The sequence below is a fragment of the Congregibacter sp. genome (genome assembly GCF_965662665.1).
Classification (GTDB): domain Bacteria; phylum Pseudomonadota; class Gammaproteobacteria; order Pseudomonadales; family Halieaceae; genus Congregibacter.
In genome coordinates this window covers 1-41,340 of the sequence record NZ_CBFIIF010000026.1, presented here as the reverse complement: position 1 = coordinate 41,340, position 41,340 = coordinate 1, and the positions used below count along the sequence as shown (strand labels likewise).

Annotated in this window: 29 protein-coding genes and 1 tRNA gene; 10 read left to right on the top strand and 20 right to left on the bottom strand. The window is 55.3% G+C overall.

All coding sequences use genetic code 11. From position 1 onward, the window contains the following. A partial coding sequence (gene nhaB / locus ACTG39_RS10845; protein ID WP_439107578.1) for a sodium/proton antiporter NhaB occupies positions 1 to 1,223 on the top strand: 1,223 nt, incomplete at its 5' end. Positions 1,224 to 1,307: 84 nt separating this feature from the next. Here nhaB and dnaQ read toward each other — a convergent pair. From dnaQ to ACTG39_RS10830, 3 genes are read right to left on the bottom strand one after another with little or no spacing between them, the layout of a single operon-like run. Next, a complete protein-coding gene (gene dnaQ / locus ACTG39_RS10840) occupies positions 1,308 to 2,030 on the bottom strand; it encodes a DNA polymerase III subunit epsilon (protein WP_439107577.1) in 723 nt (240 codons plus the stop codon). Between the two features lie 8 nt (positions 2,031 to 2,038). Then, positions 2,039 to 2,491, bottom strand: a complete 453-nt coding sequence (gene rnhA, locus ACTG39_RS10835) for a ribonuclease HI (RefSeq protein WP_439107576.1) — start codon at positions 2,489 to 2,491, stop codon at positions 2,039 to 2,041. Between the two features lie 29 nt (positions 2,492 to 2,520). Continuing rightward, positions 2,521 to 3,303, bottom strand: coding sequence for a class I SAM-dependent methyltransferase (locus ACTG39_RS10830; RefSeq protein WP_439107575.1), 783 nt, complete (start codon positions 3,301 to 3,303; stop codon positions 2,521 to 2,523). A 120-nt stretch (positions 3,304 to 3,423) separates the two neighbouring features. On the opposite strand from ACTG39_RS10830, the gene gloB reads away from it, so the two are divergent. Both gloB and ACTG39_RS10820 read left to right on the top strand, forming a co-directional pair. After that, on the top strand, positions 3,424 to 4,194 hold the full coding sequence (gene gloB / locus ACTG39_RS10825; protein WP_439107574.1) for a hydroxyacylglutathione hydrolase: 771 nt from the start codon (positions 3,424 to 3,426) through the stop codon (positions 4,192 to 4,194). Continuing rightward, entirely contained in the window at positions 4,176 to 5,528 is a 1,353-nt protein-coding gene (locus tag ACTG39_RS10820; RefSeq protein ID WP_439107573.1) for a LysM peptidoglycan-binding domain-containing protein, read from the top strand. The genes gloB and ACTG39_RS10820 overlap by 19 nt, the downstream gene beginning before the upstream one ends. A gap of 183 nt (positions 5,529 to 5,711) precedes the next feature. Here ACTG39_RS10820 and ACTG39_RS10815 read toward each other — a convergent pair whose 3' ends face one another. The 4 genes from ACTG39_RS10815 to ACTG39_RS10800 form a co-directional block, all read right to left on the bottom strand. Further along, positions 5,712 to 8,765 carry an efflux RND transporter permease subunit gene (locus ACTG39_RS10815; protein WP_439107572.1) on the bottom strand — a complete coding sequence of 1,018 codons (3,054 nt, stop codon included), beginning with the start codon at positions 8,763 to 8,765 and terminating at the stop codon, positions 5,712 to 5,714. Beyond that, positions 8,762 to 9,868, bottom strand: a complete 1,107-nt coding sequence (locus ACTG39_RS10810; protein ID WP_439107571.1) for an efflux RND transporter periplasmic adaptor subunit — start codon at positions 9,866 to 9,868, stop codon at positions 8,762 to 8,764. Before ACTG39_RS10810 ends, ACTG39_RS10815 begins: the two co-directional genes overlap by 4 nt. 162 nt (positions 9,869 to 10,030) lie before the next feature. Beyond that, positions 10,031 to 13,348, bottom strand: a complete 3,318-nt coding sequence (locus ACTG39_RS10805) for a UvrD-helicase domain-containing protein (protein WP_439107570.1) — start codon at positions 13,346 to 13,348, stop codon at positions 10,031 to 10,033. Next, positions 13,345 to 15,999 carry a PD-(D/E)XK nuclease family protein gene (locus ACTG39_RS10800; protein ID WP_439107569.1) on the bottom strand — a complete coding sequence of 885 codons (2,655 nt, stop codon included), beginning with the start codon at positions 15,997 to 15,999 and terminating at the stop codon, positions 13,345 to 13,347. Before ACTG39_RS10800 ends, ACTG39_RS10805 begins: the two co-directional genes overlap by 4 nt. Positions 16,000 to 16,125: 126 nt before the next feature. On the opposite strand from ACTG39_RS10800, the gene ACTG39_RS10795 reads away from it, so the two are divergent. Further along, positions 16,126 to 17,211, top strand: coding sequence for a 3-deoxy-7-phosphoheptulonate synthase (locus ACTG39_RS10795; RefSeq protein WP_439107568.1), 1,086 nt, complete (start codon positions 16,126 to 16,128; stop codon positions 17,209 to 17,211). 6 nt (positions 17,212 to 17,217) lie between these two features. On the opposite strand, the gene nfuA is transcribed toward ACTG39_RS10795, so the two are convergent. Then, a complete protein-coding gene (gene nfuA / locus ACTG39_RS10790) occupies positions 17,218 to 17,793 on the bottom strand; it encodes a Fe-S biogenesis protein NfuA (RefSeq protein ID WP_439107567.1) in 576 nt (191 codons plus the stop codon). A 237-nt stretch (positions 17,794 to 18,030) separates the two neighbouring features. Here nfuA and metH point away from each other — a divergent pair, with 237 nt between their 5' ends. Then, complete coding sequence (gene metH, locus ACTG39_RS10785) at positions 18,031 to 21,696, top strand: methionine synthase (RefSeq protein WP_439107566.1); 3,666 nt, start codon at positions 18,031 to 18,033, stop codon at positions 21,694 to 21,696. A 24-nt stretch (positions 21,697 to 21,720) separates the two neighbouring features. Beyond that, the gene (locus tag ACTG39_RS10780; RefSeq protein WP_439107565.1) at positions 21,721 to 22,020 is read left to right on the top strand and encodes a DUF2970 domain-containing protein; all 300 of its coding nucleotides are present in this window, start codon (positions 21,721 to 21,723) and stop codon (positions 22,018 to 22,020) included. A gap of 490 nt (positions 22,021 to 22,510) precedes the next feature. Here ACTG39_RS10780 and ACTG39_RS10775 read toward each other — a convergent pair whose 3' ends face one another. After that, a complete protein-coding gene (locus tag ACTG39_RS10775) occupies positions 22,511 to 23,671 on the bottom strand; it encodes a serine hydrolase domain-containing protein (RefSeq protein ID WP_439107564.1) in 1,161 nt (386 codons plus the stop codon). A gap of 168 nt (positions 23,672 to 23,839) precedes the next feature. Between ACTG39_RS10775 and ACTG39_RS10770 the strand changes: the two genes are divergently transcribed. From ACTG39_RS10770 to ACTG39_RS10760, 3 genes are all read left to right on the top strand, one after another. Continuing rightward, entirely contained in the window at positions 23,840 to 25,504 is a 1,665-nt protein-coding gene (locus ACTG39_RS10770) for a nitrite/sulfite reductase (protein WP_439107563.1), read from the top strand. Further along, on the top strand, positions 25,491 to 25,928 hold the full coding sequence (locus tag ACTG39_RS10765; RefSeq protein WP_439107562.1) for a DUF934 domain-containing protein: 438 nt from the start codon (positions 25,491 to 25,493) through the stop codon (positions 25,926 to 25,928). Before ACTG39_RS10770 ends, ACTG39_RS10765 begins: the two co-directional genes overlap by 14 nt. 70 nt (positions 25,929 to 25,998) lie before the next feature. Continuing rightward, on the top strand, positions 25,999 to 27,174 hold the full coding sequence (locus ACTG39_RS10760; RefSeq protein ID WP_439107561.1) for a cation:proton antiporter domain-containing protein: 1,176 nt from the start codon (positions 25,999 to 26,001) through the stop codon (positions 27,172 to 27,174). A 135-nt stretch (positions 27,175 to 27,309) separates the two neighbouring features. Here ACTG39_RS10760 and ACTG39_RS10755 read toward each other — a convergent pair whose 3' ends face one another. Both ACTG39_RS10755 and ACTG39_RS10750 read right to left on the bottom strand, forming a co-directional pair. Further along, on the bottom strand, positions 27,310 to 28,239 hold the full coding sequence (locus ACTG39_RS10755) for an electron transfer flavoprotein subunit alpha/FixB family protein (RefSeq protein ID WP_439107560.1): 930 nt from the start codon (positions 28,237 to 28,239) through the stop codon (positions 27,310 to 27,312). Continuing rightward, positions 28,239 to 28,988, bottom strand: coding sequence for an electron transfer flavoprotein subunit beta/FixA family protein (locus ACTG39_RS10750; protein ID WP_439107559.1), 750 nt, complete (start codon positions 28,986 to 28,988; stop codon positions 28,239 to 28,241). The genes ACTG39_RS10755 and ACTG39_RS10750 overlap by 1 nt, the downstream gene beginning before the upstream one ends. 423 nt (positions 28,989 to 29,411) lie before the next feature. Between ACTG39_RS10750 and ACTG39_RS10745 the strand changes: the two genes are divergently transcribed. After that, positions 29,412 to 31,061, top strand: a complete 1,650-nt coding sequence (locus ACTG39_RS10745) for an electron transfer flavoprotein-ubiquinone oxidoreductase (RefSeq protein WP_439107558.1) — start codon at positions 29,412 to 29,414, stop codon at positions 31,059 to 31,061. Between the two features lie 17 nt (positions 31,062 to 31,078). Here ACTG39_RS10745 and ACTG39_RS10740 read toward each other — a convergent pair whose 3' ends face one another. The 9 genes from ACTG39_RS10740 to ACTG39_RS10700 all read right to left on the bottom strand — a co-directional run. After that, the gene (locus tag ACTG39_RS10740; RefSeq protein ID WP_439107557.1) at positions 31,079 to 31,612 is read right to left on the bottom strand and encodes a DUF1285 domain-containing protein; all 534 of its coding nucleotides are present in this window, start codon (positions 31,610 to 31,612) and stop codon (positions 31,079 to 31,081) included. A gap of 11 nt (positions 31,613 to 31,623) precedes the next feature. Next, entirely contained in the window at positions 31,624 to 33,492 is a 1,869-nt protein-coding gene (locus ACTG39_RS10735; RefSeq protein ID WP_439107556.1) for a SurA N-terminal domain-containing protein, read from the bottom strand. 139 nt (positions 33,493 to 33,631) lie between these two features. Then, positions 33,632 to 33,931 carry an HU family DNA-binding protein gene (locus ACTG39_RS10730; protein ID WP_439107579.1) on the bottom strand — a complete coding sequence of 100 codons (300 nt, stop codon included), beginning with the start codon at positions 33,929 to 33,931 and terminating at the stop codon, positions 33,632 to 33,634. Between the two features lie 319 nt (positions 33,932 to 34,250). Then, a complete protein-coding gene (lon, locus tag ACTG39_RS10725; protein ID WP_439107555.1) occupies positions 34,251 to 36,665 on the bottom strand; it encodes an endopeptidase La in 2,415 nt (804 codons plus the stop codon). Positions 36,666 to 36,834: 169 nt separating this feature from the next. Continuing rightward, a complete protein-coding gene (gene clpX / locus ACTG39_RS10720; protein WP_439107554.1) occupies positions 36,835 to 38,121 on the bottom strand; it encodes an ATP-dependent Clp protease ATP-binding subunit ClpX in 1,287 nt (428 codons plus the stop codon). Positions 38,122 to 38,228: 107 nt separating this feature from the next. Beyond that, positions 38,229 to 38,870: an ATP-dependent Clp endopeptidase proteolytic subunit ClpP gene (clpP, locus tag ACTG39_RS10715; protein ID WP_439107553.1), complete on the bottom strand. Its 642-nt coding sequence runs from the start codon at positions 38,868 to 38,870 to the stop codon at positions 38,229 to 38,231. A gap of 96 nt (positions 38,871 to 38,966) precedes the next feature. After that, positions 38,967 to 40,292, bottom strand: coding sequence for a trigger factor (tig, locus tag ACTG39_RS10710; protein ID WP_439107552.1), 1,326 nt, complete (start codon positions 40,290 to 40,292; stop codon positions 38,967 to 38,969). 56 nt (positions 40,293 to 40,348) lie between these two features. Continuing rightward, positions 40,349 to 40,433 (bottom strand) — tRNA-Leu (locus ACTG39_RS10705). A 154-nt stretch (positions 40,434 to 40,587) separates the two neighbouring features. After that, on the bottom strand, positions 40,588 to 41,340 hold a 753-nt coding region (locus ACTG39_RS10700; protein ID WP_439107551.1), incomplete at its 5' end, for a beta-N-acetylglucosaminidase domain-containing protein.

Sequence of the window (41,340 nt, the reverse complement as noted above, 5' to 3'; positions counted from 1 at the left end):
AAGTCATCCTTCTGCTGATGTTCATGGTCGCGGGCATTTACTTCATGAAGGACCTGCTGTTGTTTGTGTTCACGCGGATTCTTCTCAAAGTGCGCTCAAAAGTTGTCTTATCCCTGCTCTTCAGTTTGGTGGCAGCTTTTTTGTCAGCGTTCCTCGATGCGCTAACGGTAACCGCGGTACTCATTAGTGTTGGCGTGGGCTTTTATTCGGTTTATCACAAAGTAGCCTCGGGCAAGGGGTCTCAGCACGATAGCCATGATCACGGCGATGACGCAGCAGTGCACGCGAACCATCGAGAAGATCTCGAGAATTTCCGATCATTCCTACGCTCATTGTTGATGCACGGCGCCGTGGGCACCGCGCTCGGCGGGGTTTGTACCCTGGTAGGAGAACCCCAGAACCTGCTTATCGCATCGGTGGCTGATTGGGATTTCATCAAATTTGTGACAGTGATGGCGCCCGTAACCATGCCTGTGCTGGCCTGCGGACTAATGACCTGTGCATTGCTCGAATGGTCCGGGAAGTTTGGCTACGGAGCTAAGCTGCCAGAGTCCGTGCGTCTGGTGTTGAACGAGTTTCAGGATCATGCTGATTCGGAGCGCAATTCCCGGGATGTCGCTCGCCTGGTGGTTCAAGCACTTGTCGCTTTGATACTCGTTGTGGGCCTGGCTATGCACTGGGCGGCCGTCGGCCTCATCGGACTCATGGTCATTGTCCTCCTCACCGCCTTTAACGGCATTGTGGAGGAGCATCAGATTGGTCATGCCTTTGAGGAAGCCCTGCCCTTCACAGCCCTATTGGTGGTGTTTTTTGCCATTGTTGCCGTTATCCATGACCAGCACCTGTTCACACCGGTGATTGATGCGGTGCTGGCCATGAATTCGGATATCAGGCCAGGAATGTTCTTTATTGCCAACGGTGTTTTATCGATGATCAGCGATAACGTATTCGTTGCAACGGTATACATCAATGAGGTGAAGGCGGCCCTGGACGCGGGCACCATCAGTCGACTCGAGTTTGATCAGTTGGCGGTGGCTATCAACACCGGAACCAACCTTCCCAGCGTTGCTACGCCCAATGGACAGGCAGCGTTCCTGTTCCTGTTGACCTCGGCACTGGCACCGCTCATTCGCCTGTCCTACGGCCGCATGGTCATCATGGCCCTGCCCTACACCTTCGTGATGGGTGGCGTAGGCCTGGCCTGCGTAACCTTGTTTATCTGAGGTTCCAAGCGGCCTGGAATGACATCCAGGCCGCGTTTCACTATCGCTAAAGTCTTCCCAGACCTCCCAAACAGGCTTGCGAGCTCAGCTGACGCTTTTAACGCGCCTCCAAAGGGGTTCTGCGCCCGCTGCTGCAATGCTGTCGAGCTGAGCCTCGTGTGCAGTAAGCTCTGACTCTGTGGGCTGAATAACCGGCAGACGGGGTCGGTTAGCGGGCAAACGGCGCAGCCCACTGGTGCGACTCCGTCCCTGGCTGTCACCATCGTCTCCCCCCAAGGCCAGCGCGGTCTGACCGCCGGTCATGGTGAGATAGACATCCGCTAGAATCTCCGCGTCCAGCAGAGCGCCGTGAAGGTCGCGGCTGGAGTTATCCACCGCGTAGCGCCCACAGAGCGCATCGAGACTATTGCGCTGCCCAGGATGTCGGCTTCGCGCCATGATCAATGTGTCAGTGATCTCACATCGCTTCGCGAGGGGCACTGCGGCGGCGTCCAGTCTACTGAGTTCGCTATCAAGAAAGCCGATATCAAACGGTGCGTTGTGGATAATCAACTCTGCACCATCGACGAATTCGATGAAGTCTTTTGCCACCGCAGAAAAGAGCGGTTTATCCGCCAGAAACGTTGCGGTAATACCATGGACTTCAATGGCTCCAGCGTCGATGTCCCGTTCTGGATTAATGTAGCGGTGAAAGTGTCGTCCGGTTAGCTGTCGGTTTTCTAACTCGACACAGCCAATTTCAATAATTCTATGCCCCTGGCTTACTTCAAGGCCCGTGGTCTCCGTGTCCAGCACTATTTGTCGCATGGGGGTAATCAGTCCTTTTGAGGCTTGGAGAGCATTTCATCGATAGCCCGATTCGCCAGAGCGTCGGCCCGCTCGTTTCCCGGATGGCCGCTGTGCCCCTTAACCCACTCCCAGGCAATGGTGTGGCGTTCACTCTCGGTCTCCAGGCGCTTCCACAGGTCGGCGTTGGCTACGGGCTTTTTGGCCGCGGTTTTCCATCCTCGGCGCTTCCAGTTGGGTAGCCACTCTGTGATGCCTTTCATGACGTAGGTGGAGTCTGTGACGAGTCGAACATTACAGGCCTCGCTTAATGCTGCGAGCCCCTCAATGGCTGCACTAAGTTCCATGCGATTGTTAGTTGTGTCAGGCTGAGCGCCGTAGAGTTCGCGCTCTTTGTTCGCGAAGGTCAGCAGGGCTCCCCAGCCGCCCGGACCGGGGTTCCCACGGCAGGCGCCATCGGTGAATAGCTCAACGTTTTTCATGCTGTCTCAAGTCTAATTTAACTGCTGGCTCAGGCCGCCAGATCACTGTTTTTGGTTCTGGGTTGCCGCGGCGTCGGCGCCGGGCTTCCTGCCACACTGAGCCCGCGAAAGCTCTCGCGCGCCAGAACGCGCAGGCTTCTGGGTCGTCGAACACCACCGATCTGCTTGATCGCATGAGCGATGTACACACTGCCCCCGGGCAGTTTGTGATCACAAGCCCACGCATCGACCCGCCCTACGAATCTGCGCCAACGTCCTTTACCGGCCAGGGGCACGGGAAAGAGCTGCTGAGCGCTTTCTAACTCGCAGTCCAATAGGCGTAGCCAATCCGTCAGTCGACGGAGACTGACAGGACGATGTCTTTGGCGGCTCCAGAGACTGGCTTTACGAAGACCCTGAGCGTAGTGCGATGCGCCGAGCAAGCTGTAGGGATTAAAGCCGACAACCACCAAATGACCATGAGGCCTTAAAACCCGCTGCATCTCTCTCAAACTGCCATGGGGATGTTCATCGAACTCAAGAGCATGAAACGCAACAAGCGTGTCAACGCTATCACTCTCTAGAGGCAGTTCGTCTCCGTGACAAAACACCGATGCAGTGCGGTCTGTGGCCGCGCTCGCATAAATTTGATGATTGATGGGGCTATCAGCGATGAGGCTCCGACTCGCCAAGGGCCCTATTTGCAAAATATGGTATCCGAAGGACAGTCCCAGCACCGGCTCCAGGCGCTCTCGAATCGCCGCACTAAGCTCTTCCCCGGACTCTCTGGCGTACCAGGATTCCAGAGCTTGGGAAATCTCGATAGACTGCATGTTCGCGATGCTCTTCACAGTTAGGAGAGTAGCCAGTGCGTTGCCCGCATGCAACGTCCGACTACTTCTAACTTGAGGCGTCTCTAAATTCTTTTTTTTGTATCTAGAGAAACACTGCTTATGTCCTCTATCGTCGGCGTTCCTGCCTTTAGCGATAACTATATTTGGCTACTTGAGAATAGCGACCAAACCGCCTTGGTTGTGGATCCCGGAGATGCCCAGGCGGTGGAGATGGCCCTCGAGTCGCGGGGCCTGTCATTGGCGGGCATCCTCATTACCCACCACCACTTTGATCATGTCGGGGGACTTCGGGCGCTGAAGGACAAGTATGGCTGCACCGTGTATGGGCCCGTGAATCCGGCTATCGACGGCATAGATGTGGAACTCGTCGCCGGGGATAGCCTCCCCGTAGGCGACTACAGCTTTCAAGTTATCAGCGTCCCCGGACATACCCTGGACCACATCGCCTACTACCAGGCAGGCGAGTCGCCCCTGCTGTTCTGCGGCGACACCCTCTTCGCCGGAGGCTGCGGCCGTATCTTCGAAGGGAACCCGACAATGATGCACGAATCCCTCAGTCGGCTCGCGGCACTGCCCGCAAACACGGCGGTCTACTGTGCCCACGAGTACACGCTGGCCAATCTGGCATTTGCCAGAGCTGCTGAACCGGACAATAAGCAACTGCAGGAGCGCGAGATTAAAGCTCAGGCCCTTCGCGCAGCAGGCGTCCCAACTGTTCCATCGACCATCGCCCTGGAGCTGGCGACTAACCCGTTCCTGCGCAGCGCCGAACCCAGTCTTGCCCAGGGCCTTGCCGCTGCGGGACGTGATTCGGGCACAAACACCACAGAGGTGTTCGCCGGTCTTCGAGCATGGAAGGATCAGTTCTGAACGTGCTCTCTCTAAGGGCGCCTTTAATCGCCGCCCTGCTCGTGCTGGGTGCCTGCAGCATTCAAAGCGACAAACCTCAGGGGAGCACTGCGTCAGTGACTCCTGCAGCAGAGATTCTGCCACCGGCGAGAGACCCCGGTGCAAGCAAAAAGCTGGGGCCACCGGTGGATCTGTGGGACAGAATACGCCGGCAACTCGAGATGCATACGCTGCACAATGCGCGTATAGGCGCTGCCCGCGAGCATTACCTCGAACAACCGCGCTACTTCGAGATCACTGGTGCCCGCGCCGAACGCTACCTTTACCACCTGGTGAGCGAAGTAGAAGCACGAGACATGCCCATCGAAATAGCATTACTACCGATGGTTGAAAGCGCCATGAACCCCTTCGCGGTCTCCAATCAACGGGCCGCCGGACTTTGGCAAATCATGCCTGGCACGGCAGACGACTTGGGCATACGAAGAGATTGGTGGTTTGACGGTCGACTGGATGTTCGCGACTCCACCAGGCATGCCCTGGACTTTCTGGAGGGCCTGAACGCCGACTTCGATGGCGACTGGCTGCTTACCCTGGCTGCCTATAATTCGGGTAAGGCGCGAGTGCAGCGTGCGATCAAACGCAACGCGAGCAGAGATATGCCTACAGACTACTGGTCGCTTGAGCTTCCCCGGGAAACACGTCGCTATGTGCCGCGATTAATCGCACTCAGCACCATCATCGCCTTCAGCGAGGCTCTGGAAGTCAGTCTGCATAACATTCCCAATTCTCCGGCTTTCGAGATGATCGATACAGGGGGACAGATCGAGATGCTCCGAGCGGCGGAGCTGGCGGGCATTGATCTAATCCAGCTGCGCAACTACAACCCCGGGCAGCTTCGTTGGGCCACGGCGCCCAATAGCGATGGAAAAATTCTGGTGCCGATGGCCGTCGCGCCCTCCTTCGCGGTTTCCATTGCCCAGCTTCCTGACTCCCAGCGAGTGACCTGGCAGCACTATCGTATTCGCCGGGGCGACAGCCTGATTCGCATCGCAAAAAACTTTGACACGCAGGTGGGCTTACTGCGAGAGGTCAATAATCTCGATGGCAATCTTATCCGCGCCGGTGACACATTGATGATTCCTGACAGTGCCGCCTGGCAGGAGAGTCTTGCGCTGGCGCAAAAAGGCAGCACCGGTGTACGCCGAGGCTATACCGTTCGCAGAGGTGATTCGCTCTATGAGATAGCCGCACGTTTTGACGTCACCATCGATAACATCATCAGCTGGAACCAACTGGATCCCCGTCGCTACCTGCAGCCCGGGCAATCACTGACCCTATTCTTGAGCGGAGACTAGGATTACGGTCGCTGGGCATTCGAGGAGTAGTTTTGGAGGAGTAGTTTTGGAAGAATGCTTTCGGAATAGCACAGTGAGGACAGTGCTGAATGCCAGCTCTCCTCTCCTCTATCGCCAGCTCCCCTCTCCTCTCCTCTGTCGACTTCGGCGTCATTACCGCGTTCTTTGAGACCCTCTTGTCCTCTAGGGAGTAGATGCACTCGTATCCTTTTTGATACCAAAGAATACCGCGTACAGCGTGGGCACCACGGTCAGGGTTAGAACCGAGGCAAACCCTAACCCCGCCATGATCGTCACCGACATATTTACAAAGAATACGTCTGACAGAAGCGGGATCAGTCCAAGGATGGTGGTGGCCGCAGCAAGCACTACCGGGCGGGCTCGGGATACCGCAGAATCCAAAATCGCTTCGTAAGAATCCTTACCCTCGTCAATCTGCTGGTCGATCTCCTCTATGAGCACGATGGCGTTTTTAATCAGCAGTCCGATCAGTGACAGAGCGCCGAGCATAGACATGAAGTCAAAGGCCCCGTTGGTTGCCAATAGGCCGGCGCTAATGCCAACGATTGCCAGAGGCACCGTGAGCCAAATGATCAGCGGTTGCTTGAGTTTGCCAAAAAGCACGATGCTGGTAAGGATCATCATTAAGATACCTACGGGCAGAGATCGCCCAAGACCTTGCTGGGCGTTGGCGTTGTCTTCGTATTCTCCCCCCCAGGACAGCGCGTATCCCGAGGGCAGCTCAATCGCCTCGATCTTCGGCCGAATACGCTCGAACAACGGTGGCGCCAGCTCCCCGCTGGGATTGCATGACGCGATAATGGTTTGGATGCGATTGCGTCCCCTTAACAGGGCGTTTTCCCAGTCAGTTCTATAGCCTGATATGACGGCAGACGCAGGGACTGTCTGGCCGAGCACCGCACTCCAGATTTGTACGTCACGAATAGCGTCGACATCCACACGTTCGCTTTCGGTGGCGCGCATCTTTATGGGCAAAACACGATTGCTGTCGCGATAACTACCTGCGGGCGACCCATCGAAGGCGAATTTCATGGCGTTACCGAGGTCCTCGCGGCTTATGCCCAGCTGCCGACCAACCTGTTCGTTGAACACTGGAGTCACTAGCTTGACCGGTGATCGCCAGTCATTACGGATATCAACCGCTTCATAATCATCACGCATGATGGCCTCGGCCTGATCCGAGAGCTCTCTTAGCACTCTTGCATCGGGCCCAGAAAAGCGCGCCTCTATTTTCGCGTCTCGTCCCGGACCAATTCGTAAGGATTTGACGATGGGGTCCAGCCAGGGCGCTTCGTCGCGTATTTTTTCTGCTACACGCTTTTGCAGCGCCGCAACCTGACTTGGATCCTTGGTACGCACAATGATCTGGCTGTAGACCGGTGTGGGCTCTCGAGCGTCATACACCAGGGTAAAGCGCTGATGCGCGCCGCCGATCACTGTCGTTGTCTGGAGAACTTCCGGCTGCTCGCGGAGAAAATGAGAGATCTTTAAGGTGTCATTCCGGGTTTTACGAATATCCGAACCCTCGGGCTCATAAATGTCGACAAAAAACAGCGGAGTGCTCGAGGCGGGGAAAAACCCGCTTTTGACCTGCCCAAATCCCACGACGCCCAGCACAAACAACCCGGCAACGAGCAGCAAGGTAAAGCGACGATAATCCACCGCAAAGGCCACAACTTGCCGGTAAGCTCGAAAAACCTTGCCATCATAAGGGTCAAGGTCCTGCTCGGGTCCACCCGGCTTAAGAAGCAGCGCGCATAACAGCGGAGTGGTGCTCACCGCTGTTATCCAGCTCAGGGATAACGATATGAGAATGACGTAGAACAGGGAGCCCGCAAACTCACCGGTGTTATCGGGCGATAGTCCAATGGCGGAAAAGGCAAGAATACCGATCGCCGTGCCACCCAGCAGCGCCCATATAGTCTTGCCTACCGCTTCGGTTGCCGCATCAATCGCTTTCATACCGGACTGCATGCGTACCTGCATCCCTTCGGCGACAACAATGGCATTGTCGACGAGCATTCCTAAAGCAATAACCAAAGCACCGAGAGATATACGCTGTAATTCGATACCGAAGAGGTACATGATTAACAGCGTGCCGGCGACGGTAATCAGTAATACGGACCCTATGATCAAACCGGTGCGGAGTCCCATAAACAGCAGCAGCACGGCGATCACAATCGCGACCGCTTGAGCCACACTGACAATGAACCCGCCCACAGATTTCTCCACCTCCGCTGGCTGGTCATAAACCGCATCGAGAGACATGCCAATGGGGATCAGCGTCTGGAGCTCGGCAATGCGTTCACTTAAGCGCTTGCCGACCTCCACAACATTTTCGCCCTGGGCCATGCTGACCCCAACGCTGAGCGCTGACTGACCATTTTGGTAGTAGAGCTTCACGGGAACCGCCTCGTAGGCGCGGGTGATCGTGGCGATATCCTTTAATCGCAGGAGATTTCTATCCTGAGAAGAGATCAAAAGGTCTCCAATCTCCTGAACGGAGTCGAACTCTCCGGTAGGCTTAATCCGCAAATAGTCATCGCCTACGCGCGCATTACCCGCATCAACAACAGAGTTTTGGGAGCCAAGAACACCGGCGATAGTGGCGGGATCAATACCCAGCTCCGCAAGCTGCGAGCGTGATACGTCGACGTACACAACTTCCTGTTGTTCGCCGTCGATGGATACTTTGCGGACCCCTTTGACGAGCACTAGTTGCCGCTTTATGTCATCCGCTACGTCATAGAGATCCCGCCAGGTATAACCCTCTCCAGTGAGCATTAAATAGACGCCGTACACATCCCCAAAGTCGTCAATAACAATAGGTGCCTGGGCGCCGGGGGGCAGTTTTGGCCGAACATCAGTGACTTTTCTGCGCAGCTCGTCGAATACGTTGGGCAGCTCTGCTGCGCTGTACTCGTCTTTAAACTCGATGGTGATATCGGACAGGCCCGGTCGCGACACTGACATCTTCAGCCGTTTGAGCTGGGGCAACTTCTGGATAGCGTCCTCGAGATGGTAAGTGACCTCGTCCTGGACTTCCTGAGCGGAGGCCCCGGGGTACTGGGTGATGATCTTGGCCATTTTGATGGTGAAAGCAGGATCTTCCAGCTTGCCCATCTTCTGAAAGCCGAAAACTCCGCCAAAAACCATGATGACGATGACTAGCCATGAAATTACCGGCGTTCTGACCGAGTAGGCAGCGATGCTCATAGGGGCATGCTGACGTTGGCTGCCGCTTCCCGAGGAATTGCCTGCTCTCCTCCAGCCATTCGTGTAACCCGCATGCCATCAGACAGATAGCTGGCGCCCACGGCGACAATCTCTTCTCCACCGCTTAGCCCGGATAGAACCTCGATCATGTCCCCGGACACTCGGCCCGTTTCGATGCTGAGACTTCGAACCTGCATTGTCGCTTCATCAAAAACGAAGACTCTAGGAGACAGCGCCGCATCGGCCTGAACCGCTCGTGCAGGCACCCAGGTCACAGCATCACTGGGAACCAGACCACTGAAATCCAGTTCTACCTGAGCGGTCATGCCCGGCAGAACCGTAAATTCGTCGGGCTGCGGCATGCTGAATCTCATGGCAAATGTTTGCGTGTCCGGGTCGGCGCGCGTTGCGATTTCCTTGATTTGAAGCGCGTAGCTAATGTTTGGGCGATTATCAAAAGACGCCATCGCACGGACTCTTTCAGCGCTACTCTCTTCGATGTTTGCGTTGGATAGTTCGTCCTCGCCCCCGCTAGTCACCGAGCGGATAACTGACTCCGGCATTGCAATGATGACGTCGAGCAGTTCCGTGTCCTGCAGATACACGATGCTCTGCTTAGCACGGACTTCTTCGAAATTATCAACATACCGTCTTGCGATGCGGCCGGTGAATGGCGCGCGCAAAGTTGCATAGCTAACATTGGCCTTTGCTTGAGCTAACGCTGCCCGTGCAGAGCGAAAATCCGCCTCCATACGATCGTAATCCAGTTGGGAGATACTGCCAGACCCGATGAGCTCCCCGGCGCGATTGAAATTTCGCTGGGTGTTCTCAAACACTGCCTCACGATCCTCGAGCGTGTTGTTAAAGTCTGTGGCATCCAGTTGGGCAACAATCTGCTGGGCCTCTACCACGTCGCCCTCCCTGACAGGCAAAGCTTCGAGCTGCCCAGCGACTCTGAAGGAGAGCTCAGCTTGCGTGGCTGCCTCGATGGTCGCGGGAAACTGTCGAATCTCAGCCCCCAAACTCGTGTCCACGGTGAACAGCTTTACGGGCCGAGCAGCAGCACTCTCCTGAGGTGGGGGCGGCTCAGAGCAAGCCGCCAAGGCGAACAGCGAGACACTGAGGGCAGTCCGCAGTAAAAGACACGGGCTGAGACCGCGACTTTTAGACCAGCGTTTACCAACTAAGAATAGTGAAGTTTTCATGACCGGGGCACGCTCGTCATTGGAAGTCCGAAGATTATAGAAGGGGCTGTGGCTTTTTGACTAGCGCGGCGACGGCAGCCACTCTGCGTGACGCCCCAGCGCCGGGAAATACAGCGCGCAGCGAATGGGCCCACCGAAGCGACTCTGCAGCGCCTCAAAATACGACTCGAGTTGTGAGCCGTAGGTCTGCAACTGTGTTTCCAGAAATTGCGTCTCAGTTTCATTGCTACCGGGAGCACTGGTTTTGTAGTCTATAACCCAGCGCTCTCCAGTGGCCTCATCGAGGAACATGTAATCGAGAATCAGCTGTTGGGCGCCCTCGCTAGTGACTTGCGTTAGAGCCAGCTCTGCGGCCCTCTCGCTGCGCTCGGACGAAAGCATCCAGCGTCCCCAGGGGTCAGCCAGTAATCGATCCAGCATTGCACGACCATCATCGAGCAACTTGCTGAGTCCCTGGGCGTCGGCACCCGCCTCTATCAGCGCTACGCGGAGCAGCGCCTCTAACGGTGGATCACAGGCATCGGGTAATTCGCGTCGATAAGTTAAAGCTTCGAAGCAGCGGTGAAGCGCAGTGCCGAAGGCTCGGGCAAGACGATTCTCCGGTAAATTGAGTCCCTGCCCCGGGAGTTCCTTAGCAATGGCTGTGATCTCAGGCAAAGTAGAGAGGCGACGATAGTTGCCAGAAGCCCGGTCCTCGACCTCCGGACCCAGAGGTACAAAAGCAACCTCAGCGTTATCCTGTATTGTCGGCCAAATCACTTTTAGCAGCGAACCTTTTTCCGGTGGCTTATGCTCGCCTTTCTCTTCGTCCCACTTCAGACTCCCGCCGAGCCAGAGATAGTCTGCGGCGCGAGTGCAGCCAACGTAAAAGAGCCGCGTCGCCTCAGTGTCACTCTTCTGTTTCGCCTGCGCCTTCAAAAAGTCATATAGACGGGGTTCGCCCGCACCCTCCGCGTTATCGCGAATATCCATGAGAAAGGTCGGGGCTGAGCCGGGCAATACAAACTCATCCCAGAGTAGCAGTTCCGCATCCTGGCCCCCGGTGCTTTTGGCCAGCGCAGGAATAAACACCCAATCAAATTCTAAACCTTTGGCTTTGTGCAGGGTCATCACCTCAACCTTACAGCGTTCGTCACCGGGTGATGCGTAGAGAGTATCGACCGCCTCACTTAAGCTGCGGCCGCTCAGCGTTTGTTGGCTTGCCTCTAATTGCTCCAGACACTGAAAAAATCGTTCTGCGTCGAGGATATCAGCGTCGCTGGCAAGACTGGACGCCCCAGACAATAACAGCCAGGACTCTTCGACGAGGACCCTCAAGGCGAGGCGCTCACGGTAGTGATCTGCCCAGTGAAGTAAGCCTTTTAAGCTGAGGACACGTTCTTGGCCGATGTCTGACATTTGATTAAACGCCGAAGACTGAATAAAGGCATCGCCACGTAACTCCGCCGCCGAGGAACAGTGCAAGGACATCAACAATAAATCCGCGTTATCCATTGCGATGGAAGGGTTTCGAAGCAGAGAAAGCCACGCGAAACGGTCAAATTGGTCACACAGGACGGTGCTAAGCGTAAGCAGGTCACGCACCAGCATGCGCTGCGACAAGGTATCAAGGTCGCGGGCTGCAACCTCAATACCCCGCTCTCGAAGCGCGGCTAGCACGGGGCGTAGCTGCGTGCGGGAGCGGCCAAGTATGGCAATGCTCTTCACCTCGTCGTTACAGACTCCTTCTTCCAGCTTGTCACAAAGGGCGTCGATCTCGGCCTCCGCGGCGCCGTCGCCGGTGAATAGCGCAATTTCCGGTGCGGCGATGCTGTCCCGTGCCGCGGCTGCTGCTCGATACTTCACGGCGCCCAGTTGAGGGTCATCGGCAGCGGGGAAGCCGACCTGGAAGTGTTCATTCGTCCATCCCACCAGGCCCGCCTGACTCCTGAAGTTGACGCTTAGATCCACACAACTGAGTGGTAGATCGCCCATCCCTTCGTTGCGTGCGCGGATGAACAGCCCGACGTTGGCCTCTCTAAAGCCGTAAATCGACTGCATAGCATCACCAACGAGCAGCAAGGTGCGCGGCGCCGCGGGGTTGGCAACGTTGTATTCTTGCCATCCGCGGGTTAAACGGCGCACCAATTCAAACTGCACTGAAGATGTGTCCTGAAACTCATCGACCAGCAAGTGCTCTATGACATGATCCAGGCGCAGTGCAAGATCCGTGGGCTCCTCGTCAGGGCCAAGAGCCGCCAATGCTGCCATGGCTATTTGCGCGTGATCGACTTCTCCGCGTTGCTGAAAGACGAGCAATAGTTCGGCGCCTAAACGGGGAAGGAGCCGCGTCACGGCTGTCAGCACGTTCCAGTGCTCGGGCTCATCGTTTACGTCGGGTAAGAGTAAAACCTGTTGCAGTTCAATCAGCAGAGCAGCGTCACCTTCGCTGGACAAGGCACTCAGCAGCGCCAGCATCTGTGCTTTACGATCAGCCGCCTCGCCCTTCCCCGGGGGGAAACCATTCTTCACATTGACTGTTTTGCGCCAGTCACCTTTACCGGTGAGCAACAGTTCCGCAACAGAGCGCCATGCGCCGAGATCCTTTTCTTCGTGAGTGAAAATCACTTCCTGCCCCAATTGCTCCTGACGATAGGCCATGAGATCAAGGAGCTCGTTAACATGCTTATCGAGGCGACGCTCGAGCTCATCCAGACGAAAGCGCACCAGTGATTCTGTGATCTCTATAAGGCTATGGCGCTCAGCGGCGCCTAAACCCGCTCCGCCAAAAACCGGCTGCCACTGTTCCCTGCGCTGCAGGAGCTTAGAAAGCAGCTCAACCGCACTGTCCCAGTTGTTATCGAGGTGAAGAAGCAGAGTGTCGATATCGCTATCTGCTCCCTGCCCGCGCCGCGACACTTCCCGGTCAAGAAATCGCGAGATCGCCTCGCGATAGAGGGGGCGACTGTCGTCCGTTGCTGTCACCTGCCCTCCGCAGCCGCTGAGCACCGGCATTTGGCGAGTGAGGTACCCACAAAAGCTATCGATGGTCTGAATTCGAAGACGCGACGGGTTCTCCAATAGTCCCCACGCTAAAGACTGATCGTGTTCCGCCACCGCCTGCGCCGCGCTCAGGAGCGCCGCTTCATGGGGGTTGTTAGCGACAACACCCTCCGCTGCATCGCGAAGGGCACCGACGATACGCGCGCGCATTTCCGTGGCTGCTTTTCGTGTAAAGGTGATCGCTACGACACTTTCCGGTTCACTTACTCGCGCCAGCAAACCCAGGAATCGACGCACCAGTAAACCGGTTTTACCCGATCCAGCGGGGGCACTGACGCAGAAAGACCGCTGTGGATCTACGGCAGCCTCCCGAGCGCTGTGATCAACTGGGGTCATGTCAGCTCCTCACCCAAACGGCAAAGTGCGAAACGTTGGCAGTAACGACAGGCTTCCTTGGTGGGATCTACCGGGCTATGCCCTGCGACGAACTCATCTGCAAGCACGGAGAGCTCCCGATCCCAGTGCTCTCGCAAAGCGTCCATGCCACCGACTTCATCGTCCTGCAGATATTCTTCGGCACCTACGACGCCTTGAACAAACTCCCGCTCGCCAATGCCCTTGAAACCCTCGCTGCCAGGCTTCAATGACGCATAGGTGATTCCCGCGGCGACAGGTCGCAGCAGGGCGTAAAGCGGAAGCTGGGGACGCGACGGACGTTCGCCCAGCCATTGGTTGACGCTGCCAATTGCACCACTCTTGTAGTCGATAATGAGCTTGCTTCCATCGCTTAACGCATCGATCCGATCCACGCGCAGACGGAGCCGCAAATCGCCGAGCTGGTGCTCTTGAGGATCCTCCCGGGCAATCACCGTAAAGTCTTCACTGCGGTCCTTTTCAGAGCTAAGCCATTTGCGCAAGACACGCTCCAAGCGCCGCATCTCCAGTGCCAATATGTCGTTGCCCAGCACATCGAGACGCTCCTTGATCAGGCCCTGTTGAGCATACTCAAGCGATTTTTCTATATGGACCGCCAGAGACTTGTCGTCCTGCGCAGCGAGTTGTTTACTGTCGTGGAGCTCGCCCCAGATATGAAATAGAGCTCTATGCAACATTGTTCCCCGCTCAGACGACAAAAGACCCACGGCGAGGCCTGGCGCCTGAACCGCCGCCAAGCGTGTTGCCGCGAACGCCTGAAAGGGACAAGCGGATTGCTGCTCCAGCACATTCGCGCCGACACTACGATGGGCATGTTCTTCTTCGCTTAGCGCCACCGAGCCAGGAGAGATCTTATCGAACTGCGCAGCAGAACTTTGCTTTGCCCAGCGGTCTGCAGCACACCAGCTTTCAGAATCTGACTGTTCCGGCGCTTGCGCCAACAGTGGGCTGGGTAAGGCATGGACACCATCGAGCTGATTGACGTAACTTGCCTGGATTTCTCCAGCGCCCGACAGCCACTGCTCCCATCGGGTGTTAGCCCATCGTCTCTCCCAGGCAGCATTGGCATGGGGCATATCCTGCTCTCGCTGCAGCCCGTGGGGTAAATAAGGATTTGCTTGTGCCGCCGCGGGCCAGCGGGCTGCACTCATGCCGGTAATCCACACGGCGTCAAAGCTAAGCCCCGTGGTCTCAAGGGGACCTAATACCTGAACAGCCTGATCCTCCGTGCGCGGTTGAAACTGCTGTTCACTCAGCACCTCGCGAAGGCTTTGAATAGCCGCCGGTAAGGTCAATGCGCCAGTGTATGGATCCAGGGTAGCGAAAAGGTCCAAAGTCTCATGCCACTGCACAGCCTGTTGGTACTCCAGCGAGTCCGGGGCCGTACCCAGGGGCCAACCCCAGGCCGCAAGTATCGCCCTAAAAGGCTCCAACCATTGGGAAGGCGGACGAGCGCGTTTTTGCCAGGCGCCGTTAGCCTCGAGCTGCATAACCGCATCCCAGGGGGTACTTGCAGCTTCTTCAAATACATCGTCCAGAATGCTGCGCATGACACGCTGGGGCACACGCTCCACCGCCAGCTCCCGGAGCCGCCTTACAGAGGCCTCCTGTTGACCGCTGTGCAGCCTGAGGGGAGTGACAAATCTGGACTGCAATGTCGCTACGACGCTTTCCACGTCGACCTCTAGGAGGCTGAGCTCCAGTATCCGTAGCGCGTCTCGAACCAATGGCACCCGATCGAGGGTAAAACCCGTCGAGAAATTCACCGGCAAGCTCGCGTATTCCTGCGTCAGGCAGCCAAACTCCTGACGAAGGCAGTACTCCATGCGGTCCCGTTCCTGATGCATATCAGACAAAACCACCGCGTAGCGCCCGAGAGGATCATTTTCTCTCTGCTCGCGACACCACTTCGCTGCCATTTGCAGCTCTGCGGGACTATCGGAAAAGGTACGCGTTGGTTTTATCTTTGCACTGCCCGCTTGCGGGGCAATGTGTTGCCAGGCCGGTGACGCCTCGCAAAGCGCTTGGTGAAGCGGTGGTAAGTCATCCTGACTGAGAAGTGCCACGGACTGATCAAGAGCCTCGGGACAGTCGAGCAATAGCTCCAAAGCCTGTTCCGGAGTCATTACGTCCAGCTCTGCCAGTGCCTCGCGAAAGCTGCTCTCCCAGCGCAGGAATGCGCGGGAGTCCTCGTCAAAACTAAAAGCCTGGCGAATGGCCGGGTCTTCCAATCTTATTCTCCAAAGGGCCAGCCGCTCGCTGGCTTCCTGACTGAGCATTGCGGCGCGCCCCGTACTCAGCAGGGAAAAAGGAAGCTCAGTGTCCGCGTCGATGATCCTGCGCCAGATGAGTCGTTGGGCTGTTACGTCCACAAGCGTTGCGGGAGGCAAAAATCCACGCGTTACCGCATGCCGCCAGCGTTCTATCCAGTACTGCCGCAGTGGGAGCACGGTGCTGCTATTCCACACCTTTTCTCCATGAGCGCGACGGTACTGCTGTTCGGCGTCACGAACAGCGCGACTGAGGCGTCGGTTGGGCGTCAACACCGCAGTCCCATCAGCGAGGAACCCAGCGATACTTTCTATATCAGCAAAAAGGGGACGCAAACTCATGATGTTAGTCTCACAATCACGCACGGAGTCTGTCTATTCATTGTCGCGTCCCTGCATTACACTCCCGCGCCTCAATTCGTCGTCACCCGTCAGTCAGCAAACCCGCACTCTAGCAGGATCGTTTTCATGAGTAACAATGTCCACAACATCAATGTCGCCTCACAAGACATATTGCCAACGCCAGCTGCGCTGAAGCAGCTTGTGCCATTGACAGAAGCGCTTGAAAGTGCGGTCACCGAGAGCCGCCAGAGCGTATTTAATATTCTTGATCGCAGCGACCCACGACTCCTGGTCGTGGTGGGCCCCTGCTCGATTCACGATACGACTGCGGCGATGGAATATGCCAAGCGATTGAACACCCTCGCCAAGGAACTGAACGACACCTTGTTCATCGTCATGCGGGCGTACTTTGAAAAACCACGAACCACCATCGGCTGGAAAGGCCTTATCAATGACCCCTACCTTGATGATTCCTTTCAAATTGAAGAAGGCCTAACGATCGCGAGACAGTTGCTTACGGACGTTGTCTCTCTGGGCTTACCGGTATCTACCGAGGCCTTGGACCCGATCTCTCCGCAGTATCTTCAGGACTTGATCTCCTGGTCTGCGATTGGTGCCCGGACCACGGAATCCCAGACACACCGCGAAATGGCCAGTGGGCTTTCGTCGGCTGTCGGGTTCAAAAATGGCACGGATGGCGGGCTTACTGTGGCTGTTAATGCAATGGGCGCCGCATCTCAATCTCATCGCTTTTTGGGAATCAACAGTCAGGGGCAGGTCTCCGTGTTTACCACCCGGGGCAACCCCTATGGGCACGTTGTCCTGCGCGGTGGAAGCACGGGCCCCAACTATGACTCAGTCAATGTAAAACTCTGCGAGCAGGCTTTGGAGGCAGCAGATATGCCTCAAAACATCATGGTTGACTGCAGTCACGCCAACTCCAACAAAGATCCATCGCTGCAACCCCTGGTCGCCGATAACGTCGCAAACCAGATTGTTTCAGGAAACCAGTCGGTCATTGGTCTCATGATTGAAAGTCATCTGCATGGCGGAAACCAAGGCATGGCAAGTAATGCCGACGACCTGCAGTACGGGGTTTCTATCACTGATGCCTGTATTGGCTGGGAAAATACTGAAGAGTGTCTGCGGGGACTGCACGGTAAACTCAGGGATGTGCTCCCCCGGCGCTTGAGCAACGCTGGTTCGAACTGATTACGATCAATAGAAGGCGTTGCTGCGATCTGAGTGATCGGTCATGTCGCGCACGCCTTTGAGCTGAGGTAGTTGTTCCAGCAGGGTTTTCTCAACGCCATCTTTGAGAGTCATATCAACCGCACTGCAACCCTGACACCCCCCTCCAAAGCGCAATACCGCGAAAGCGTCATCGGTGACCTCCACCAGTGACACCTCACCACCGTGAGCGGCCAGCGACGGGTTTACTTCGTTATAAAGCACGTAGTTGATTCGGTCTTCGATGGGCGAATCATCACTGACCTGAGGCATTTTGGCGTTGGGCGCCTTGATAGTGAGTTGCCCCCCCATGCGATCCGTGGAGTAATCCACCAGAGCATCCTCGAGAAACGGCACGCTGCGTCCATCAAACCAGGCGGTTATCTTTTCAAAGGGATGCTTCACATCATCTTCCAACACATCGCCCTCACGGCAATACGCAATGCAGGTCTCAGCGCGAGCTGTGCCCGGCTGATTGATGAACACGCGTACTCCCAGGGCGTCGTCCTGCTTACCCAATAGTTCGGCAAGATATTCCTGGGCACTTTCAGTAATGGTTAGCATCAACTATGTCCACACGGTTCTTGAGTGAATTACTCAGGTATTATAGCGGGCCTGTACAGGGTCGTCACTGTTTCCCAGGAAAAGCCTCGCAACTTTCCCTTAAGTTGTGCCCTACTGACCATGCTCCGGCGACCACGATCTGCTATCATCCCGCCCCGCATTTGTGCGGGCAGATGCCCTTTATCTGCATCTGCGCGTAAACCCCCTTACATAGAAGCCACAGGCTGAGTCACAATCATGAATCTTTTCACTCCCCTTCCCGGCCCTCTGGCCGATGCTCTGCGCGATCGAATTTTGGTTATCGACGGCGCTATGGGGACCATGATTCAAGCAGAGGGCCTGCAGGAAGCGGACTATCGTGGCGAACGCTTTGCTGATCACGCGGGAGATCTAAAGGGCAATAACGACCTTTTGTCGATTACCCGTCCGGATGTCATTGAAGGTATCCACAGGGCTTACCTTCAGGCTGGCGCCGATATCGTCGAGACGAATACCTTCAATGCCACAGCCATAGCACTCGAGGACTATGGTCTACAGGCGATCGCAAGAGAACTGAACGAAACCTCGGCCCGAGTCGCACGTAAAGCTGTGGATGCAATGTCTGCAGAAACCCCTGACAAGCCGCGTTTCGTCGCCGGGGTCCTTGGCCCAACACCCAGAACCGCATCTATTTCCCCGGATGTTAACGACCCCGGTGCCAGAAATGTCGATTTCGCCCGGCTTAGCGAAGATTACGCAGAGGCCACCCGCGGTTTACTTGATGGCGGTGTCGACCTCCTGATGGTAGAGACCATTTTCGATACGCTGAATGCCAAGGCGGCAATCTTTGCTATTGAGTCCGTTTTCGAAGAACGGGAGCTACGCCTCCCGGTCATGATCTCGGTTACTTTTCCCGATGTCAGTGGCCGGAACCTGTCGGGCCAAAGCCCTACGGCATTCTGGTACTCCGTAGCGCATGCCCGTCCTCTGGTTGTGGGGAGCAACTGTGGCAGGCGCTTTCTCGAAGTGCGCCCGTTTCTCGAAGAACTCTCAAAAGCCACCGAGGGCTACTTCAGCGCGCATCTTAATGCAGGACTCCCCAATGCCTTTGGTGAGTACGACGAGGCTCCGGAAGTCATGGCTGCGGAGTTCAAGGACTTTGCAGAACGAGGCTTTGTTAATCTAGTGGGTGGCTGCTGCGGTACGACGCCGGCACATATCCGCGCTATCGCAAATGCTGTAACGGGGATAGCGCCCCGCTCCCTGCCCTCTAATCCCCCTGCCTGTCAGCTGAGCGGTCTTGAACCATTCACCTTTGACGATGACAGCCTGTTTGTAAACGTGGGTGAGCGTTGCAATGTGACGGGCTCGGCACGCTTCAAGAAACTCATCCTGTCGGGGGATTATGAAACGGCGCTGGATGTGGCGCGCACTCAGGTTGAGGACGGTGCGCAGATCATCGACGTGAACATGGATGAAGGCATGCTCGATGCCAAGGAAGCCATGGTGACATTTTTGAATCTCATCGCGTCAGAGCCTGATATTTCTCGCGTTCCCATCATGATCGACTCCTCGCGCTGGGAAGTTATTGAGGCGGGCTTGCGCTGCGTCCAGGGCAAGGCGGTGGTTAACTCCATCAGCCTCAAAGCGGGTGAAGAAGAGTTTCTCGAGCAGGCGGGACTCTGCCAGCGCTACGGCGCGGCGGTAGTCGTTATGGCGTTCGATGAGGATGGTCAGGCCGACACCGTGGCCCGCCGCCAAGAAATCTGCCAGCGAAGCTGGGATCTGCTGCGAGAGCGTCTGAATTTTAATCCCAACGACATTATCTTCGATCCGAATATCTTTGCCGTTGCTACGGGTATCGAGATTCACAACAGCTACGCCGTAGATTTTATTGAGGCTACCCGCTGGATTAAAGAAAGCCTCCCCGGCGCCAAAGTATCCGGCGGAGTGTCGAATGTGTCCTTCTCCTTTAGGGGAAACAATCCAGTCCGCGAGGCCATTCACTCGGTCTTCCTGTATCACGCGATTCGAGCGGGTATGGACATGGGTATCGTCAATGCGGGCCAACTCGCCGTGTATGACGAGCTTCCAGCAGAACTGCGCGATGCGGTAGAAGACGTTGTTCTCAATCGTCGTGACGACAGTACCGAGCGCCTTCTCGAGATTGCGAGCAAGTATCACGCCGATGGCCCGGCCACGGTGCGCGTCGAAGACCTCGCCTGGCGCGATGAGCCGGTCAAAAAGCGTCTTGAGTACGCTTTGGTTAAAGGCATCAACGGCTTCATTGAAGAAGACGCCGAAGAAGCGCGACAACAGGCGGCCCGGCCTATCGAAGTGATCGAGGGACCGCTCATGGACGGTATGAACGTTGTCGGAGATCTTTTTGGTCAAGGGAAGATGTTCCTCCCCCAAGTGGTCAAGAGTGCTCGCGTCATGAAGCAGGCAGTCGCCTACCTGCAGCCCTATATCGAAGACGAAAAAGCTGAAGGCAGTACCAACGGCAAGATCCTCATGGCCACGGTCAAAGGCGACGTTCACGACATTGGCAAAAACATTGTTGGTGTTGTCCTGCAGTGCAACAACTACGAGGTCATTGATCTCGGCGTGATGGTGCACTGCGAAGAAATCCTTCGCGTGGCGAAAGAAGAAAATGTCGACGTCATTGGTTTGAGTGGGCTGATCACGCCTTCGCTGGATGAGATGGTCCACGTCGCCAGCGAAATGCAGCGCACAGGCTTCTCTGTACCGCTCATGATTGGAGGTGCGACAACGTCTAAAGCCCATACCGCTGTGAAGATCGAGCCCCATTACGAGAACGATCTTGTGGTCTATGTGCCGGACGCATCGCGAAGTGTGTCCGTTGCATCGCAATTGCTGGGCGAGCAGAAGTCAGGATTCGTCAATGAGCGTCGCGAAGAATACATCCAGGTCCGCGAGCGCATGGCCAACCGAAAGCCCAAAGCCAAGCGGCTGTCCTACGAAGCTGCTCTGGCAAACCGGGCCGTTCTCGACTGGGACAGTTACCAACCGCCTACGCCGACCTTTACCGGTGTGAGGGTTTTCACGGAAATACCTCTGACTGATCTCATCGACACGATCGACTGGACGCCGTTCTTTATAACCTGGGAGCTGGCTGGTAAATATCCTAAGATACTCGACGATGATGTTGTTGGTGAACAGGCGCGTGATTTGTTCGCCGATGCTCAGGCCATGCTCAAAAAGATTGTGGACGAAGATTGGCTGGAAGCGCGTGCCGCCATCGGTTTTTGGCCTGCCCACAGCGATGGTGAAGATGTTCTGGTAGAAACCGGCGAGACCCCGGCACCGCTTCGGCTTCACCACATGCGCCAGCAGACCGAAAAAGCCAACGGGCAGCCGAACTTCAGCCTTAGCGATTTTATTGCTCCAAACAACGATCACATCGGCGGCTTTTGTGTCACCACGGGTCATGGTGTTGCAGAGCGCGCAGCGGCCTTTGAAGCCGAGCACGACGATTACAGTTCGATAATGCTCAAAGCGCTGGCTGACCGCTTGGCGGAGTCTCTCGCCGAGCATATGCATCTGCGAGTACGTCAGGAGTTCTGGGCATACGCATCCGATGAGCAACTGTCGAATGAGGAACTCATCCGCGAGAAGTACCAGGGAATACGCCCGGCACCGGGTTACCCTGCCTGCCCTGACCATACGGAAAAACGCGCCCTCTTTGACCTGCTCCATGCGGAAGCCCGCTGCGGCGTCACCCTGTCAGACAACTATGCGATGGAGCCCGCGTCGTCCGTCAGTGGATGGTATTTCTCTCATCCCGAAGCGCGATACTTCGCTGTGGGTAAAATCGGCGAGGATCAGTTGGCGTCCTTGGCGTCACGAAAAAGCATGAAAACTGCTGAGCTGGCCCGCTGGCTGTCTCCCAACCTGGACTAAGGCTCCCAGCCGTAGGGGAATGCTATGACAATGGATGTTGATACCGCAGACAAATCTCTGGATGAAGATTGCATAGAGCGGCGAAATGACGTCAGTGGCGTGGAAGGTTCCAAGGAACAACAGCAGTCAAAGGACGCGCTGAATCCGCTACAGGTAATCAGTAGTGTCTTTGCGGCGGGCTTGGGTGTTCAGAGCAGTAAAAACCGCGAGCGCGACTTCAAACAGGGCCGCGCAGGCACGTTCATATTTGCGGGTTTAGTATTTACGGCGCTGTTTATTGGCGCCGTCTACACGGTGGTGAGTATGGTGCTAAGCAGCCGCTAGATAACAGCTGCCTCGGATGAGCAACTGTGCTCGGGCGTAGGGAGTGTCTATTAACTGACTAGCTAGGCATTCCTGCCAGCCAAAAAGACACTGTGGCCACTACAACGGTCATGATCACAACGGTCGCGACCGCGTCAGCCGTGCTGTCTGGTTTTTGAGATCCGCTTGCCGCCATGCTGAAGTATCCTCGTTTTTTGGAAATGTTCGATAAAAAGCTTGCTAAGTAAGCTTGTTAACTAAAAATTACTAACTACAGCATCGGAGCTAAATATCGGAGCTAAGTGTAGTGGCTGTAGCTTTGTAACCCGATGGCAGCGCGGCCACCCAGAAGCGCAAGTATTCTAGCATTTAGGCCCGTCTGCCCCAAGCTCTGTTTACTGTTCACTATTCCCAAAGCATGAGCTGAAGCCTAAAGACCAAAGCCCTAAGCCCTAAGCCCTAAGCTCTAAGCCCTAAGCCCTAACCAAAAGCACTCACGTTGAATTGCGGCTCAAAGCGTTTCATAGACAGCGCTTTCCATTTCAAAGAAGAGTTCCGATGACGCCTTGTCCGCAAAAGGCAAAATTTGACTGAGGTACGCGCCGCCGATCCCATTCTGGCGATCAATCCAATAGTAACTGTTGGCCAATCCTGCCCACATGAGGGTCCCTACAGGCCTGCCGGTAAAACCTGGCGTCTCGTTAATCTGGAAACTTAAGCCCCAGGACTTGGGCTCTCCCGGAAAAAACTCGCCATCGTTAGTGATTGCCGGAGCACAGGAGCGCATCGGCTTAACTCGCAGTCCGCCGATTTGATTGCTGCACATCTCTGCCACCGTGTCTGATTCAAGTACTCGTGTGCCGCTCAACTCACCGTCATTCAAAATCATACGTATGAACTTACCGTAGTCCCTCATCGTGCCTTTTAGTCCTCCGCCGCCTTCATCAAATTCCCGCTGATCTTTCTGTTCCAGTGGTGTAGGCGTAAGAGAGCCGTCGGGTGAGCGAATATGCAGGCTTGCGGCTCGCGCAAACATCGAATCCGTGTAGTCAAAATGGGTATCGGACATGCCCAGAGGGCCTGTTAAGTGGGTATCAAAATAGCTGCCAAGGGACTGACCAGAGGCCGCCTCCACCATCTGGCCCGCCCAGTCAATGCCAATGCCGTAGCGCCACTGCGTACCCGGATCGAACATCAAGGGCTGCAGTAAGGCGGCCTTTAACTGGCTTGCGATACTGGGAGAGCCCGTTTTCTCGAGCCAGCGAGTGCAGGCTTCATCCCACATGTGGTAACTGTAGCCCGAGGTGTGCGTCAGCAACTGGCGCAAGGTAACTGCCGTGGCAGGCGCTCGCGTCACAGGCTCGCCGTTGTCATCAAAACCATCAAGTACGCGGGCTTCTCCTATCTTCGGGCACACAATGCCGGCAGGGGCATCCAGCTCCAGCAGCCCCTTTTCTACCAACTGCATCGCCGCCGCTGCCGTCAGGGCCTTAGTCATGGAGAAAATCTTTCCCACAGTATCAACGGTCATTGCCGTGCCTTTCCCGAGCTCTCGCTCTCCAAAGCCGCCTTCGTAAACAATCCCTTCACGGTTTACGACTATGGCTGTGACCCCGGGTGCAGCGCCCTGGTTGACCCCGTTTTGTAAAATTGTGTCCAAGCGTTGCTTCATAATCTGCCATCGTCTCTTCTGGAATCGCGGATTCTGGCCTATCGCCCGCAACTGTCAAGAAAATGCGCCGAAGGACCATAACTAAACAATCCAAGCTTATGAAAAACAAAGATAAATGAGTATCGGCAGCTTTGCTAAAGTGCGCCCTCCCAGACACGCGTAATTTTTATGTATCAGTACGACAACATTGACCAAACTATCGTTGAAGAGCGTGTCGCGCAGTTTCGCGAGCAGACCGAACGCTATCTTCGTGGTGATCTTGGCGAGGCCGAGTTTTTGCCCCTGCGTCTTCAAAATGGACTGTATGTGCAGCGCCTGGCGCCTATGCTTCGCATTGCGGTGCCTTACGGCCTCATCAGCAGTACGCAGTTGCGAGCGATTGCAGACATCAGCCGTCGCTATGACAAAGGCTACGGCCATATCAGTACGCGACAAAATATTCAGCTCAACTGGCCGCAAATCGCAGACGTGCCTGAAATCCTCGCCGATTTAGCCGCGGTGCAAATGCACGCCATCCAAACAAGTGGAAACTGCATCCGTAATACGACAACGGATCAGTTTGCGGGTGTTGCCGCGGATGAAGTTGTAGACCCTCGTCCTTACTGCGAGATCATTCGCCAATGGTCCACCCTGCATCCGGAATTCGCGTTCTTACCTCGTAAATTTAAAATCGCAGTTAACGGCGCCGAGGAAGACCGCGCAGCGATTCACTTTCACGATGTCGGCATTGAGCTTTACCGAAATCCCGCGGGCCTCGTGCGACTTAAGTTTCTCGTTGGGGGCGGGCTAGGAAGAACGCCAGTGGTCGGCGTATTGATTCGCGACGATCTTGATACGGAGCACTTACTGAGCTATCTCGAGGCGATTCTGAGGGTCTATAACCTTCACGGACGTCGAGATAACAAATACAAGGCTCGCATAAAGATCCTGGTTAAAGCCATGGGCGTTCGGACCTTTAGCGAGGCTGTAGACGCTGAATGGGAGAGCAATCGTGGTGGCCCCAATACGCTGACTCCTGAGTCGCTGGCAGCGGTTGCCGCACACTTTACCGCGCCCGACTACTCCGCGGCAGATGCGTCGGAGGAGAGAAGCTTTCTGGAGCAGGCTTGCGCCCGGGATTCGCTGTTCGCAGCCTGGGTAAAGCGCAATACGCAGGCGCACAAACAACCAGGATACCGAGCTGTCACCGTAACCTTGAAAGCCACAGGGCAAGCGCCCGGCGACATCAGTGCCACGCAGATGGATGCCTTGGCAGCGCTTGCGGATCAATTTTCCTTCGGAGAACTTCGCACAACGCATGAGCAGAACATCGTTTTAGCAGACGTACGTGAAAGCGAACTCATGAGTCTCTGGCTGGCACTTCAACCCCTTGGATTGGCCGCGTCCAATGCCGGTCACATAACGGACATGATCTGCTGCCCCGGCGGTGACTTTTGCTCTCTGGCCAATGCCAAGTCTCTGCCCGTGGCACAGGCGCTTCAGGAACGCTTTGAGAACCTGGATTATCAGTACGATCTGGGCCCAATCGAACTCAACATCAGCGGCTGCATGAACGCCTGCGGTCACCATCACGTGGGCCATATCGGCATCCTGGGCGTCGATAAAAAAGGTCAGGAGTTTTATCAGGTGTGCATCGGAGGCTCACAGGCAGGGTCCGCAAAAGTCGCCAAAATACTTGGCCCGTCGTTCAGTCGCGCCGACCTCCCGGATGTCATCGATAAGCTGTTGCAGCGTTATTTAGAACTTCGGGATTCAGATCAGGAATACTTTCTGCAGGTATATGAGCGCTGCGGAATTGAACCCTTCAAAGAGGCCGTGTATGGGAAGTCTTGAGAAATTGCTGAGCGCTCGTGAGGTGACCAACCCCGCCAAACTATCGCACTACTTACTGCAGGAGTGGATCGATGCGGGCAAGCCTGAGCAGGCCGCGGTTACCCTGGCTGGGGAAGATGATCTTAGGGACCACTACCCAGCACTACTCAAGGTGCAGCAAATAAGCATCCATTTCGCTGGTTTCATGGACGGCCGGGGTTTTAGTCACGCCGGGAAGTTAAGGCAGATGGGCTACACAGGGCAGCTCATTGCCGGCGGTGCCGTGCTGGCTGATCAATGGGTGTTTCTTAAGCGCTGTGGCTTTGATGCCCTTGAAAGTGATGAGACTGCAGAAAGTGCAGATGCCCTTCCCGGTTTTTCGGAGGCCTACCAGCCCGACGCCCGTGAGACAGAGCCGCTGTTTCGCCGCAAACATAGGGCCTGATCTGCCCTGCGCTTCTTGGTGAGCGAGAAGTGCCTGCTACAATCCTGACACGTTCTTCAGATGAGCTGCCATGGACCCTAGCTCCGTCACCTTTGCTTTTTTTCTCATATTCAGTGGCGCTGCGGCCCTGGCGTCGGTCGCTCTCTACACCCGTCAACCCCTGATCATTGCCTACATTGCGCTGGGGGCACTAATCGGTCCCTCCGGATTCAGTCTTGTGACGGATTTGCAGCAGCTGTCAGATATCGGACACATTGGCATTATCTTTCTACTGTTTCTTCTCGGGCTGGATATGCAGCCCCAGGCGCTCTTCTCGACGATACGTAAATCTACCGTGGTGGGGCTAGCCAGTTCCGCGATTTTCTTTTTGGCCTCCTGGCTCCTCGCTATGTTGTTCTTCGAAGACCTGGGCGAGACGGTTATCGTCGCTGTGGCTATGATGTTTTCGTCAACCATTATTGGCATCAAGCTCCTCCCGACGACGATTTTGCATCACAAGCATATCGGCGAAATGATGGTTGGCCTGCTGCTGCTGCAGGACCTTCTGGCGATTATCGTTTTGGTCCTCATCATGGCCAGCGGGAGCGCTGAAGAAGGCGAAGCCGCATGGCATATCGCTAAGGTTCTCATTGCCTTGCCGTTGCTTGGTGCTGCTGCCTGGGCTTTTGTGCGTTACGTGCTTCTACGCTTGATCCAGCGCTTTGACCGGTTCCATGAGTATATCTTTCTGCTCGCCATCGGCTGGTGCCTGGGTATGGCGGAGTCGGCTCAGCTCCTGGGCTTGTCCGCAGAAATTGGCGCCTTTGTCGCGGGTGTCAGTATTGCGGCCAGTCCCATATCGCAATACATCGCCGTTAACCTAAAGCCTCTGCGAGACTTTTTCCTCATACTGTTTTTCTTTGCGGTGGGCGCGCGCTTTGATCTCGCCATGCTGGAGCAGGTATGGCTACCGGCCCTCTGCCTGGCACTGTTAGTCTTGGCCATGAAGCCCGTTACCTATCGCCTGCTGTTAAAAGGCATGAGTGAGCGTAGGAGTCTTGCCTGGGACTTGGGGTTTCGTCTTGGGCAGGCCAGTGAATTCTCCCTGCTCATCGCTTACATCGCGTTTGATGCGGGGCTGCTCGGTTTGGAAGCCTCCCTCACAATACAGGCAACCACCATTATCACGCTGCTGGCGTCCTCTTACATCGTGGTACTCAACTACCCCAGCCCCATCGCCATCAGTGATCGCTTACGTCGCGACTAGCAGGGCTTTTAGATCGCTCGATGTTGATGGTTATGCGAGAAGTTTAAGGTAGAAACCTCAGCCGCTACGGCGATAGTGAGGCACAAAAAAGCCGGCTTGCGCCGGCTTCTAAACTACTCTGAGACTCGATAGCTCTTACAACTGGGCCTCAAGCTCGGGTAGCGCTTCAAAGAGATCTGCGACCAAGCCGTAGTCTGCCACCTGAAAAATCGGTGCATCCTCGTCTTTATTGATAGCCACAATTACCTTTGAGTCTTTCATTCCCGCAAGGTGCTGAATAGCGCCGGAGATTCCTACCGCAATGTACAAATCGGGTGCAACGATCTTGCCCGTCTGACCCACTTGCATGTCGTTAGGAACGAAACCCGCATCTACCGCAGCGCGAGACGCGCCGATAGCCGCACCGAGCTTGTCTGCGATGCCGTCCAGAAGCTTGAAGTTATCGCCGTTTTGCATGCCACGGCCACCCGATATCACCACCGAAGCAGCGGTGAGCTCTGGTCGATCGGACTCGGCTATCTCCTGACTTACAAAGCTGGAAATGCCGGCATCATGCGCAGCGTCGACTGCTACAAGCTCTGCACTGCCACCTTCGGCAGCCGCGGCATCGAATGCTGTCGTACGCACAGTGATCACCTTTTTGGCGTCTGAGCTCTGCACCGTCGCAATGACGTTGCCCGCATAGATAGGTCGCTTAAAGGTGTCCGGAGACTCTACGCTTATAATGTCGCTGATCTGCGCTACATCCAGCAAGGCTGCTACGCGTGGCATGATGTTTTTGCCATTGCTGGTAGAGGCTGCAACCACATTGTCGTAAGCCGCGCCCACATCGGCGATCAAGAGGCTTAGATTCTCGGCTAGCTGAGTGGCGTAGGCCGCATTGTCTGCACACAGTACTTTGCCAACGCCTGGAACAGCCTGAGCTGCAGATGCGGCTCCGCCGCAGTCTCCACCGGCTACAAGAATATCAATATCTGAACCCAGAGCCTGTGCGGCAGCTACGGCATTGAGCGTGGCTACGTTAAGGTTGCTGTTGTCATGTTCTGCTACAACAAGAGTACTCATCAGATCACCTTCGATTCGTTTTTCAATTTGTCGACCAACTGCTCAACCGATTCAACTTTGATGCCGGCAGCGCGCTCGGGTGGCGGTTCTACTTTGACGAGGCTGAGATGGCTGGTAACTTCAACGCCAAGCTCTGCAGGCGTCAGCACGTCCAGCTGCTTTTTCTTAGCCTTCATGATGTTAGGAAGCGACGCATAGCGCGGCTCATTCAAACGAAGGTCTGTGGTTACGATAGCCGGTAGGTTTAAGCTCAGGGTTTGCATTCCCCCGTCCACTTCCCGCGTTACCGCAAGCTTGCCATCTTCAACCTTAACCTCGGAGGCGAAAGTACCCTGGGGCATACCCGCTAGCGCGCCAAGCATCTGACCGGTTTGGTTGTTGTCGCCATCAATAGACTGCTTGCCGAGAATCACCAGATCGGGAGACTCTTTCTCCACGATGCCCTTGAGGAGTTTGGCGATCACCAAAGGCTCAGGGCTGCCTTCGACTTCTACCTGAATGCCGCGATCAGCACCCAGTGCAAGAGCAGTTCGAATCTGCTCCTGGCAGCTCTTCTCACCTACAGAGACAGCTATAACTTCGGTGGCGGTGCCTGCTTCTTTAAGCCGGACAGCCTCTTCTACTGCGATTTCGCAGAAAGGGTTAATGGACATCTTGACGTTGTTCAGATCAACATCTGAACCGTCGGCCTTGGCGCGTACCTTGACGTTGTAGTCGACGACACGCTTGACTGCGACGAGAACCTTCATACTGTCTCCCATAATGGGTTAATCGTGGGTTAGTGACTTTAAGAGGCTGCAGAACCGCGACCCCTTGGAAAAGCGGGGGCAAATGGTGCCGATATTGCCTTCCGAGGTCAATAGCCGCCCATGGCAATGCTGGCTGGCGCAATGGTAGCGGAATTTGCATTAAAAGCTTCCTCACAAGCCGCTAAAAGACAGAATAGTGGGCCTGATCAAGACGGACGCAGGCTGCGCGCCGAACGATGATCCTACTCGATAGTGCAACGAGCTGCTTGACAGCGTGGGTGCAGGCTTTGCTGAAAGCGATTCGCGACTGCTTATGTGCCGCACAAGCCAGTGGCCTTGAAGGGCCCCAAAACTTTATAATGGGCGTTTACCAACGATGGCACCCGCTTCGGGGCGCTACAGGAAATCAAGAGAGGTTACCCAGTGGAACGCGAAGCCATGGAGTTCGATGTTGTTATTGTCGGAGCAGGTCCTTCAGGACTATCGGCGGCCTGCCGAATCATGCAGCTGGCCCAGGAACAGGATCGCGAACTAACGGTATGTGTTGTGGAAAAAGGCTCCGAGGTTGGGGCGCACGTCCTGTCCGGCGCGGTGCTGGAGCCTAAAGCACTTGAGGAATTGTTTCCTAACTGGGAGGAGATGGGAGCGCCTCTTAAGACCAAAGTGACTCAGGACCAGTTTTACTTTTATATGGGGGAGAAATCCGCCACCAAACTGCCAAATTTCGCAATTCCCAAGCCCACCCATAATGAAGGCAACTACATTGTATCCATGGGCAATGTATGCCGATGGCTGGCTGAGCAGGCGGAGAGTCTGGGAGTCGAGGTTTATCCCGGCTTTGCGGCTTCAGAGGTGCTCTATGGCGACGATGGAAGCGTTAAGGGTATAGCCACCGGCGACATGGGTATCAGCGCCGAGGGCGAACACAAAGACAGTTACATGCGGGGTATGGAGCTGCATGCGCGTTACACGCTCTTTGCGGAAGGCTGTCGAGGACACCTCGGGAAGCAGATCATCAGTAAATTTGGCCTCGATGAAGGTAAAGATCCGCAGCACTACGGCATTGGTATCAAAGAGATCTGGGAGATTCCCGCAGAAAAACACCAGCCCGGACTAGTGGTCCATGGACTGGGATGGCCACTCAAAGAAAGTGGTTCCAGCGGAGGGGCGTTCCTCTATCATGCCGATGACAATCAGGTTTATGTCGGCCTTATTACCGATCTCAACTACAGCAATCCTCATGTATCTCCCTACGAGGAATTCCAACGCTGGAAGCATCACCCCGAGACCTTGAAGTATCTCGAGGGCGGTTCCAGGCTGAGCTACGGGGCGCGCGCCATCGCCAAGGGCGGCATCAATTCATTACCGCAAATGCAGTTTCCCGGCGGACTCCTCATTGGATGTGACGCGGGAACTCTTAACGCGATAAAGATCAAAGGCAACCACACGGCCATGAAGAGCGGACTTATCGCCGCAGAAGCTGTAGTCGAAGCCTTGATGAGCGGCGCGCCCCCTGCGCAGCTCGATAGTTTTGAAAGCAAAATGCGCGATTCATGGCTGTACAAAGAGCTTTACAGCACGCGAAACTTTTCAGGATACATGCATAAGTTCGGCTTTATGCTTGGTGCTGCCATGGTGTGGATTGATCAGAACATTTTCGGTGGCAAGGTACCGTTCACCCTGCATGACAGTAAGCCCGACTATGCCGTCCTGAAATCCGCTGCCGACTCCCGGAAAATCGATTATCCCAAGCCGGACAACGTGATTAGTTTTGACCGTCTATCGTCGGTGTTTTTGTCAAACACCAACCATGAAGAGGATCAGCCCTGTCACCTGACCCTCGCCAACGCCAGCGTCCCCATTGAGTCGAACCTACCGCTCTTTGATGAGCCGGCCCAGCGTTACTGCCCTGCGGGCGTGTATGAGATCGTAGAGGACGAACAAGGTAAACGTTTTCAGATCAATGCGCAGAACTGCGTCCACTGTAAGACCTGTGACATCAAAGATCCGGCGCAAAATATCACCTGGGTGACGCCTGAGGGCTTTGGCGGGCCGAACTACCCGAATATGTAACAGGACGCTCCGTAAGCTTAGTGTGTGCTGCCCAGGAATATCTCTTCGCCGGCGCTAAGGATGTAGGCGCGGTCGTCCGTGATCACGGCAGCATCCATAAGACGGTACCAGGCTGCTCTGGTGATCTGAGCACTAAGACCATTGGGGAGTTCAACAAAGGGCTCTCCAGCGTCGCCCGCCACGTGAAGACGCTGATCGCCCCCTATGCTGCAGCGCCCACCCGTGTTTAGCAACAGTTGCCAGCTATCCTCAACGCACTCGCAATCGATTCCCACCAAAGCGTGTCTCTCTACCCGGATCCGCCACTTCTCGGCAGGGGTGACCAGATAGTAATCGCCGTCATTTTCTCGACGTAGTAGCGAAGCAAAAACGCGGACAATGCCCTCGCGGTTAATGGGCGAGCCTTCATGAGTCCAGCTGCCATCGGCGCGAATACAAATATCGATGTCGCCACTCAGCGCCGGTGACCAGCGCGCGAGGACTTCGGGTTCTGGCAGACCGGCGGTCGCCGAAACTATGCTATTGAGCAGATTTTGAAGCGTTTCGGCCAAAGGGCTTGCCTCTAGTAAACCACGACGTCAGCACTCTCCCGAAGGCTTAACTCATACTGTTGCTGTAGCGTGCCGCCGGTCTCCCCCGCGATTCTTATACGAAGCTGATCTCGCTCTGGCGCTGGCAGGTTCGCAGGGTCCCCGGCACTGATTCGAGCTAACTCGACCAGGTAGGTTGCATCGGGATCCTCAGAGACAATCTCCCGCGTAGCACTATCGGCTTCAGGCGCTGGCATAGAAAATAGCCGCTCGCGGACTACAGGCGGAAGCGTTGTACTGTTTCGCCGTGCACTGAGCTCTACCTGCCACTCAAAGCCCGCTGCGTTTGCGGCCTCTTCGACGGTGACTCCTTCCTCAAGAGACGCCAGCAGATCAACCGCTTGCAAAGCTGCAGCATCCTTTGCGAATTGCTCACGCAACTCTTCCTGGATCGTGGAGCGAACCTCCGCTAGTGGCATTTGAGCTGATGGCTGCCTCTCGGCAACACGCAGTAGTACAAACTGTTCGGGGCTTAGTTCAATCACTTCGCTGTTATGCCCAGCCTCAAGAACGTCTTCGGAGAATGCCGCTTGAATCAACGCCGGGCGACTGAACAGTCCTTCTCGCTGGTTGCGGCTCACAGGCTCGGAGATCTGAACACTCAGCTCAAGCGTCTCCGCTGGGTCCTCAAGGTCCGGGGCGTTAAATGCAATGTCACGGAGACGCTCGACATCCCTAAGAAGGTCGGCTGCCGCATCACGCCTCTGAATGCGTTCCTCTAACTCCCCTGCCACTTCCTCAAAAGTGACGCTACTTCCATCTCGTCGGTCCGTAACTAACAAGATATGCGTGCCCGCGTCTGTCTCTACCGGTCCAGACTGCTCGCCAACCGCCAGGGCAGCGATAGCTTCTTCCATCTCTTCTGGGAAGGTATCACCCGCTGTGTAGCCAAGGTCTCCCTCGTATTGCGCTGACCCGATATCATCAGAGAACTCTGCGGCAGCATCGGCAAAACTCGTACCCGAACTCAGCGCCGCTTGCACCGCAGCAATGGCATCTGCGCGCTCGTCATCTGAGCCTTCGACGAGAATATGGGACACACGCGCCTCGGTGGCTAGCTCAAACTCATCACGTACAAGCTCAAACTCTTCACGCAATCGCGCTTCGTCGACGTCATTACGATAGCTGTCCAAGCCTAGCTCAAGATACTCAAGAACGACGCTATCTTCACTCATAAAGCGTTCGGGGTTCTCCGCATAGTACGCTTCAATGTCAGCATCACTCACTTCTACGCTGGCGATAAAATCAATAAGCGGCAAGCTTATGTATCGGACGTCCCGACCCTCCAATGCGATGGAAGAAGCGAGCTCCAGTTCGGTCTGGGTGCCGAAGTCACTACCGGCGATTCCCGCTCGCAGTTGTCCGATTTCAATATCGTCGGCAAGTCGTTCCCGGAACAATGCTGGAGTAAAACCAGCACTGGCGAGAGCGCTTTGAAACATATCCGGCGAAAACTGGCCGTCAATCTGAAACTGCTGCATAGACCCGATAATGTCTGCCAGGGCCTGATCCGAGGTAGTGAGCCCCATATCATCCGCGGCTTGCTTGATAATTTCGCGCTGAATCAGAGTCTCGAGAGCCTGCTGGCTGAGCTGAGCCTGATCAAGCAGGGCCGGATCCGCGTCGTCACCCAGCATACTCAGTAGTTGCCGCTGTCGCACGGATACTTCTTGTTGCAGGTCGAAAGGCGATATCTCTTCACCATTCACCTCTGCAACTCCATTGGAACCGCCGCTAAAGAGCAGCGACTCGATTCCAAAGATCGAAAACGATATGACAATCAGCCCGATGATGACTTTGGCGACTGTTCCCTGAGCATTCGCCCGGATATCCTGCAACATTGATTTACTACCTTTACGTACGCACAAGGCGCACTCGAGGTGCGCCTTGTATCAACTTTTCTAAGCTTGAAGTTACAGATTACGCATCCGCTAGATGCGCAATCGAGGTAACCACTACAACAGATATTGCCTGTTGAGCTTACGTGTTAACTGCATCCTTCAGCGCTTTACCAGCTTTGAATCCCGGTACGTTCGACGCTTTGATTTTGATGGTCTCACCTGTTTGAGGATTGCGACCATCGCGAGCGGCGCGATGCTTAACAGAGAATGTGCCAAAACCAACGAGTGAAACCTGGTCGCCACGCTTTAATGTGTCTGTAATGCTATCGACGACAGCATCGAGTGCACGGCCGGCATCGGATTTGTTGATATCGGCAGCTGACGCGATTGCGTCGATAAGGTCTGATTTGTTCACTAAGGTCCCCTTTGAGGTTCGGATCGCAAAATTCGCGACGAATAATTTATCTGATATTTTTAATTTGACTTGCGCTCTTGCGCATATCCCTTACTAAGTCTCGCCCGGTTTAGTGGATTGCGAGCTTCTCCCGACTAAAAGGCCAGAAGACACATCGCACATCGCACAAACGAAAACTGGACCGGGCGATGTACAGTAATTTCAGTAAAACGTTACTTACACGCTACTTACAATAGAGGCTGCTACTCAATGATTCCGAGCCCGCAGCGAAGCGTCTCACAGCTGCGAGACTGTATAACAGCCTACTCAGATGGGTCAACTACGGGCGGGTTAATTCAACGTTTTAATGCGTGTTTATACGATTTTCATCGCCATCGCGACCCTGATCACCTTGAGATTGCTCTGTGCCGGCGAGGTAGTCCTCATCGCTGAGAGGCACCGGCGGACTCTCTAACGCGATCGCGAGCACTTCATCAATCCATTTAACCGCAACAATCTCAAGATCCGCCTTGATGTTGTCGGGTACTTCCTGCAAATCACGCTCGTTCTCCTTGGGGATGATGACCGTTTTTATACCACCCCGACGTGCCGCCAAAAGCTTCTCTTTAAGCCCCCCGATAGGTAACACCTCGCCGCGAAGAGTGATTTCTCCGGTCATGGCGACATCCGCACGTACGGGAATCTCCGTGGAGACTGATACAAGCGCTGTACACATGGCAACACCGGCGCTGGGGCCGTCTTTGGGAGTCGCACCCTCAGGGACGTGAATATGCATGTCGTGGCTATCGTGGTAACTCGCCGGTATCCCGAGCATTTGCGAACGGCTTCTAACGACAGTGCTAGCCGCTTGAATGGACTCCTGCATGACATCACCCAGAGATCCGGTTTTTACGTAGCGCCCTTTTCCGGCAACCGCCGCCGTCTCAATAGTCAACAGCTCGCCACCCACAGACGTCCAGGCCAACCCCGTCACTTGCCCGATCTTGTTTTCCTCTTCGGCCACGCCGTAGTTGAACTTGCGTACGCCCAGCAAGGTGGACAGCATATCCGGCGTTACCGACGAACCGTACTCGCTCTCTTTGAGCGTTATAGCCTTGACCATCTTGCGACAGATCTTGGCAATCTCACGCTCCAGGGCGCGCACACCCGCTTCCCGGGAGTAATAGCGAATGACATCAATCAAGGTGTCTTCTTCTATCGTTAACTCGCCCTCTTTAAGGCCATTGCGCTTGATCTGCTTGGGAATGAGATAGCGCTGTGCGATATTGAGTTTTTCATCTTCGGTGTAACCTGGAAGACGAATAACCTCCATTCGATCCAGCAAAGGACCCGGAATATTCATGGTGTTTGAGGTACACACGAACATCACGTCAGACAGGTCATAATCGACTTCAAGATAGTGGTCATTGAACTGCTGGTTCTGCTCTGGATCGAGCACTTCCAATAGCGCAGAAGCCGGGTCACCGCGGTGATCCATACCCATCTTATCTATCTCGTCGAGGAGGAACAGCGGGTTACGTACACCTGCTTTAGACATTTTTTGCAGCAACTTACCCGGCATGGAGCCGATGTAGGTCCGTCGATGGCCGCGGATTTCGGCCTCGTCACGAACCCCACCTAAAGCCATACGAACAAACTTGCGATTGGTCGCTCTGGCGATAGATTCTCCAAGCGAGGTTTTACCAACACCCGGGGGACCCACGAGACAGAGCACAGGACCCTTAACCTTACGCACGCGTTTCTGCACCGCAAGATACTCAAGGATTCGCTCTTTAACTTCCTCAAGCCCGTAGTGATCCGCGTCCAGAATGTCCGTGGCTCGCTTCAGATCATGCTTCACCTTGCTGCGCTTTGACCATGGCACGCTTACCATCCAGTCAATGTAGCTGCGCAGCACAGATGCTTCTGCAGACATAGGAGACATCATTTTCAGTTTGCCGAGTTCAGCCAGGGTTTTATCCTTGGCTTCCTCCGGCATTTTGGCGTCGGTAATTCGCTGTTCGAGTTCGTCCGCCTCGTTCGGCGCCTCATCCATTTCGCCGAGCTCTTTCTGAATCGCCTTCATTTGCTCGTTCAGGTAGTACTCGCGCTGACTCTTTTCCATCTGCTTTTTGACACGGCCACGGATACGCTTCTCGACCTGAAAAACGTCAATCTCAGCCTCCATGAGCCCCATGAGGTACTCAAGGCGCCCCTTAACCGATGAAATCTCGAGGATCTTTTGTTTTTGATCCAGTTCAACGCCCATGTGCGCCGCGATCGTGTCAGCCAGCCGTCCCGGCTCGTCGATGCCGGTTAGCGAGGTGAGCACCTCAGCAGGTACCTTCTTGCTCAGCGTTACGTACTTCTCAAAGTTGGCCGCGGTCGTGCGCAACAGCCCTTCTGCTTCGTCCTCATCGGGCTCATCTGCTTCGATCTCTCGAACACCCGCTACCGTGAACTCGCCATCATCGTTAACAAAATCAACAGCAGCGCGAAATCCACCCTCGACCAGGACCTTGATGGTGCCGTCGGGTAGCTTGAGAAGTTGGAGGATGTTGGAGACCGTCCCTACCTGATAGATGTCGTCCGCGCGGGGATCATCGTCAGAGGCGTTGCGCTGAGCAACCAGAAGCACCTGCTTGTCATTCGCCATGGCGTGCTCAAGAGCCTCTATGGAGCGCTCCCGACCCACGAAAAGCGGCAACACCATGTGGGGATAAACCACGACGTCGCGAAGGGGTAAAAGAGGAAGTTCTAGTACTGGGTGCTCGCCCATTGTTTTCTCCAGGTCAAACCAGAAATCGGGTCAAGAAATGGCGTGTGGCCGCCTATCAGCTAACGATTGCCAGACCTCAAGATAATGGGGCCTAACGCGCTAAATACAAGTCACTCAGGTCGAATGCCTGTCTTTAACTACCCGACGGGCACCGGGCCCGTCGGAGACCTTACTCTTCGGGAACAGCCGCTCGGACAGGCTCGTTATTCTGGTACACCAGCAGCGGCTCAGAATCTCCGCGAATAACAGATTCATCGACAACCACCTTGGCCACGTCTTCCCGCGACGGGATGCTGTACATTGTATCCAGCAGTACGCCTTCGAGAATCGAGCGCAATCCCCGGGCGCCGGTTTTACGCTCCATGGCTTTCTCAGCCACCGCACGGAGACCGTCTTCGCGGAAGTCGATTTCTACACCTTCCATATCGAAGAGCTTGCCGTACTGCTTGGTGAGGGAATTACGCGGCTCGGTGAGAATCTGTACCAGAGCTGGCACGTCAAGCTCTTCGAGCGTTGCAATAACGGGTAGTCGACCGACAAATTCGGGGATCAGGCCGTACTGGACCAAGTCCTCGGGCTCGAGATCAAACAGCACCTCACCCACATTGCGCTTACCGTCTTTGCTGTGCACTTCTGCACCAAAGCCGATACCGCCTTTTTCTGAGCGGTCACGAATCACCTTATCAAGCCCGGCAAACGCGCCGCCGCAAATGAACAAAATGCTGGACGTATCCACTTGCAGAAACTCTTGCTGGGGATGCTTGCGACCACCCTGGGGCGGCACAGAGGCTACAGTGCCCTCGATCAGCTTGAGCAGCGCTTGTTGAACCCCCTCTCCCGACACGTCCCGGGTGATTGATGGGTTGTCCGACTTGCGCGAAATCTTGTCGATCTCGTCGATGTACACGATGCCAACCTGCGCTTTTTCCACATCGTAGTCACACTTCTGCAGCAGCTTCTGGATGATGTTCTCGACGTCCTCACCCACATACCCCGCTTCTGTGAGCGTGGTCGCGTCCGCAATCGTGAAAGGCACATCTAAAAGCCTCGCGAGGGTTTCTGCGAGAAGGGTTTTACCGGAGCCTGTAGGACCCACAAGGAGGATATTACTTTTGCCAAGCTCTACGTCATCGCTCTTTGAGCCACCGTGACGAAGCCGCTTATAGTGGTTATACACCGCTACGGAAAGCACCTTTTTGGCACGCTGCTGGCCAATGACGTATTCATCGAGAATGGCGTTGATTTCGACCGGGACGGGGAGTTTTTCTTCGCCATCCTCCGCCGCGCTCTCCTGGACTTCTTCGCGAATAATGTCATTGCAAAGATCGACACACTCATCGCAAATAAACACCGAGGGGCCCGCTATCAGCTTGCGCACCTCATGCTGGCTTTTCCCGCAGAAAGAACAATACAGCAGCTTGCCGCCGTCATCTGTTCCGGATGAATCTTTGTTCATTGGCTTACTTCGCCTCCCACGATACTGCCAGCGGTTTTAGGTTGATGTTTTTCGTCCCCCAATGCAAGTGGAAGGGTTAATAAGACCGATACAAAAGCGATGCTGGATTACTCTTCGCTGCCCGCGTCTCGAGCCGTAACGACTTCATCGACCAGGCCATATTCTTTGCTTTGCTCGGCATCCATAAAACGATCCCGCTCGGTGTCGCGCTCGATGACCTCCAAAGGCTGCCCCGTGTGCTCGGCCATGAGGCGATTGAGGCGCTCGCGAATAATCAGGATTTCCTTCGCCTGGATGTCGATATCCGTTGCCTGACCCTGAGCACCGCCACTGGGCTGGTGAATCATGGTTCGTGCATTGGGCAGGCAATAACGCTTGCCCTTTGTGCCGCCACCGAGAAGAAACGCACCCATGGAAGCAGCCTGCCCCAGACACATAGTGCTGATATCCGGCTTGATGAACTGCATCGTGTCGTAGATAGACAAGCCTGCCGTCACTGAACCACCCGGAGAGTTAATGTAGAGGTGTATATCCTTATCTGGATTCTCAGATTCGAGGAACAGCAGCTGAGCCACGATGAGGTTCGCCATATGGTCCTCGACCTGCCCGACCACGAAAACCACTCGCTCTTTTAGAAGACGCGAATAAATGTCGTAGGAGCGCTCGCCACGCGACGTCTGCTCAACCACCATTGGTACAAGGCCCAGTGCTTGCACCGAGGGGGCTACGCCTTCGATTATGTTCGACATACCTGTTTGCTCCTGGTGTTCCTGGAAGATGAACCTAGCGCCCAGACTCCCAAGCGCCCAAAGGTTCTAGCGCCTGGAGATCTTAGCGTAAGTTGGCTATTGGTTAGCCTGTTGTCCGAGGGCAATAGCTTCCTGATAAGTGCATGCCGAATCGCTGATAGCAGCAGACTCGAGCAACCTCTCAACCACTTTGTCCTCAAGTACTTTGGATTCTACGGCTGCAAGCTGCTCCTGGTTTCCAAAATACCAGTTAACAACCTCTTCCGGATCCTGATAGGTCGACGCTATCTCTTCCACAGCAGCGCGAAGCGCCCCTTCATCAGCTTTGAGCTCATAGTGCGCAATGAGTTCCGCCAGAACCAATCCCAACTTTACTCGTCGCGAAGCGTTGTCGGCAAACATGTCGTCCGGAAGAATGGACTTAAGGTCCATGCCTTCGGGAGCGGCGCCACCGAACTGCTGAAACATCTGGTTACGGAGCGCATCAGTCTCTTGGGAGATTAGCGCCGCGGGGACTTCCAGGTCCGAGTAGGCTTCTACTACCGCATCCATAACCTGCTTCTTCACTCGCGCATCTACCGCATTGCGAAGCTCGCGAGCCATATTTTGCTCTACCTCAGCGCGAAACTCTGTCTCGTCATCGCCCTCGAGGCCATAAGCCGCGTAGAGCTCAGCATCCAGCGGTGCCAGCTGCATTTCTTCAACTTTGTTGACCGTGACTTTGAACTCCACAGCCGCGCCCTTGAGTTCATCGGCGTGGTAATCCTCGGGAAAACTCAGCGACAGCACTTTTTCGTCGCCCGCACTCATGCCAACAATGCCATCTTCAAAACCCGGGATCATCTGCCCGGAGCCAAGCTCCAGGTCACTGCCCTCGGCGCTGCCGCCTTCAAAGGCTTCACCATCACGAGTGCCCTCGAAGTCGATATTCACGCGATCGCCGTCCGCTGCAGCACGCTCTGCGACTTCCCAGCTTCCGCGTTGCTTGCGAAACACCTCGATGATGTTGTCTACGTCATCGCCGGTAACTTCGGCGACGGGCTTTTCAACGGGGTAATCCGCTAGCTCGACGATTTCAACTTCCGGGAAAACTTCGAAGGTAGCAATGTATTCGAGGTCTTTGCCCGCTTCCATGTTCCGCGGCTCGATGCTCGGCTGCCCCGCAGGCTTTAGCTTCTCCTGAGTTACCGCCTCCTGAAAGCTGCGGCTCATTACCTCGCCCAACACCTCCTGGCGAACTCCGGGCCCAAAGCGCTGACGCATCACCTTCAATGGCACTTTACCGGGTCTAAACCCCGGTAGACGCACGTTTTTGACAGCCTGACGAAGACGCTCATCGACTTGCGAGTCGACAGTTTCGGCCGGTACTCCAACGGTCAGCCGGCGCTCCAGCTTGGACGTTGTTTCTATGGAAACCTGCATAATCTGGTGATCCCTTGTAACTCATTCTTTGGCAGGGCTTTGAACTAACCCCTAATTGGTGCGGAAGGAGAGACTCGAACTCTCACGCCATAAGACACTGGTACCTAAAACCAGCGCGTCTACCAATTCCGCCACTCCCGCACGACTGACCAGGTATTTTAAAGGCTCTTTTTGGAGCCTGACTTGACCTGCAAAACATTGATATTTATAGATATTTACCTGAGGTCCGGGCTACGCCGGGTACCTCCGAGGGGCGCGATTTTGCCACAGGCGACCCTTGGCAGCAACACACCTTTCAGCAGGTGAGGCACTCGGGGTCAAATTCATAAGCTCCACTGAGCCAATCGCGCAATTCCAAAGCCGCCATAGTACTCCCGGATGCCGCCAAATTCAGTGCATCGACCTCGGCTGCGGTGAGCTCATCGAGGCTGCGTGTTGCCAAAGGCAGGCAGCTCTGGATCAGCTCCTGGTCGGCTCCCGCTTCGAGTAACACTGCATCGACGCCCGCAGCTTGCCTTTCATACAGCGCAGGGAGTGATGACAGCGCCGGCAGCGATAACGCTGGCTGGTTCATAGCATTGCACCAGTGACTACCAATGAGCCGACCAATCTCCGGTGCTCGACCCTGCAGCCCCTGCATATAAATATGAGGAGACCTTGCACGGCTATCATTCACCGGATAGTTGTCCCAAATGGCCACCTGTCCGTCACATTGCAAACTGACAGCATTCAGCGCTTCGGCGTTAATTGATGTTGCACAGACAGCAGGTCCGGTCCAGAAGAGTTCGTAAGCCCCATCCAGGTCGTCAAACAATGACGTTAGGTAGTTGTCGGGACGCGGACCAAAGAGTTCATCAAGAATAGGGTCATCACTGTAATAGGTTGGGCACACACGCAAGGAAAAATCGTCTCGGCCAACCCAATGAGCGATGTCACAGCAAATTTCGGCCTGTCTGGCACCGAGACTATCCAGGTTACCCGGCATATCATCAAAAAGTACGGCGAGACCCGCTGAGCCCAGATCCACTATTTCGCGGACCTTGGTCCG

What these genes read in the sequence shown, in the direction of transcription:
- ACTG39_RS10815 (WP_439107572.1), bottom strand. Translation starts at nt 8,765, where the DNA reads ATGAGCATCGCTGCCTACTCGGTCAGAACGCCGGTAATTTCATGGCTA.
- ACTG39_RS10750 (WP_439107559.1), bottom strand. Translation starts at nt 28,988, where the DNA reads ATGAAGGTTCTCGTCGCAGTCAAGCGTGTCGTCGACTACAACGTCAAG.
- nfuA (WP_439107567.1), bottom strand. Translation starts at nt 17,793, where the DNA reads ATGCTAACCATTACTGAAAGTGCCCAGGAATATCTTGCCGAACTATTG.
- gloB (WP_439107574.1), top strand. Translation starts at nt 3,424, where the DNA reads ATGTCCTCTATCGTCGGCGTTCCTGCCTTTAGCGATAACTATATTTGG.
- ACTG39_RS10760 (WP_439107561.1), top strand. Translation starts at nt 25,999, where the DNA reads ATGGACCCTAGCTCCGTCACCTTTGCTTTTTTTCTCATATTCAGTGGC.
- ACTG39_RS10830 (WP_439107575.1), bottom strand. Translation starts at nt 3,303, where the DNA reads ATGCAGTCTATCGAGATTTCCCAAGCTCTGGAATCCTGGTACGCCAGA.
- ACTG39_RS10775 (WP_439107564.1), bottom strand. Translation starts at nt 23,671, where the DNA reads ATGAAGCAACGCTTGGACACAATTTTACAAAACGGGGTCAACCAGGGC.
- clpP (WP_439107553.1), bottom strand. Translation starts at nt 38,870, where the DNA reads ATGTCGAACATAATCGAAGGCGTAGCCCCCTCGGTGCAAGCACTGGGC.
- tig (WP_439107552.1), bottom strand. Translation starts at nt 40,292, where the DNA reads ATGCAGGTTTCCATAGAAACAACGTCCAAGCTGGAGCGCCGGCTGACC.
- ACTG39_RS10765 (WP_439107562.1), top strand. Translation starts at nt 25,491, where the DNA reads ATGGGAAGTCTTGAGAAATTGCTGAGCGCTCGTGAGGTGACCAACCCC.
- lon (WP_439107555.1), bottom strand. Translation starts at nt 36,665, where the DNA reads ATGGGCGAGCACCCAGTACTAGAACTTCCTCTTTTACCCCTTCGCGAC.
- ACTG39_RS10735 (WP_439107556.1), bottom strand. Translation starts at nt 33,492, where the DNA reads ATGTTGCAGGATATCCGGGCGAATGCTCAGGGAACAGTCGCCAAAGTC.
- clpX (WP_439107554.1), bottom strand. Translation starts at nt 38,121, where the DNA reads ATGAACAAAGATTCATCCGGAACAGATGACGGCGGCAAGCTGCTGTAT.
- ACTG39_RS10805 (WP_439107570.1), bottom strand. Translation starts at nt 13,348, where the DNA reads ATGACCCCAGTTGATCACAGCGCTCGGGAGGCTGCCGTAGATCCACAG.
- ACTG39_RS10795 (WP_439107568.1), top strand. Translation starts at nt 16,126, where the DNA reads ATGAGTAACAATGTCCACAACATCAATGTCGCCTCACAAGACATATTG.
- ACTG39_RS10770 (WP_439107563.1), top strand. Translation starts at nt 23,840, where the DNA reads ATGTATCAGTACGACAACATTGACCAAACTATCGTTGAAGAGCGTGTC.
- ACTG39_RS10800 (WP_439107569.1), bottom strand. Translation starts at nt 15,999, where the DNA reads ATGAGTTTGCGTCCCCTTTTTGCTGATATAGAAAGTATCGCTGGGTTC.
- ACTG39_RS10820 (WP_439107573.1), top strand. Translation starts at nt 4,176, where the DNA reads ATGGAAGGATCAGTTCTGAACGTGCTCTCTCTAAGGGCGCCTTTAATC.
- ACTG39_RS10755 (WP_439107560.1), bottom strand. Translation starts at nt 28,239, where the DNA reads ATGAGTACTCTTGTTGTAGCAGAACATGACAACAGCAACCTTAACGTA.
- rnhA (WP_439107576.1), bottom strand. Translation starts at nt 2,491, where the DNA reads ATGAAAAACGTTGAGCTATTCACCGATGGCGCCTGCCGTGGGAACCCC.
- dnaQ (WP_439107577.1), bottom strand. Translation starts at nt 2,030, where the DNA reads ATGCGACAAATAGTGCTGGACACGGAGACCACGGGCCTTGAAGTAAGC.
- metH (WP_439107566.1), top strand. Translation starts at nt 18,031, where the DNA reads ATGAATCTTTTCACTCCCCTTCCCGGCCCTCTGGCCGATGCTCTGCGC.
- ACTG39_RS10780 (WP_439107565.1), top strand. Translation starts at nt 21,721, where the DNA reads ATGACAATGGATGTTGATACCGCAGACAAATCTCTGGATGAAGATTGC.